Raw genomic sequence first — 44376 nt, 5'->3', positions numbered from 1 at the left:
CGAGGCATCGACAGCCTCCCCAGCATCAGAACCACGACCAACGAAAACCCTGACTAGACTGCCCAAAACCGTTCACTTTTCGAACGCCGAAAACGTTCAAAGTTCGAGCGCCGTCGACAAACCGCATCACGCCCGCCCCCGTATGACCCCGTGCCCTCGACGCCGACGCCGACGCCGACGCCGACGCCGACGCGGACGAGTCGGCCAAAGCTCACTAGCCAGGCGTGCCGGCTTCGTAGCCGGCGCGTGTTGCTGGGAACTCGCGGTCCGCCAGTTCGCGGCCGAGCTGATCGACTACAACCACGTGATGGGTATGCGTGTGAGTATCCACGCCGCCAAATACTTCGAGTACTGAGAGATCTCTCATCATCAGAATCTGCCCGCCCTTTCACAGGCACGCGACCGGTCGGTCGACGGACAGGACAGTGATGGGGCCTTTGCTCAAACTCCTATGAGGTCACGCAGCTCGGCCGGTCGCGTGCGTGGCACCTTCAGAACGGAGTCGACGAATCCCATGCAAAGGCAGTCGGTGACGCCCGTCGACAATCGGGTCAGACACCGCCTGAAGGTGCCAACTCCATCTTCACTGTCGACAATATGAGGAGCGGTCATCGTGATGACTCCATTCGAGTGAGAAGTAGAGAGCTTTCTCGAAGGATCACACGGTGACCGCGTCCACGTCTACGACGAGGTCAGCCACCGAGCGGTTACACCACCAAATGGGGCATTACTCGTGCAGACCGCTCATGACGTTTACGTGGGTCTGCCTTTTCCCTGCCGCGCCAACACCGAGTTAACGTACGAATGCCAGCAATTTCCGTGCGTCTTGCTTGAGGCTGAGCAACTTTTCTTCATCCTCTTCGGTCCAGCGTGCCGCCGCTGCAGCGTTGAGGAATCTGGCGGCGTCATCAACCGTCGCAGTACGAAGATCGAGAGCCCGTTCCGGATGCCCGATCTGCTCGTAGAAGCGGCGGGTTTTCTCACGCACGTATAGCGAGTACGTCGGGATCCGTTGTGAATAGGATGTGATCGCGAGGTGCAGGTGCGAGGTCAACAGTGCTCGCAAGCCTGCTAGCTGCGGAAGGAACGTCTGAAGGTCTGTATAGCTCAGGCACGCTGCGGAAGGCGCCGCATGCGAGATCTCTGAACGTGCCTTGCCGTTGCGGATGAGAACAACGCCTGAGGAGTGATCGCTTGCGTATTGTCCGACTGTCGCGACAATCTCTTTCAGGTGCGGGTTCTCTTTCACGTCGTCGAACGCGTTGACGTCGAACTGCAAACCGAGTTTGCGGCTGCGTGCAGGTCGGTAACTCAGGATCTCAGGCGTCAGCAAGGCGAGGTCTGCACCGAGGACGATCTTATCGTCGGGAACTCCGAGTCCGCGAAGGTGCTCGAAGGATTCGAGCTCGCGTACTCCAACGTGGCTCGCCAAGTTCGATGCGGAGAGCGCCAGTTCGCGCGACCGTTCGCGCAACCAGGGGCCGGCGCCGACGCTGGTGATATATATATTTTTGTTCTTGAGGTCTCCGGCGCGAGCTGCTTTGTCGACGATTTCCAGATAGGACGCCCCTGGCTTGGCGCCCGATGTGTCGCTCATTATGCCGCCACCGCCCACGACGATAACGTCCGCCTGCTCGAACGCGCCGGAGTAGTCCGCGGCATACGTCGTGCCGAGCCACTTGCAGTTCTCCTCACCGAGGCGAGGAATGCTGACTTCATAGCCGAGCCCTTGAAGATGTCTGGTGAGGATCGCTCCGACGAGGTCATCGCCGAAATTCTTGGCACGGTAGGGGCCAACGATGAGGGCATTCCGCCCTTCGCCTGGCTTCGAGGCAAATCCCGTCGCTTGAGCACGTTGGCCCGGGACGAGCTTCTGCACCCAGCTGGGCGTCCGCAAACGTGATGCTGCGCGAGAAGGAGCCGTATCGTTCATGATCATTCCCCTGTGCGAAGTTCTTGGAATATAGCTTGTGCATCGTCGGAAACATCGAGTCTTCTGATCTCTTCCGCGGCAGCGTCGGGGAGCAGAACGAACTGCTTACGTGCGCCGTCGTAGACCCCGTCGACGATCTCATCCAGTTCGCCAGCTGTGTCGTTCTCGAGCTTGTACCTGGTGAGCTCGCGCGACATCTCCACGTACGACAGGAAGTAGCCACGAGCGGAACGCTCCGCCTTGAGCGTGGTAATGGTGGAGCCGGGGCGCATGCGGCGCGCATACACGTCGACTCGCGTGTGCGCCACGCGCTGCGCGTGGAGCAGCAAACGGAAAGTGTACGGGTTGTCCTGATGCACGATGCCGGGAATGAATCTCACGCCAGTCGCGCGCACATGATCGGTGCGAGCCAAGTACATCCCGACATGCGGTCGATAGTCTCGCCCACGCCGCATCGCTGCCATGAGGTCCACGCCACGGGTTACGCCGCGGTACGCGTGTGCCCGCTGGTAGTAGGTGGAATACCTCTTCCAAGTCTTCGCGTCGATCTCTCCGTCGCGAAACGCCAGACAATCGAACAGGAGGACATCAAGCGAGTCCCGGTCGGCGTCTTGGACCAGGGCTGCGAGCGAGTCGTGCGGCCAGTAGTCATCGCTATCGAGGTAGATCACATAACGTCCAGATGCTGCGTCAAGACCGACGTTTCGCCCGACGGACTGACCGCTGTTGGGCTGATCGATCACCGTCACCCGCGGATCGTTGTCCTCGAATCGCTGGAGGATCGCGCGTGAGCCATCCGTGGAACCGTCGTTGACGCAGATCAGCTCGATATCTGTGCCGGTCTGGGCGAGCACGCTTGACAGACAATCATCCAACCAGAGCTCCGAGTTATACACGGGCACGACCACAGTCACATCCGGATTGGTAACGCGGGTCGGTGGGGCGTCCTGAGTGGAACGGCGCAGTGGTGGCGGTGGTGAGGCGACAAGCGTGAGGCTGTTTGCGCTGCCCGTTGCGGGCGAGGTGGTGTGATGGCTGATCGTGCCCTTGCCGAGAAGCCGTCGGGCCCGGCGCGGGATCGCGGTGATCATCCGTCCGATGCGGAAGGACGGGCCTTCGGAGATGTCTCGAAGCTTCCGCTTCGCACGGTCCCGCTCGCGGCGCAGAGCTGTTATCTCGGCCTCGAGCTGTGCCCGCCCGCCCGGCCCGCTGCCGATGTTGCGTTCTGCGACCTCGACAAGTCGCGGCATCAGGATGGTCGCGTCCTCAGTCGTCGGCGGTGGCGAATACTCCCCACGAAGTGCATTGTGGAGCAGCTGATCGAGTAGCGCGCCGAGGTCGGTGGTCATGACGCCCTGTGCGTAGGTCCGCGACTCACGCGACAGTTTGCTGTACTCATCGGGGCTCGCGGCGATCCCGGCGATGGCATCGGCCAAAGCCGAGGGATCGCCTGGCTCTACGGAGATGAGTCCTTTGTTGCCCTCGACGGTCGCGAGCCAGGGCAGATCGTACATGACGACGGGTATCCCGAGAGCTTGCGCCTCGATGATTGTGAGCTGGTATCCCTCGATCGCGCTCGCAGAGACCATCATGTCGACGTCGCGCAACGTCGCGAGAAGCTCGGCCGCGGTCTGCTCACCGAGGAGGTCGATCTGATCGGCGACGTTCTGTGCAGCTGCTGCCTGCCGAACGTCCTTCGCGCTCAACGTCCTCGAGTCAGGGCCGATGAGGGTTAGTCGGAAGTCGATGCCGCGGGATTTTAGGATCGCGGCCGCATCGACGAGATGCGGTACTTGCTTGGTCAACCGATCGAGTCGGCCCCACCATGCCAGCTCAATCCGGTTGCCGTTCAGTCGACGTTCCTTGCCTTCGGCGGCAGCCTGCCGAGCGAGTCTCGTCGGCGGGTTGGGCAGGTAGACCACCCGCTCGAGACCTTGCAGCTTCCAGAAAGCGACATCCGTGGGAGATAGCGTCACGATGCGGAGCAGAACGCTCATGTGATGAGTGAGGAACGATGTGCGCTGGTTTCCGTCGAACAGCGGGCGCAGCGCGAAGTTGTGGATCCAACCGATGGTCGGAACTCCCGCGGCGAGCGCTGCGAGTGCGAACCACGGCCAGTTGTCGTTGTAGAGGATGTGGTGGTCGATGACGACGTCGACCTCATACTCTCGGCAGATGGCCATCCAGTGATCGAGCTTCTCGACCCTGCTTTCTCCGGTCACCAGCACCAGGTCGACGCCGTCGGGTAGCTCCACCGCGCGCGCGGTGTCTTGCATCACGGCGACCGTGACACGGTGGCCGTGAGCCGCGAGCAGACCGACGTGCTCGAGCAACACTTCTTGCAGGCCACCGGTCTCAAGGTGAGATGTCGTCAGCAACACGTTGCGCACGTGCTCAGGCTGCGAGGGTTCCGGTGTGTGCTTGGTGAGGGCGCCAAGCGCTTCAGTGCAGAATGCTGCGGCCGCTCGCACCGTGTCCGTGGCGCCCACTTTGTCGAGGAGCAGCGCGATGCACTCTCGTTGGAGATCGCCTGAGGTGTCTCGTATGCAATACCGGAGTACGTTGCCAATGATGTGCAGTCGTGCTGACTCATAGGGCTTGAGTAGTACCGCCGGGTCTGTAAGAGCCGCGGCCAGCGCGTTGACCTGCGGATCGATTGACATGATCGGTTCGACACCGCTGAGCAGGAATTTGAAATGCTCGATGTCGCCGATCGCGTGCCCGCTCGTACCACGGCGGAAGTAGTAGACGTAGAGTCGATCGGGAATGGAGACGTATTTCTCGGCGAGGGCAAGTGCGAGGAAAGTGATTGGCAGGTCGTTGGCCCGGTAAAAGGCGCGGTTCCCGGGAACACCTTCATAGGCACCCCGCAGGAGAGCCGTGGAGAAGCAGTAGCGCCAGATGTGGCCGTTGGCCACTTCGCCGACGGGGAAAAGCGCTGGGGTGATGCCGGGGGCTGTCAGCTCGCTGTGCTGGGGCTGAAGCGCTGCCTCTAATCGGGAGGGGACTCCATCGGAGGCGAGAATCGTCACTCCGAACCCGACGACGTCGGCACGAGTTGTTTCTGCTTTTGTCAATGCGGTCTGCGCTGTTCGAGGCACGAGTTCGTCGTCGCCGTCCAGGAACAGCACGAAGGGGGCGGAAGCAGCCATCACGCCGATGCGTCGAGCTTGGAACGCAGAGCCGTTGGTGTCCAGGCGGATCAGTGTGATGCGCGGGTCCCGCGCCGCGTACTGTTCCACGATCGAGGCGGTGCTGTCAGTGGAGGCATCGTCGACGCAGATGACCTCGAAGTCGGTGACCGTTTGCGACAGGCAGCTATCGAGCGCCGCCGCCACATGCTCTTCATCGTTGAACAGCGGGATGACGATGGATACGCGTGGGGCGGTGTTCACAGATCGGACCTCATCAGGGAGCAGCGGTGGCGTCGTGGACCGGACACGCTCTGGCACAGGGATACGGGCGTTTCGACCCTACCTCAGGGGCAAGGCCCTGTCCCTGAAAGCTGGCGGCCATCCGCACGGGAGTGCCCCGCTAAGATTGATGGAGCTCAAATGATCCAACGACTGGGCGTCAAATACTTGGCGCAGTGCTGGAAGGGGAAGGATACGCACTGATGGTTGATGCACACCCGTCGGTTTCGGCCTTCTCCGATCTTTACCCAGTGGGGGAGCGGCCACCGCTCCGCAAGTACCTGGCCGAGGCTTGGAGGCGACGCGCCTTCGCGATGCGGCTCTCGAGCAGCCGGTTGATTGCGAGCCTGCTGCCCAATCGCCTCGGTGTGCTCTGGATCGTTCTGAAGCCCCTGGCGATGGCGATCATCTACGGCGCAATCTTCCAGTTCATACTCTCCGGTGCCGCGAGGCCCGACAATTTTGTGCAGTTCCTCATCGTCGGCGTTTTCGTTCTCGAGTTCTTCTCGGGTTCTCTCGGATCTGGGTCGAAATCAATCATCGCGAACACCAAGCTGGTGCAGAGTCTTGGCTTCCCACGCATCCTCCTTCCGATTTCAGCAGTCGCGGAACAAGCGATGCGAATCGTTCCGGTGATGGTGCTACTGGGCATTCTGCTCATCATCTTCGGGGAGCCAGTGACGTGGTCCTGGCTTCTGATGATTCCGATCCTCATGATCATGGGCGTGTTCAACCTCGGTGTAGCGTTCGTCTTCGCCCGTCTTTCAGTGCGCACGCGCGATGTGCAGCAGATGATTCCGATCATCAACCGCATCCTCTTCTACGCGAGTGGAATCTTTTTCAACATCGACGGCGCGCTGGCGGACTTCCCGACACTTCTCACCATCGCGCACCTCATACCTACCTATGAGTTCATCTCGCTCGCTCGTGACGTGCTGCTTTCGGGACACACCGCCCCGCTGATCGCGTGGGTCGCCGCGCCCATATGGGCTTTGGTGATGATTGTCGGCGGAACCATCTTCTTCTGGCAGGCAGAAGCGAGGTACGGACTCAGTGAATAACGTTGTTCTTCCCGACGAGGCGCGGAACATCGATGGCGAGTCTCGGCGGCCCATGATCGTCGCCGATGACGTACACGTCGACTACCGCGTCTTCGCTTCGGGGAAGCGTATGACCCCGCGGGATACGCTCACGAGCTTGCGCTCGTTCCGAGGTGGTCGTGACGTCAAAACGATCCCAGCGCTCCGTGGGGTGACCTTCACCGCGTCCGAGGGCGAGACGATCGGCGTTGTCGGGCACAATGGCTCGGGCAAGTCGACACTCTTCCGGGCGATGAGCGGTCTCATCCCCGCATCGAGCGGAACGATCCTCGCTCGCGAGCGGCCCGTGCTGCTTGGGGTCAACGCCGCACTCGTTCCGGAGCTGTCGGGCGAGAACAATATCAAGCTCGGGCTACTGGCGATGGGGTTCAGCCCTGAAGAGGCGGCCGCGCAGGTTGCGGAGATCGCGGAGTTCGCGGAACTCAACGAATTCATCTATCACCCGATGCGCACATATTCTTCGGGCATGGGCGCGCGGCTGAGATTCGCCATCGCGTCCGCGAAAGCGCACTCGATCCTGCTCGTCGACGAGGCCCTCGCTGTCGGAGACCGCCGATTCCGTACGAAGAGCGAGAAGCGTATTCGTGAGCTACGCGATAATGCCGGTCTCGTGATGATCGTGAGCCACTCCGTCGGTTCCCTGCGGGACACGTGCGAGCGCGTGTTGTGGGTACATAAGGGGGAGCTGGTCGCTGACGGCCCTGCTGGCGACGTCATCAAGGACTATGTCGCATGGACGAAGAAGCCCGGAGCGGGGGCCGTGGGGGCTGCATCGGCAACGAAACCACGGGTCAAAAATGCCCCAGTCGTTGGTACGCGCACGACGGCCGTTGACACCGCCGAAACGGGCGAGCAGCGAGCGGCTGAAACTCCGACTGCAATCGTGACCGATACTGGAGAAGGGCCGCGTACGGCTGCTCGTCGGGAACGCTATCGGCGTGAGACCCTCAAACGAAAGCGTCGCAGCTTGGCGCTGATGGTGCTCACTGGATCTGCGATTCTGCTGGCGGTAGCTGCGGGGGCGATTGTCGGCGCGCTGGCCTCGTTTGCGGGTCCGTCTGAAACGGCTGACACCGCGCAACCCACTCCGGAGCCCTCCACAGCAGTGAAGGCTCCGGCGATCGCGAACTTCTCCGCGAGTGCCGCCTCGGTGGAATGTGCGTCAGAAGAAGAGGAAGTCGAGATTCAGCTGAGCTGGGAGATCGACAACGCGATCAACGTGGCACTCGCCGCTGCCGAGAGCGAGGTAGACGCGCTCGACAACCCCTCGCGTGCCGCGCTCCCCGCACAGGCATCCGGATACGCCGTCGGTTTCACCTGCGCAACAGAAACCACTATTTACACTCTCACCGCCGAGAACGAAGACGGCGTCCGCGTGAACGCGCCTCTCACAGTGTCACGCGTGCTGGCTCCTGAACCTGAGCCTGAACCTCCCACGCAGCCGGTCGCTCCGACTCAACCCGTTGCGCCAGTTCCGCCGAGTGATCCTGCACCCGCGCCGGAACCGGCCCCCGAACCAGCCCCCGAGCCTGAGCCGACGGATCCGCAGCCGGAACCAGTGCCGGAACCAGTTCCGGACCCAGTCCCGGAACCGCCCACCGAGCCGGCCCCTTTTAGCTAGTCGACCCGGAGCCGCTGTTTTACTCGGTGCACCATCGGGCGGAGTCTCGGAAAAAGACCCAGAACTGCCCGCCCCGCTGGCGCAAGAGTGCTCCAAGCGCGGGCACCGCGTGATGTGGGAACGCTCAATGGGCTCTTGCCTCTGCTGCGTGCTCGCTCAGAGTAAAAGACGCTGAGTCCCAGCAGCTCCTTCGCATCCTCAAGCGACGGTTGCGGGGAGAATTCTGCGGGCAGAGTATCGGTCACAACGCCACGGTAGAGAGCTGCGAAATCGTAGTCGCGGGCTCGCTTCGCTGCTTCCACAGCAGCGTGAGAAAGCTGCTGGTAGCGCACTGGGTTCCCGGCCACTTCAGCGATCTTCGCGGCGAGGGCGCGTGGGTCACTCTGACGCACCGCGACGACGCCTTCATTCTGTTGCGTGAGAAGCAACCAGGGCAACTCATACATGAACACGGGCAGCCCGCGAGCCTGCGCCTCGGCGATCGTGAGCTGATACCCCTCGATGATGCTGGTGGACACGAACGCGTCGGCTGCATCGATCGCTTCGGTAAGCCGTGCGCCGCGTAGCGGCCCGACGGCCTTGACGCAGTCAGAAACGCCACGTCGCCGGGCGTGTGCGTTGAACCGCTTCGCGGTCATGTCTTCCCAGTCCGGCCCGATCACGGTGAGGTGGAAGCTGACGCCGAAGGCCTTCAATTGCACTGCTACCTCGATGAGATCGAGGACCTTCTTGGTGCGATCTTCCAATCGGCCCCACCACACCAATTCGATGTGTCCGGCCGGTGATTTCTTTGCTGTTGATTGCGAGAGAGACTCGTTCAGCAGAGGCGACGGCGGATTGGGCAGGTATGAAGAATGCGAGACTCCGCGGAGAGCGAAGTACGCCGAGTCGAGAGGGGAGAGTGTGACCAGCCGTGCAAGAGCATTGCTGCATTTCTCGATGAGGGACAACCGGTCGTTTCCGTCGTACAGCGGGCGCGCAAAGGAATTATGTATCCACCCGATCGTCCTGGCATGCTCGGCCCGCGCCATGAGCGCGAACTCTGGCCAACGATCCGTGTAGAGCAGCTGGTGATCGATGACCATATCGACCTGATGGCGGCGACAGATCGCCGCCCAGTCCTGTAAGCGCTCGACGAAGGTTCGCCCGCTCAGCTCGATGAACGTCGTGCCGGCCGGAACCAGAGTCCGATCGCTGCCGCCGCTTCGTGCGACGAGAATGACCTCGAACCCTGCCTGGCGTAGATAGTGGGCTTGCGCGAGCATCACCATCGTCACGCCACCCGAACGCAGGGACGAAGTAACGAGAGCCACGCTCCGTACCTGGGCAACGGCTGAGTCATCCGTCCCCACCGCCGGGAGATGGAACTTGAGGGTGGACAGCTTGGCTGGATAAAACCGCGCGGTTCCGCGCACGATGTCATCAGCCGATGCCACCGTATGGAGGTGCGACAATGCGTCGTCAAGCACGGTGCTGTCGCTCCGGTCGATCAATTGTGAGCATACGTAGCCCACGATCGAGAGCCGTGTCGATTCGTATGATTCCCGCAGCAACGCAGGATCGGAGTACGTCTCGGCGAGAACGTCGACGGCCGGTCGGATGAGATCGATTGACGCGATCGCCGAAGCGTAGAACTCCGCGCGCTCGATGGTGTCGACCTGTTGGCCGCTGCCGCCGCGGCCAAAGTGATAGCGATAGAGCCGTGTCTCCGTTGAGACGTACCGAGTCGCGAGCGCCGCGATCAAGAACATCAGAGGCAGATCATTGACCCGCGCCAGAGTCGTTCCGTCCGCAATATGCGTGTAGGCACTTCTGAAGAGATCGGTCCGGAACAGATAGCGCCAGAGCTGCCCCTGCGCGGGCTTGCCGATCGGGAACAACCCCTGCAGCACAGCAGCCCCGTCGAGGACGCGATGAGCGGGTTGCAGGCGGCCTTCGTATGATCCGCCCGTGCGCCCGTCCTTTTCAATGACGGTTACACCGAAGCCGACGAGATCCGCTTCCGCTTCGTGCGCCAGCTCGAGTGCGACGCGGGCAGCGTTCGGCTCGAGCTCGTCGTCGCCGTCCAAAACCAGCAAATAGTCGGCAGACGCGGACAGCGCGCCCGTTCGGCGGCTCTGTAATGCCGAGAGATTGCGATCGTGACGAATGACGCGGACCCGCGGATCGCGCTCTTGATACGACTCGAGAATCCTCAGGCTCGCATCGGTCGACGCGTCATCAACGCAGATGATTTCAATCTCAGACAAGGACTGTGCCAGGGCGCTGTCTAAAGTCGCAGCGATCGTCGCTTCGTCGTTATATACCGGGACGATTATCGAGACCAGAGGTGCCGTTGACATTGGCACCAAGTCTAGACGGCGGCTCCCTAACCTCCACTCCCGGCTTACCGCGATAACCTAGGAGGATGAAGATCGCCATCGCAGGCACCGGCTATGTCGGCTTGTCCAACGCAGTTGTCCTCGCCCAGCATCATGAGGTGATCGCCGTCGACATCGACCCCGCGAAGGTGGAGCTGCTCAACCGTCGGATCTCGCCGATCGCCGACGTCGAGCTCGAGGACTATCTTGCGACCCACGCGCTCAACCTCACGCCAACCCTCGACGCAGAGGCCGCGTATCGCGATGCGGAGTTCGTCGTCGTCGCGACACCGACGAACTATGACGAGACCACCAACTACTTCGACACGTCCTCAGTCGAAGGCGTCATCGATGTCGTACTCGGGATCAACCCGAACGCCGCAATCGTGATCAAATCCACCGTGCCGGTCGGGTTCACCGCGCGGATGAACGAGGAGCACCCGGGGGCGACGATCGTCTTCTCTCCCGAGTTCCTGCGTGAGGGCCGCGCGCTGCACGACAACCTGCATCCGTCGCGCATCGTCGTGGGCGACCGTGGACCTGTCGGGCAGCGCTTTGCCGACCTGCTGATCGAGGGTGCGATCGCTACCGACATTCCCGTACTGCTCACCGACGCCACCGAGGCCGAGGCGATCAAGCTTTTCGCCAACACCTACCTGGCATTGCGAGTGGCGTACTTCAACGAACTCGACACCTATGCTGCCGTGAACGGGCTCGACACTCGACAGATCATCGAGGGAGTAGGGCTCGATCCGCGCATCGGATCGCACTACAACAACCCGTCCTTCGGCTACGGCGGGTACTGCCTGCCGAAGGACACCAAACAGCTTCTCGCGAACTACTCCGAGGTGCCGCAGAACCTGATCGCGGCCATCGTCGACGCCAACAGCACCCGCAAGGACTTCGTCGCCGACGATATTCTCGCTCGCGCACCGCGCACGGTCGGCGTATACCGGCTTGTGATGAAGTCGGGATCGGACAATTTCCGCGATTCGTCTATTCAGGGGATCATGAAGCGGATCAAGGCGAAGGGCATCGAGGTCGTCGTCTACGAGCCCGCTCTTGAACAGGACGAGTTCTTCCACTCCGAGGTCGTGAGAGACATCGATGAGTTCAAGTCGCGGGCTGACGTCATCATCGCCAACCGTTCGACCGAAGCGCTGGACGACGTCGCGCACAAGATCTACACGCGCGATATCTACGGCCGAGACTGACGTTGTTTGCGCGACGCGGGGCCACCCGTTCCCTTGTCTCGCTCACCGGCCCCGCGGGGAATATCGGTGATGCGCTCATTCGGCGAGAGACACTCGAATGGGCCCGTGAGACATCGACGGAACTGATCGCATACACAGGCTCCGCCCCTGACGTCTGGCTGCGCCAGTTGGGGATGCCGGAAGGCGCGGTGGTCCTGCGTTCGAAGCGGTCGGTGGCGCGCTGGCTCTGGTTGCTGGCGACAGCTCCGCGTCATCCGATTCTCATCTTCGAGGCGGGCGAGATCCCACTCGACCGCGGCAATGAAATACGTGAACTGGTCTTTCTCGTAGAGACTCTCATCACCCGGCTCAAGGGCGGAATCGTCGTCCGACCGCCGCGCGGCATTCGGGCGCCTTCATGGCTGCCGCTGACGATTCACCGACTCGCTGCGCGCGCGTCGCAGATCACGTTGTGGCGAGACGCTGCCACGTTGTCGATTGCGCGCTGCGGGCGGCTGGCCCCCGACATCGGGTTCGGCTCCGGCATCCGCGGTGGGCAGCCATGGCAGGAGCGATCCGAACTGTTGGTGAGCCTCCGCGGAACACGACCGATGCCCGACGAGGCCTGGGTTCGGGCTGTGCGCGAGTATGCGGACAGAGCCGGCCTGACGATTCGCACGATCGTGCAGGTTCGGGAAGACGAGGAACGCGCACGCGAACTGGCAGACGCGCTGGGTGGGACCTTCGAGCCGTGGGGAACGACCGATCCGCTCGCACAGGAGGAGCTCTTGCGTGAACGCTACGACGGCGCGCGCATGGTGATCAGCGACCGGATGCACGTTCTAGTGCTTGCCGCCCTCAGCGGTGCTGTGCCTGTGGAACTGGTGCCCCGTCCCACGGCGAAGATTACCGAGGCATTCGCGGCGATCGGCTACCACGGGCTCTCGCTGGATGCCGCGTCCGGTGACACGCATGAGATGACCACGTTCCTTGACTCTCAGCAGGATCGTGCACCAGAGACAGCAGCATGCGTGCACGAGGCCGAAAAGAGCCTGACACGCATCCACGACGAGATCAGAACAATCATCAGCAGGGTGCGTGCATGACTGTGGGGGATCGGCGAGTGCTGTTCCTCTCTCACAGCCATCCGTTCGGGCCGTTTCGTGTGGGCAGCCACCACTACGCGCGACTTCTTGCGTCACGAGGGGGAGAAGTCGTGCACGTGGGGACTCCCATTTCTCTCGCTCATCGCATCACCGGTCGGGCGCGGCCGTCAGACGTCGCGAACGTCCCCCGCGGTCCGCACCGCACGGTCGACGGCGTGGTGCACCTCGTTCCCCGCACAATGATGCCCGCCCCTCTCGGATCGTTCCGCGTGGCGCGGTACCTGGAGAAGAACGGCATCAGGGGCCGGTTCGACGCGATACTGATCGATCAACCGCTGCTCTGGGATACCTCGATCCGCGGGCTCACCGACACACTGATCTATCGCCCGACTGATCTCTATCCCTCGGGACTCAAACACCGAATCCAACAGCAGATCATCGATGCTTCCGACGGCATCATCGCAACGTCGGAAGAAGTACTGCGCGGCCTCGGGCCGCTCGGCCAGCCGACCCTCGTCCTGAACAACGGCGCCGACACGGCGCACTTCGCCTCGACGAACGAGGACGAGGGGCCTCGCCCGATCCGATGCGTTTATGTCGGAGCGCTCGACGGACGATTCGACTGGGCTCAACTGTCTGCGTGGGCGGGTTCTCACCCTGACGTTCGATTCCTCGTCGCTGGACCAGATGCCGATCCGCCGTCATCTTTGCCCAGCAACGTCGACCTTCTCGGCCCGATTGCGTATGACGCCGTGCCTGCGCTGCTGCACGATGCCCGGGTCGGGCTGCTGCCGCTGTCTGACGACCCACTCAACGCCGGACGCAGTCCCATGAAGCTCTACGAGTATCTGGCGGCAGGACTCACCGTTGTCGCTCGAGAGACACCGGGCATCAAACGCCATGAGGGGGTCGGCATCTACACGTACTCAGGTGGTGACGACGCCGACGCTGCGCTGGATCGTGCCCTCGCTCACGCCTCACCTAACGACGGTGGAGTTCGTGCGGCATCCGATTCCTCCTGGGAGCGGAAAACCGATGAACTGGTTGCGTTCCTCCAGCGACTCAGCTGATCAGCTGCTCGAGCGTCTCGGAAACGATGCTCGCCGTGCGGTCCCAGTCGTATCCGGTGGGTGGCTCAACACGCCGCCGGGCGGCCACGGCAGACGTCAGTGCCGTGGCCCATTCCTGCGGGTCGTGCGCGGATCCGAGCCCCCAGCCGCGATCGCCGACGATCTCAGCGACCGCCTCGCAACCACGCCAATACAGAACCGGGACTCCGCAGCACACGGATTCCAGCGCGGGCAGGCCGAACCCCTCAAGAGTGGATGGCATCGCCGTCGCAGCAGCGCCCCGATACAGCGCAGCCAGCTGCTCGTCGTGCAGTCCGTGCATCCACTGGACCCGCGAGCCGATGCCCAAGCCTTCTGCGCGCGCGGCCAACTCAGCGACCTCGGCGGCCGGAACCACCGCCCGAAGATGAACATCGGGAGCTGAAATCAGCGCCTGCAAGAGCACATCGAGATTCTTGTGGGCGCGGGCGTTTCCGACGTACAGCACATACGGGTCGTCTGCCGCCTCGACGTGACCGTGGGGGTGGAACGCTGCTGAGCAGCCGTTTCCCGCGTTGACGATCTGCACCGCATCGTCATTGAGCCAGCGACGGATCTCACGGGCAGAAGTCTCAGAGACAGTCAGCACCACCCCGGTCTTTCGAACCGTGCGACGGACCGGGCCTGCGTAATACGCTTCGAACTTCCACCGGGAAAGCCCTGACGCGCGAAGTTGGATGAGATCGTGCAATGTCAACAGCTGTCGTGGCGCACGCAGCAGAGCGCCGTACCCCGGCGAGTACACCAGGGCATTCCCACTCGCGTTGCGTACCGGCCGGAAAGAGTCGAGCGGCGACGACGGGCTGCCGTCGAGGCCGAGCGGTGTCCACGGCAGGCGGAGTCGGCTGAGCACTTCTCCGGCATACCGGCCGATGCCGTGTGCGCCACGATAGCGGTCGTCGACGAACAGCTGATTCATGACGCCGTCCTCGTCGAGTCCTGCACCCAGGCTCGAATACGATCGGCGAACACCTGCTCGGAGAACAGTGCGGCCTGCGCGCGACATGCGTCGGCGGAGGCGTCGATCGCGTCCCCGACAGTGCGCCGGAGCTCACCGCGCGACCAGTCTTCGAGTAGGGCGCCAGTGCGCTTGTGAATCACTGTCTCGGCGGTGCCGCCGATCGCGCTGGCGATAACAGGCGTTCCGGCTGCCATCGCTTCGACAGGAACGATGCCGAAATCCTCGACCGCGGGGAAGACGAGAGCGAGCGCGCGACGCAGAAGAGCGCGGTACAGCTCACCGCTGGGTGCCGAAACGAACGAGACCATCCCCGGTGCCTGTTCCTCAGCGAGCGCCCGCAGGCGAGCCTCATCCGGGCCGGCGCCGGCGAGGACGACGGGGAGGTTCGCGGCGACCCCCGCCTCGATCACCAAATCGAGCCTCTTATACGGAACGAATCGGGAGAAACCCAGGAGGAACTCATCGGGTAGCGCCTGCAGCACCTTTTGATCGCGGTCGCTCGGGGCTGGCTCACGGGTGAAGCTGACGACGTCGACGGGCGGATGGATGACGGTGCTCTCGCGCTGCCACGCCTGAGCGATGCGCTCGGCGACGAAGCTGCTGTTCGCGGCGATCGCGACGGGTTCTTGAGCACGACGACGATCCAGTGGCTTCAATGTCGCGGCGACGACCTTTGCCGGCAGAGAGCTGCCGCGACCATCCAGCTCGGGATTCCAGATGTACCGTGCGGGTGTGTGCGCATAGACGAGCTTGGGTACATCGCGCGCTGGACCTGCAAAGCGTGCGTGATGGGCGAAGAGGTGACTGCTGGCGAGCACCCAGTCGGCATCGATGGCAGGAAGCTGCCGCCACGCGAGGGGCATGAGCCCGAGCGCAGCTGCCTTATGGCCACGCAACGGTGTCCTGGCGAGCCAGGTCTCGCCATCCACCGAGAAGCGGTCGCCGCTATCGTTCCACAGGCAGTAGCGCGCGGCATCCGGAAACACTCGGGTCAGCGCCTCGAAGACGTTCTCCGACCCGCCGGTGCGGGCCAACCATTCGTGCACGAGTGCGCCGCTCACCGGCCGACCCCTTCTTGCCATTGCGGGAGGAGCCTTCGTTGTCGCGGCGATGAATCCTCGGATGGCATGGAGATGAGTCTAAGGAAGTTCGCTCTCAGGAGGGTGATGTTAGCCTCTGTGCTCCTCGTGTCGGCGCGCGCCCAGCGGGTAGGTATTGTGGGGATCGATTGATCGAGCTCAGGGGGGCTTTCGACTTATGGCATTGCGATTCACGAAGAAGACGATCATCATTCTGGTCAGCGCGGCGGTCGTGCTGGTCGGGGGAGGCGTCGCGGCTACTGCCGTCGTGATGAACCAGAGCGAACCAGAAGCCGAGACGAAAGCGATCCCGCGCGTCGGGACGAAGGTCGAATTCCCGGAACGACCGGTCGTAGTTCCTGCCACGAACGTCGCACGCGCCGGTATCGACGGCTGGACGTTGGCAGAGCGGACCGTGGTCGGTGCTGTTCTGCCGGAGGTCGGCAACGCAGCTGACGGAGCCGTGTCTCTGCGAGTGGACGCACCGGCGGACGACGCTGACATCGTGGCCGCGAGCGCGCCAGTAGCACTCGTCCCCTCGACCGAGTACACCCTCACCGCGTCGGTCCGAGTGCTCGCCGAGTACGAACAGGACTCCGGAATTCGCCTCACCGCCGGCGGCGACCAGTTCGAACTTCCTGAGCTGAACGCCGAATGGCAGACCGTCGAATTTCCCTTCGCCACCTCGAGTGAAGTCGGCGACGGCACCATCGGCATCGTCCTGTCTGGTGCCGTTCGTGGGTTCGGCATCGACAACATCTCGATCTCCGCAGACGGCGGCGGGAACCTCATTGGCAACGGCTCCTTCGAACAGGTCTCGGCGCCGCGAGGCATCCTCAACGACTCGCTGATCGTCACGAACACGTCGGCTGTCCTGGCCGTGTCAGCGGCAGAAGGAGAAGTCGCGTGGACGGCGACGTCGAGCTCCGGTGGCGAACCGATCACCGGCAGCTCTGTCGTGAGCGGACCCGTGGCCGCACTTCCTCTTGAAGGCGTGCCCCAGGGACACTATGCGGTCTCTGTGCGGGATTCATCCGGCTTCGAAGCGAGCACGAACGTCGCCGTCATCGACAGCGACACCTTCTACGTCGAACAGGACTCGCGCTTCGGCGTCGGAGCGCACGTGGAGAAGGAACCGTTCGTCGGCACCGGCACCATGGCCGCCGCTCTCGGTTTCGCTGAAGTGCGAAATGACATCACCTGGGAGCGAAACGAGAAGAGTCGCGGGGTCTACGCCTGGGAAGACAACTATGTGCGCGAGTTCGCTCGGATGCACGTCAACGGGGTGAAGCTGCTCGGCATCGTGGCGTATGGCAACGAGCTCTACGGCAGTAAGCGGTCGCCGTCCAACGAGGAGGCGATCCAAGCGTATGGCGCGTATGCGAAGGCCATCGCCGACACCTTTGACGTCGTCGGACTCGAGATCCTCAACGAGTACAACCACCGCGACAACGGCACATCATGCGGCCATTCCCCGGCGTGCTACGTGGAGATCGCGCAGGCCGCGCGTGACCACGTCAGCGCCGCGTACCCTGATCTCCCGCTTGTCACCGGATCCACGGCGCTGTATGACAGCGAGTGGTTCGTGGGCTTTTGGCAGGCCGGAGGAATGGCTGTCACCGATGTCGTCAGCTACCACCCCTACGAGGGATGGATCGATCGAAACGCCGACCTGATCGCGGGCACAGTTCAGCAGTCCTACGCCGACATGCAGGAACACACGGGTGAGACGCGACCGGTCTGGGTCAGCGAGATGGGGTTCCCCACTCACTACGACGGTGTCGGAATTCTGGAGCAGGGCGAGATGCTCGTGCGCAACGAGACCTTGGCTTTTGCGAACGGCGTCGAGAAGTACTTCTGGTACGACCTCGTGAACGACAAGCCTGACCCGGCCGCAGGCGAGGCCAACTTCGGACTTTACGAGAACTCACCCCGCGCCAACGTCGTCGCGCGAGCGCCGAAGCCCGGTGCATTCGCGCAAGCGCTGATGATCGCGCAACTCGGGGGCAAGGATCACGCAGCCACCGAGTCCGACGAGACCACGCAGGTTGAGGTGTTCGGCAGCGATTCGGATGCGACACGGGTCGCGTGGGCACCCGGTGGCGAGACGCAGCGCGCGTTCCCGTCGGACAGCGCTCTGACCGTCACTCACCTGTCGGGCCACACGGAGGTCCTCGAAACGGTAGACGGCAACGTCACGATCACGCTGAGCGGATCGCCCGTCTTCATCTCATCGCCGGTCGAAGCTTCTGCCGACTAGACGCATCCATCATCAGGGAACCTCAGGAAACGGCTCGGTACACTTCATCGGTGCACGCTATTACCACGGACGTTGAAACCCAATCAGAAAAGCGCGGACGCTTGGTGCGACGCGTCTGGTTGATCGTTGTTCTCGTCATCATCGTGTTGCTGCTCGCCGTCTGCTGGGTCGGACTGCGGGCGATCACCGTGAAGGATGGTCTGACCGCGAGTCAGCAGTACGTCGATGAGATTCAGAACGGCGGGGATGTAGACGCAGCGCTGGAAGGGATCTCCGAGAACGCTGCCAGCGCCGGGGCCGCGGCAAGCGACCCCGTGTGGGCGGTGATGGAGTGGGTCCCTGTCGTCGGAGACAACCTGAGAGGTGTGCGCCTCGCGGCCCAGTCGCTCGACGCTCTTGTCAACGACGTCGCTCTGCCGGTGATGGAGTCATCAGACGACGCGATCACGACGAGACTGCTCTCGGTGGCTCAGGAGCATGGCGAACGCATCGGTCGACTGGCGGAGGAGATCCGCTCGGTCAGCGGATCGAGCTTTCTGATCGGGCAGGTTCGGGACGGCGTCGACCAGGTCGACCAGGTGATGGAGGTCGCAGCGCCAGCACTGGGACTTGCGCCTTCACTGCTCGGCGGAGACGAGCCACAAAACTACCTGCTGGTGTTCCAGAACAACGCCGAGACACTCGCTCTGGGCGGCAGCGCGGCGGCGCAGACCATGGTGCACGTCGACAACGGCGTCATCTCGATGGGGGCCCAGGGCGACAGTGGCAAATATCAGAATGGCGTGGCGGTCGATGTCGACGTTCCGCAGAGCGCTATCGATCTCTACACCGGCTACCTCGTCGAGCACGTCAATACGAGCATGAGCCGGCCCGACTTCCCCACGGCAGCGCAAATCATGCGCGCGTGGTGGCAGCGCGACATCTCGAATGACGAGATCGCCGGAGTCATCTCCGTTGACCCCCTCGCAATCGAACGCATCCTCGTCGCGACGGGACCGATCGATCTGGCCTCGGGAGACGTGCTCGAATCAGACACGGCGGTCTCGCTGCTGCTGAGCCAGATCTACGGTCGCTGGGATTCTTATGTCGAGCCGGAGAAGGTCGACGGCTTCTTCGCCGACGCGGCCGCTGCGATCTTCAGCAAGATCGCAGCGGGGGAGTTCGACATCAAAGACATGATGTGGGCGCTCACCGAAAGCGCTGAGGCGGGCGACATCTTCGTCTGGAGCGAAGACGAGCAGGTGACCGAGATGGTCGCGGGGTCTCGCGCCAGCGGCATCCTGCCCACGGACAACACCGAATCGACGACTGTCGGCGTGTATTTCAACAACAGCAACGGTTCGAAGATTGACTACTTCACGCAGACCGCGACTGCCGCCACGGCCGTGTGCGAAGCAGATGTCGCAACGTTCACCGTTGACGCTTCGCTCTCCCTTCCTCTGACGCAACAGCAGGCCGAAGCATTGCCGCGCTATGTGCAGAGCATGACCTTCGGGGCGCGATTCCGCGATTGGATCTATATCTACGGCCCGCCCGGAACCACGCTGACGGATGCCACTTTCGCCGGTGAAGAAGTGTCTGTCATGCACCGCGACATCGATGACCTCGGACGACCGGTCGTCGCATTCGAAGCATGGTTCGACCCGGGAGATGAGGTCAGCGTTACGGCGACTTTCGCCGGTGAGGGCAACGACTTCGGTCCGCTTGAGATTCAGACGAACCCGATGATCAACGGAGCGAAACCGAGCATCACTGACGGCTGCAACAGCTGACCGATCCTCACAGACCGGGCGAAAGAGATCGAATCGGTTAGAATGACTTCCGGTTCTGTGCGAGCTTCATCGCGCACAAGGAACTGTTTCTGACCGGATGGGGTGGCCGTCATAGTCGTCGAGATCGAGCGTGAGCAAGCCGACGTCGGTGCCGCGACCCTCGGTTCCGGCGGAGTGCCGGTGCAGCGGGCCCGTCGTGGAGCGTGGCCGCGTCGCTATGCGAGCAGGCTGTTCTATAGCGACGTGATCGTCATTGTGCTCACACTCGTGATCTCTTCTTTCATTGCGATACCCGGGCTGTTCGCGAGCGTCAGCTGGCCGGGAGGCCCGCGGCTGTCGTATCTCGCCGCACTTGTCATCGTCGGCATCCTCTGGCTGATCGCGCTTGACGCGACCGACTCCCGTGACCGCCATATCGTCGGACACGGGGCTGACGAGTACCGCCGCATCATCAACGCATCGGTCGTGGTGTTCGCGGCGACCGTCGCCATCGTGTTCTTCCTTGGCATGTCCCTCTCCCGCATGCTGGTTGCCGTCGTCTTTCCGATCGGGCTGCTGCTGCTGCTCTTTTCGCGATGGATGTGGCGTCAGTGGTTGCGCCGCCGCCAGAGGAAGGGGGAGTACCTCCACCGTGCCGTCCTCATCGGTGAGCCATCGAAGGTCCAGCACGTGGCCAAACAGATCAGACGAACCCACGGCAGCGGCTATCAGATCGTCGGAGTCATCACGAACAAGGGGCCGTCTGCGGGTGTGCCAGACATCGACGTGCTCGGCGACATCGCCCACGCCGAAGCGGCGCTCGAAGACGCGAACATCGATGCGCTCATCATCGTCGGCTCGGACGACCTCGACCCCGACACGATGCGGCGGCTCGGTTACGCCGTTTCTGACCGCGACATTCAGCTGATCATGGCGCCAGCGCTCACGGACATAGCCGGACCCCGGCTGCACAACACCCCGGTCGCGGGCCTCCCGCTCGTGCAGGTCGACTTCCCGCGCATGGAAGGGGCTCAACGCTTCACCAAGCGAATGTTCGACCTCATCGGCTCGTCGCTCTTCCTGGTGCTTCTCCTGCCGGTGTTCCTGATCGTCGCGATCGCCATTCGCATCGAAGGTCCCGGAAAAATCTTCTACCGCCAGGAGCGCATCGGCCGTGGCGGAAAGACTTTTGGAATGCGTAAGTTCCGCTCCATGATCGCGGATGCCGACGACCAGTTGGACACTCTTCTCGATCTGCAGGGCAGCAGCGACAAACCGCTTTTCAAGATCAACGACGACCCGCGTATCACGAGGGTTGGCCGGTTCCTGCGCCGGCACTCCATCGATGAGCTGCCTCAGCTGATCAACGTGTTCCGGGGGGAGATGAGCCTGGTTGGCCCCCGCCCGCAGCGTGACTCCGAGGTCGCCCTCTACGACGACATCGCCCACCGCCGGCTGCTCGTGAAGCCCGGGATGAGTGGGCTCTGGCAAGTCAGCGGTCGCTCCGCCCTGTCGTGGGAAGAGACGATCCGTCTCGATCTGTACTACGTCGAGAACTGGTCGCTCACACAAGACATCATCATCCTGTTCCGCACGGTGCGCGCCGTCGTAGCGCCGGGCACATCAGCCCGCTGATCAATCCCCGTTCGAGGTCTTCCGCTCTGACGCGCAGGCAGACAGAATGAAGATGCCTGCAGAAACTGCTGGCATTGCAACCACTTGGAGAGGACCCGACATGGGAATCGACGACCTGGTCAACAAGGGCAAAGACCTTTACGAGCAGAACAAGGACAAGATCGCTGAAGTCGTCAAGAGCGAGCAGGCGGAAGACGTCAGCGACAAGGTTCTCGACGGAGTCGCAGACTTCGCCAAGAAGGTTGCTCCCGGAGCATCCGACAAGATCGACGAGATCCGCGACAGCGCCGACAAGTCGATCGGCAACGAGTAGTCATCTGACTTCAGAGGGTGGCGCATCTTCGGACGCGCCGCCCTCTTCGTTTCGCGCCACGCGTTTTGATACCGCAACGCGTATATGCCATTGTGGGAATAGTTGGGGGCGACGCCGATCTGGCAAGCGTCGTGTTTATTGAGGTCACACTGGGGTGTCTCGTTGAGCCGGGACATCTGAGGAACATCTGAATATGCGCGCGCGCACGCAAAAAATCCGTTCGATCTGGGCCGGACTTCTGACGGTGGTGCTGGCAGTGGCTGGCCTCGTCTTCGTCCCGCAAGTGGCAGTAGCTGCAGAAGGCGATCCGCAATACCTCACGGTGACGAAGAACGTCCAGCCGGCGCAGGTGTCTCCCGGACAGCCCTTCACCTACACGATCACGGTGAACTGCGCCGAGGCATCCTGCCTCAACGCCACGCTCGACGACGCCCTCCCGGCAGAGCTCGCCGGATACGCGGTGCAGAATGTCACCTACGCGCCGAGTGCCGCGGCCGTGCCCCGCCAGATCGAGTGGACCACCGACGGAACCCCGAGTGCAACGCACCCGAACACCCTCACCGCAGACACCGCGCTGCACGTCGACTTCACCGGCGCGGTCACCTCTCCGGCCGGCGCCGGCCTCGAAGAGGGCGTGACCTTCAGCGTCACCATCACGCTGCAGACCCCCGATGACCTGAAGCCGGGCGAGCAGAGCATCACCAACACGGCCCACACTGCCGCAGACAACTCGTCGCCCGACAGCGACAACGCCACCATCGTCGTCATCACGCCCGAGATCATCGACGTGGCGACAAGCAAAGCCTGGTCGCCGACGCCGCAGAGCTTCAGCCCCGGCGCCACCTCGACGATTGACCTCAGCGTCACGAACACATCCAACGGTCCGGTCGAGAAGCTCACCATTCAGGAACCGCAGACTGCGGCCGACGGCGCCGCCGCTCTCGACGCCAGCAACCCCTTCACCATCACCGACCTCACCGGCTTCGGCGACACCACCCTGCCGGCCGGCGCCGAGGCAGTTCAGCTGGACCTCTACCTGAAGCAGGCCGACGGTACATGGCAGTGGGTTCCTGGCCCTCCATCTGATGCGATTGCTCTTCCGGATGGCATCAACCCCGCCGACGTCGGCGGCATCCGCGTGACTTACACCGGCGAAGCAATCGAAGAGGGTGCCGCCGGCGCCCTTGCCCTCAACCTGGCTCAGCGCGAAACCCAGCGCGACACCGACGCAGACCTGTCGGTCGCAGTGCAGACCGTCGACAACGTCGTAGCGGCAACCGCTTCGGTCGAGGGCCGCGACCCCGCCACGGCAACGGCCAATGCGTTATATGAAGTCATCCCCGCAGAGATCGCCGCGGCAACGGTGAAGAGCATCAGTCCGTCGCGCATCGCAGCCGGCGACTCAGCTGCCGCCCGCATCGTCGGCACGAACACCTCTGACGTCGGCGTGAACGAACTGCGCGTGGCGGACCTCGACTACTTCGACGAGAACATCACCTTCGCTGGCTTTACCGCCGCCCCCACCCGGCCGGTCGCCGCGACCGCCGGAATGCTGATCTACCACCCGCTCGACGGCGGCGACCCCATCGAGATCGCTCTCGTCGACGGCGAGATCCCCGCGCTGCCCGGCGTGCTCATCTCCGGCTTCGAGATCGTGTTCACGGCCGAAGACGGCGGCATCACCCCCGGCACGAACACCGCCATCGACTTCACGATCGACACCGCAGAAGCTGCGATCGCTGAGGGTGCCGAGTCGCGGACAACCACGAACACCGCGACCACCACCGTCGTCGCGCAGAACGGCGTTGAAGCGACCAACGATGACCCCGCGACGCTGGATCTACTCAAGCCCGCGATCGACGTCACCCTCACGAAGACTGTCCGCCCGGGCTCAGCAGTGCAGCCCGGCGAAACCGTCGTCACACAGCTGACCTCGAACCTGAAGACCACGTCTGACTACATCACCGCGACGCAGATCGTCGTCGAAGACGCGTGGACCGAAGCCGGTGGCTTCTGGGACGCCTTCAACCTCGACGCCATCGCCCCCACCCAGGTGCCCGGCGGAGCCGGCCTCACCATCCAGGTGCGCGACGCTGACGGCGCCTGGATCGACCTCACGGTCTTCCCCGCGGAGGAAGGCCCGCAGCTGGTCGCCCTGAACAACGCTGAGATCCAGGCGCTGCTGCCGGCTGGCGACACGACCGATGACCTCACCGGCATCCGCTTCGTCTTCGACAACCCGACCGGCTTCGCCTCAGACACGACGGTAACGCCGTACGTGGTCTCCGAAGCACGTGACGAACTGCGCTCCGACCCCGCCGAGCACACCACCCCGGGAACCGATCAGCCGGTGAAGTACGAGAACTCGGCGACGACCACCGGAACGGGCGAAACCGAAAGTGGCACGCCGCTCGAAGATGAAACCGTCGACACCGGTGAAGCCACCATCATCACCCACGCTGGTACCGGTGTTCTCGGCATCGACAAGCACTGGGATCAGCCGACCGTCGCAGCTCAGTCGGGCCAGACGCGCAGCACGACCCTGAGCTGGCGTGTGGGAACCGGGTATGAGGAAGTCGTGATCACCGACTCCGCCCCGGCGACCGAACTCGGCGCTCCGCAGAACCCGGCCGAAACCGTCTTTGACGCGTTCAACCTCACGCGCGTCAACGTCATTAACGCGAGCAACCAGCCCTACACGAACGGCTGGTACCTGCGTTACGACGTCATCACTGCTGTCGAGCTGTACATCGACGGTGCCTGGGTCGCTATGCCGGTCCCTGCCGCCGGTTGGATCCAGAACGGCGCCTTCGTCGGCTACACGCTGACGGCAGACCAACAGGCCGGGGCCACCGGTGTGCGCATCCTGCTGGAAGAGAACACTCCGGCACGAGAAGCAGCCGCTGAAAACGGCCCGAACCTCGACCCCTACGCACCCGCGCCCGGCAGCGGCGTCGCCACGAGCAGTGCGCCGCGTCAGTTCAACTTGAGCTGGCAGATTCGTGACAAGAAGCGCTCCGACGACACCTGGGTGACCGAGGGCGCGCTCTACAACACCGCAGATGACGGTGTCGTAGACAACACCGTCCGCATCGATGGCACGCCCAACGACGGCGGTGCGGTCGTGAGTGACACCGACAACGACACCATCCTCATCACGAACCCGGGCCCGGGCGTCCGCGTCAACAAGACCGTCAGCGATGCCGGCCCGCTGTACGTGCCGATGGAAGGCACGGATGCCGCGAGCTACCCGACCACGACATTCACGCTGAAGGCGCACAACAACTCCGTCTCGAAGGCCTCGTACGTTCGGGTGACCGATCCCGCGACCTGCGTTGACGGCGACCCGGTCACCGACTGCCAGACTGCAGCAACTGTGGCCGGCGCTGTGGGAGACCCATTCACCGCTGACGTCGAGTGGCTGACCGCCTCCGGTCAGGGCAACCCGTTCGAGCGGTTCGACCTCAAGAACGTCACGATCTCTGCCGGCATTCCGGCACAGGTCGATCTGGCGGCTTCCACCGTGTGGCTGCTTCGCTACGAGAACGGCGAATACACCTCGACGCCGACCACCGCTTCGGTTGTCAACGCCGCGTCGGCAGAGGATCTGGCATCCGTCGTCGGCATCAGCGTCACGTTCCAGGGAACGGACCCGGAAAACACGGGCGGCACGATCACCTCAGCCAACGGGCTGAATGTCGTGCTCGGCACCCAGCTGCGCACCACGCTGCGCAGCACCGGCGTACCGCAGGTCGTCCCCGCGAACGAGAAGGTCGACGTGAGCAACCGCGTCTTCGCGCAGTCGTATGACCCGATTCTTGCTGACGGGACCGGCACCGGAGCCAACGACGACGTCTCCGTCGTCCTCACCGGTGGCGACATCAACGTCGGCCCCACGAAGACCATCGCTCCCGAGGCGATCACCGAGCCCACGCGCCATGACCCCGTCACCGTGACGATCGGTGCGAACCAGGGCATCAACCCGGTGAGCACCCTTCCGGCTAAGGAAGTGCGGCTGACCGACGACCTCGAGAGCTCACCCGAGTTCTGGAACAGCTTCGACTTCACCGGGCTCGGCGCGATCGCAGCACCCGGCGGCTCCGACCAGGTGGTCGTCGCCGTCTACGGGCCGTTCGGAGCAGACGGCGAGATGGCGTGGGCAGAGTCCGCGCCCACCCCGATCGCGGAAGCCGCGGTTCCCGTCGATGTCGCGCAGTACGGCGACATCCAGGGCATCCACCTGGAGTTCTCCCGTGCCGATGGCGCGTTCTTCTCCACCGCGTTCCCCGCACCGGCGTGGAGCACGACCACTGCATTCACCGTGCAGCTGCGCGACACGTTCCGCGACAGCGGCGATGAGATCGACCTCACCGACCAGCACACCGTGAACAACGAAGTCATCGTCGTCGCCGATCGACTCAACGGTGAAGCATCCCAGGCGAAGGCGAGCGCAGCGCTCGTCGAGATGGGCCCAGGATCCTTCCAGATCGACGTGCACAAGCAGGTCAACGACGGCACCTCGCGTGTCGCGACCCCCGGCGCGCCGCTGTCGTGGGATCTGATCTTCACGAACACCGGAACCGGCTACCTCTCCATCACCGAGCTGCGCGACAAGCTGCCGACGCACCTCGTGTACCTCGGCGAGGACCCGGTCTACACGCCCGACCCCGACGGACTGCTCCCGGCACCGGAGAGCATGGACATCGAGACTGTCGCCGACGGTGGCACCGAATACGAGAACCTCGTATTCACGTGGGCCGAAGGCGCGCAGATGCTGCCCGGTGAGAGCTTCACCGTGCGCATCATGCTCGAACTGCAGCCAGGACTACTCACCGGCGAGCGTGCCACGAACGAGATGACCGTCTCGACCGTCGAAACCCTCACGCAGTGCACCAACGTCAGAAACCCCAGCGCTCTCACCGACGCCTGGGCAAACGACGAAACCACCTGCGGCACGACCGAGTACGTGCAGCCGGCGAACGCCCCGAACCTGTACGTCGTCAAGGGCGTGCGCGGCGAGCGCGACGGGGCTATCAACCCGAACAACCCCGACGCCATCTGCCAGCAGAACCTCGTCGCAACCGGCGGTGCGTACTACCGCACGCCGTGCGCGGCCAACAGCCAGATCGGCGGAACCGACGACTGGGTGCTGCGCGCGCAGAACGGCGGCACGATTCCGCTGCAGGAACTGGTGCTGTTCGATCAGCTTCCGGTCGCCGGCGACGGCTACCTGCTCTCGGGTGCCTCGCGCGGCTCGGTCTACCGCCCGCAGATGCTCGACACGCTGAACCTCGTGGCACCGGAAGGCACCACCACCGACGTACAGGTGACGTTCTCACCGGGCGTCTGCGTGGGCACCTACGGCGACCTCGAGAACCAGGAGCCCTGTGCGCAGAACGGTGAGGGCTGGGTCTCGGCCGGCGCCATCGCCGACGCCGATTGGGCCAACGTCTCAGGTGTGCGCATCTACCTGGACTTCGGCACGACGGCCTCCGGCTACCTGAACCCGGGCGAGTTTGTCGACGTCACCTACAGCTCCACGAACGTCGTCGCCTCCGACGCGAACCCGAGCGGCGCTTCGGCCGCAGTGCCGGGAACCGACTCCTTCGCCTGGAACCAGTTCGGCGCAAAGTTCCTCTTCCGGGACAGCTCGAGCTATGTGAAGAGCGCTCCGGCTCGCGTCGGCGTGCACCTCATCTTCGGATCGATTGAGGTCTCGAAGGAGATCACCGGAGACGCGGCCGGCTACGCCCCGGAGGAGTTCCTCTTCGACGTGGTCTGCACGATCCAGGGTGTGACGCTCGATCTGGGCGAGCACGCCGTGGTTGAGCTGAACTCCGCGAACGCGTACACGCAGCGCATCGACGGCATCCCATTCGGAGCAGCCTGCGATGTCACCGAGCAGGGCGCCGTCGGCGAGTTCGGCGAGACCGCCCGTTATGGTTCCCCGGTGACCCTCGTGGTCGCTCTGGAGAACTCTGAGGGTGCCATTCCTGAAGACCAGATCGCGGTCATCGAGAACGAGTACTCGTACTCGGGCCTGTCGGTCACGAAGACCGTCGACACCGACGCGAGCGAGGGCCAGTTCGGTCCGTTCGACTTCACCCTCACCTGCACGAGCGCAACCGGTATTCCGGTGACGTTCGAGGGCGGTGCGACCGTTATCGAGTTCACGCTCGAAGACGGCGAGACCTTCACCGCTGCGGAGAACTTCATCCCGGCGCGTGCGACGTGCGTGATCACCGAGGTCGATAGTGCGGATGCTGATGGCATCGTCGTCGTTGGCGACAACGTCACCGACAACGGCGATGGCAGCGCTTCGGTGCTCGTTGGCGTCACACCGGTTGAGGTCGAATTCACCAATGGCTTCGACTCCGGCACGCTCACTGTGAACAAGGTCGTCGATGGCGAAGGTGCAGCGCTCTATGGCGCCGGACCCTTCGACTTCACCGCCGTGTGCACCTACCGCGGACAGACGCTGCTCGACGTCGCATTCAGCCTCGACGCGAACGCGAACCGCACCTTCGGCGTCTACCCGACCGGCACGAACTGTGTCGTCGCAGAGACGGCCACCGGCGGCGCGACCAGCACGGCGATCGACCCGGCAGACGGCATCGTCGTGATCAGCGACGAACCGGATGCCGCGGCCGCCGTCACTGCGACCAACACCTTCGACCTCACCTCCATCGAGGTCACGAAGGCGATCACGGGAGCCGCAGCTTCTTACGCGGCCGACGAGTTCCTCGTCGACGTGGTCTGCTCGGTGCGCGGCATCACCGTCGCCCTCGGCGAGAACGCGGTCGTCGAACTCAATTCGGCGAACGGGTTCACCCAGCGCATCGACGGCATCCCGCACGGCGCATCCTGCGACGTGACCGAACAGGGCGCGATCGGCGAGTACGGCGAGACCGGACGCACCGGATCGCCGTCGATCATCGACGCGGCCACCGTGGTGGCAATCGATGAAGGCGTTCCCGCCGAGCAGACAGCGACGCTGACGAACGACTACACCTTCGCCAGTCTGTCGGTCATCAAGCGCGTCGCGACGGATGCTGATGTGACGTTCGGTCCGTTCGACTTCACCCTCACCTGCACGAGCCGCACCGGCATCCCGGTGACGTTCGACGGTGACGTGACCGAGCTGGCCTTCACGCTGGAAGCCGACGCAGAGTTCACCGCTCCCGAGGGCACCATCCCCGCCTACGCGACCTGCCTCATCTCTGAGGTCGACAGCGCCGCGGCAGATGACATCGTCATCGTCGGCGACAACGTCACCGACCTCGGTGACGGCACCGCTCGCGTCGAGGTCGGAACGACCGAAGCATCCATCGAGTACACGAACAGCTTCGATGCCGGTGTGCTCACCGTCGCGAAGGTGGTCGACGGTGCCGGTGCCGAGCTCTGGGGCGCAGGCCCCTTCGAGTTCAGCGCGGTCTGCACCTACCGTGGCCAGACGCTGTTGGATGAGATCTTCGTTCTCGACGCCAACGCGCAGCGCACCTTCGGCACCTATCCCGCCGGCACCGAGTGCGCCGTCGAGGAGACCGAGGCCGCAGGCGCCACCACGACCGTGCTTGAACCGACCGATGGAATCGTCGAACTCGTTGCCGGAGCATCCGCTTCGTCGACGGTGACCGCGACGAACACCTTCGCACTGACCTCGATCGAGGTCGGCAAGACCATCACTGGGGAAGCGACCGACTATGCGGCAGGGGAGTTCCTCGTCGACGTGGTCTGCACGGTCGGCGGAGTGGGTGTACCGCTCGGCGCGAACAGCGTCGCCGTGCTCAACACCGCGAACGACTACACGCAGCGCATCGGCGGCATCCCCACCGGTGCCGTGTGTGATGTCACCGAGCAGGGTGCCGTCGGAGACTTCGGCGAAACCAGTCGCCCCGCCTCGACGACCGTCCTCGCAGCCAGTGCCGTGGTTGACGCGGACGAGGAGATGCCCGCGGGGCAGACCGCCGAGGTCGTCAACGACTACGCGTTCTCCGGTCTGTCGATCACCAAGCGCGTCTCGACGGATGCTGAGGGCGAGTTCGGACCGTTCGACTTCACCCTCAGCTGCACGAGCGCAACTGGCATCCCGGTGACGTTCGGCGCAGACGGGACCTCGATCGAGTTCACCCTCGCGTCCGACGGAACCTTCACCGTTCCCGAGAACACGATCCCGGCCCGCGCCGACTGCCTCGTCACCGAGGTGGGCAGCAACGCCTCGAGCATCGTTGTGACCGGCGACAACGTCACCGACAACGGTGACGGCAGCGCCGTAGTTGCTGTGGGTGTCGAAGCATCCGCGATCGAATTCACCAACGGTTACGACGCCGGTGTGCTCACCGTCTCGAAGATCATCGACGGGGAAGGCGCCAACCTGTACGGGCAGGGCTCCTTCGACTTCACCGCCGTATGCACCTACGAGGGGGACACGCTGCTGGATGCATCGTTCTCGCTCGCCGGTGGGGACAGCCGTTCGTTCGGCCCGTACCCGACGAACACCTCGTGCATCGTCGAGGAGACCGAAGCCGGGGGAGCCACCAGCACCGTGCTCGATCCGAGCGACGGCACCGTCGTGATCGGTGCCGACTCCGGCGCCGCCGTCACCGCCACCAACACCTTCGACGTCGCCGCCATCACGGTGACCAAGACCGTGACCGGTGACCTGGATGCCGAGGGGGCACACGGTGTGTTCCTCGTCGAGCTGCAGTGCACCGTGGACGGTTCACAGATCGAGATCCCCGGTGGCACGGTGCGCGAGCTGCGCGTCGAAGGCGGCTACACCGCCGTGTTCGGCGACCTGCCCGAGGGTGCGGACTGCCGCATCGTCGAGACGGATGCCGGAGGAGCAGTCAAGACGACCATCGCTGTCGCCGGAGTCGTCACCGCCGGAACAGCGGCTGATGTCACGGCCGCAGGCGCTGTCGACGTCGAGATCACGAACGAGTTCGTGAAGCAGCTGCCGGCTACCGGTCTGGGTATGGCCGGATCGCTGTGGCTCGTCGTGGCGCTGCTGTTCGGCGCAGGCATCGTGTTCCTGCTGCTGCACTGGCGTCGCCGCCGCATCGAGGCGTAACGCAATAGTGAGACGGGGTGGATGCGAAATGCTCGCATCCACCCCGTCTTGCGTCTAGGCTGAACTCAGCCGCCTGGGGATCTTGCGGCCGGGTTCGTCGGAGGGGTCTGACGAACTGCACTGCACGACTGGGGTCGTGCTGAATACTGGGGAAATCGATTTGGGGATCATCGTGCACTGTGCGCCTATCCGGCGCCCGTGCTTCGTCCCGCCCGCGCGGCGGTTCATCCGTCGCGCCTTCGACGAGGCCCCGGGCGTCCCTTCACGCCCGGGTCCTCGTGTTCGGCGCGCCCCCTCGCGCTGAGCACGCTCCCCAAAGTAGGGCGAGGCATGGGGATGCCTCGCCCTACCGATTTTCTGGGAGGCGCCTGGGGCGGTGTTCTGCGTCGAGGCCCGGGGGCGTCGCCGAGGCCCTGGGATAGATGCGCAAATAGCGCGGGGCGTGGGCGGAAAGTGAGGGCGTGGGTGGCTCGGAATGACGCGGCGGGGGAGCGCGACACGCCCGGGTTTGCGTAAGTGAAATCCGGCATGGCAGAATAGACAGGTTCCACATTCCGGTGGTGCACTATGCGTGTTCACCGGATCACCATCATGGCAGTGCATAGGCGGCGTCATCTCCCCGGAGACGGATGCAGGGTCCTAGGCCGCAGATGGCAGAACAGCAGCCACCTCCTTACGGAGGCTCTGCCGTGGGTCGAAAGGCCTGCGGAATGACAGAAGAACAGTGGTGCCCGGCGCGAACAGCGCCATGGTGCGTCCAATGCCCCTGATTCACCCGAGTCAGGTCGGTAAGACGCTTATAGAGAGATGAGCAGACAATGGCGGGACAGAAGATCCGCATTCGCCTGAAGTCGTATGACCATGAGGTCATCGACACGTCGGCGCGCAAAATCGTCGACACCGTGACCCGCGCGGGCGCGACTGTCGTCGGCCCCGTGCCGCTGCCGACCGAGAAGAACGTCGTGTGCGTTATCCGGTCGCCGCACAAGTACAAGGACAGCCGTGAGCACTTCGAGATGCGCACGCACAAGCGTCTGATCGACATCGTCGACCCGACGCCGAAGGCAGTCGACTCGCTGATGCGTCTCGACCTTCCGGCTGACGTCAACATCGAGATCAAGCTCTGAGGCTCGGCATGGTTGACATCAACGCAAAGATTTCCAAGGGACTGCTGGGCACCAAGCTCGGCATGACCCAGGTGTGGGACGCGGACGGCAAGTTCGTCCCCGTCACCGTCATCGAGCTGGCACCCAACGTGGTCACTCAGATCCGTACCCCCGAGAAGGACGGCTACAACGCCGTTCAGATCGCGGCCGGTCAGATCGACCCCCGCAAGGTGAACAAGCCCCTCTCGGCTCACTTCGAGGCTGCCGGCGTTACGCCGCGTCGCCACGTCACCGAGATCCGCACGGCGGATGCTTCTGACTACTCGCTTGGTCAGGAACTCACGGTTGACGGTCTGTTCGAAGCAGGCCAGCTGGTCGACGTTGTCGGCACCAGCAAGGGCAAGGGCTTCGCCGGTGTCATGAAGCGTCACAACTTCAAGGGCGCCCCGGCATCGCACGGTGCACACCGTAACCACCGCAAGCCCGGCTCCATCGGCGCATCGTCGACTCCGAGCCGCGTTTTCAAGGGCATGCGCATGGCCGGCCGTATGGGTGGCGAGCGCGTAACCGTCCTGAACCTCAAGGTGCACGCCATCGACATCGAGAAGGGACTCATGCTCGTCAAGGGCGCAGTCCCCGGTGCTCGCGGCCGCATCGTTTACGTCCGCAACGCAGTGAAGGGTGCCTGATCATGGCTGACTCGACTCTCGCGCTCGACGTTCTGAAGGCCGACGGCAAGAAGGCTGGCTCCATCGAGCTGCCCGCCGCGCTCTTCGACGTCAAGACGAACATTCCGCTGATCCACCAGGTCGTCGTCGCACAGCTCGCCGCGGCACGCCAGGGCACGCACTCCACGAAGACTCGTGGCGCTGTGTCCGGTTCGGGTTCCAAGCCCTTCAAGCAGAAGGGCACTGGTAACGCACGCCAGGGCTCGATCCGCATGCCGCAGCACCGCGGCGGTGGCACGGTCCACGGCCCGCAGCCGCGTGACTACTCGCAGCGCACCCCCAAGAAGATGATCGCCGCCGCCCTCCTGGGCGCGCTCAGCGACCGCTTCCGTGGTGAGCGCCTGCACGCCATCGAGTCGTTCGGCATCGACGGAGCACCTTCCACGAAGACCGCCGCGAAGTTCCTCGCGACCGTTGCTTCGTCGAAGAACGTTCTCGTCGTCACCGAGCGCAACGACGAGGTGACCACCAAGAGCATCCGGAACCTTCCGAACCTCCACGTGATCAGCTTCGACCAGCTCAACGCGTACGACGTCATCGTCTCTGACGACATCGTCTTCACCCAGGCCGCACTCGAGGGCTTCATCGCCTCGAAGACCGGCGCAACCGAGGAGGTCTCGGCATGACCGAGCAGTCAGGCGCCCTCCAGTCGGCGTTCAACAAGGACCCCCGCGACATCATCCTGAAGCCGGTCGTCTCTGAGAAGAGCTACTCGCTGATCGACGAAGGCAAGTACACCTTCCTCGTCGACCCGCGTGCTACGAAGACCGAGATCAAGCTCGCCATCGAGAAGATCTTCAGCGTCAAGGTTGCAGGCGTCAACACGATCAACCGCGTCGGCAAGGCCCGTCGCACCCGCTTCGGCACGGGAAAGCGCAAGGACACCAAGCGCGCCATCGTGACCCTGAAGTCGGGCACCATCGACATCTTCACGGCAATCGGCTGATCCGGGGGATAAGGACAATAATGGCTATTCGCAAGTACAAGCCCACGACCCCGGGTCGCCGCGGCTCGTCGGTGGCTGACTTCGCCGAGATCACACGATCGACGCCGGAGAAGTCACTGCTGCGCCCGCTGAGCAAGACCGGTGGACGTAACAACCAGGGCCGCATCACGACCCGTCACATCGGTGGTGGCCACAAGCGCCAGTACCGTGTCATCGACTTCCGTCGTAATGACAAGGACGGCATCAACGCCAAGGTCGCTCACATTGAGTACGACCCCAACCGCACCGCACGCATCGCGCTGCTTCACTACTTCGACGGCGAGAAGCGTTACATCATCGCCCCGAACAAGCTGAACCAGGGCGACGTCGTCGAGTCGGGTGCTGGCGCTGACATCAAGCCCGGCAACAACCTGCCCCTCAAGAACATCCCGACCGGTACGGTGATCCACGCGATCGAGCTCCGTCCCGGTGGCGGTGCCAAGATGGCTCGTTCTGCCGGTGCATCCGTTCGTCTCGTCGCCAAGGACGGCCCCTACGCGCAGCTCCGTCTGCCGTCGGGCGAAATCCGCAACGTCGACGCACGCTGCCGCGCCACGATCGGCGAGGTCGGCAACGCCGAGCAGTCGAACATCAACTGGGGCAAGGCCGGCCGTAACCGCTGGAAGGGCATCCGCCCGACCGTCCGCGGTGTCGCCATGAACCCTGTCGATCACCCGCACGGTGGTGGTGAGGGTAAGACCTCCGGTGGTCGTCACCCTGTTTCCCCCTGGGGTCAGGCAGAGGGCCGTACCCGTCACGCCAACAAGGAAAGCGACAAGTACATCGTTCGTCGTCGCACCGCGTCTAAGAAGCGTAAGTAGGAGTAGAAGAAGATGCCACGGAGTCTCAAGAAGGGCCCCTTCGTCGACGAGCACCTGCTTCGCAAGGTCGTCGTGCAGAACGAAGCTGGTTCCAAGAACGTCATCAAGACCTGGTCACGCCGGTCCATGATCATCCCGGCCATGCTGGGACACACGATCGCGGTCCACGACGGACGCAAGCACATTCCTGTGTTTGTTTCCGAGACCATGGTCGGCCACAAGCTGGGCGAGTTCGCGCCCACCCGCACCTTCCGCGGCCACGAGAAGGACGACAAGAAGGGCCGTCGCCGCTAAGGCGGTGGCGAAAGAGGAGAGAGAAATGGTGGAGTCCATCGCACGCGTGCGACACATCCGCGTGACCCCTCAGAAGGCTCGTCGTGTCGTCGCGCTCATCAAGGGCAAGCAGGCCCAGGAGGCCCTTGCGATCTTGAAGTTCGCAGCACAGGGTGCCAGTGAGCCGATCTACAAGCTTGTCGCGTCGGCCATGGCCAACGCACAGGTGAAGGCGGATCGTGACGGCGAGTACCTCGACGAGCAGGACCTGTACGTAGCTAACGCATACGTTGACGAGGGTGCAACGCTCAAGCGTTTCCGCCCCCGTGCTCAGGGTCGCGCTTTCCAGATCAAGAAGCGCACGAGCCACATCACGGTCGTGCTCTCGACGCCTGAGGTCGCTGTTGCGGCCGAAGACGACAGCAAGAAGAAGGCGAGCAAGTAATGGGACAGAAGGTAAACCCGTACGGCTTCCGCCTCGGAATCACCACGGACCACGTGTCGCGTTGGTTCTCGGACTCGACGAAGCCGGGCCAGCGTTACGCCGACTACGTGGCCGAGGACATCAAGATCCGTAACCTGCTGAAGACTCAGCTGGACCGCGCCGGTGTCTCGAACATCGAGATCGAGCGCACCCGTGACCGCGTCCGCGTCGACATTCACACCGCCCGTCCGGGCATCGTGATCGGTCGTCGTGGCGCCGAGGCCGAGCGCATCCGCGGCGACCTCGAGAAGCTCACCGGCAAGCAGATCCAGCTGAACATCCTCGAGGTCAAGAACCCCGAGGCTGACGCTCAGCTCGTCGCACAGGGCATCGCCGAGCAGCTTTCTGCTCGTGTGGCGTTCCGCCGTGCGATGCGCAAGGGCCTCCAGGGCGCGCAGCGCGCTGGAGCCAAGGGCATCCGCATCCAGGTCTCCGGCCGCCTCGGCGGCGCCGAGATGAGCCGTTCGGAGTTCTACCGCGAAGGTCGTGTGCCGCTGCACACCCTGCGCGCGAACATCGACTACGGCTTCTACGAGGCAAAGACCACCTTCGGCCGTATCGGCGTGAAGGTCTGGATCTACAAGGGTGACCTCACCGCTAAGGAGCTTGCTCGCGAGCAGGCCAACGCGCCGAAGTCGCGCGGTCGTGACGACCGTGGCGGCGACCGTCGCCGTGCCCCGCGCAACGAGGCACCTGTCGCAGAAGGAGCGTCGGCATAATGCTCATCCCCCGTAAGGTCAAGTTCCGCAAGCAGCACCACCCGGGTCGCTCGGGTCACGCTACTGGTGGCACGAAGGTCTCCTTCGGTGATTTCGGCATCCAGGCACTGACCCCCGCGTACGTGACCAACCGTCAGATCGAGGCAGCTCGTATCGCGATGACGCGTCACATCAAGCGTGGTGGAAAGGTGTGGATCAACATCTACCCCGACCGTCCGCTCACGAAGAAGCCGGCCGAAACCCGCATGGGTTCCGGTAAGGGTTCGCCCGAGTGGTGGGTCTCAAACGTCAAGCCGGGCCGCGTCCTCTTCGAGGTCGGCGGCGTCAGTGAGGAACTCGCTCGCGAGGCACTCACCCGAGCAATTCACAAGCTGCCGCTTAAGGCACGCATCATCAAGCGCGAGGAGGGCGACGCGTAATGGCGATCGGCACCAAGGAGCTCGCCCCGGCAGAGCTCGATACGTTCGAAGACCAGCGCCTCGTTGAGGAGCTGCGTAAGGCCAAGGAGGAGCTGTTCAACCTCCGTTTCCAGTCGGCCACCGGCCAGCTGGAAAGCCACGGCCGCATTCGCGCCGTGAAGCGCGACATCGCGCGCCTGTACACCGTGATCCGCGAGCGCGAGCTGGGCATTCGTGCCACGCCCGCACCCGTCGAGGCCCCGGCCAAGAAGGCGTCCAAGTCGAAGGCGAAGAAGACCGAGGATGCTTCGGCTGACGCTGAAGGGAAGGCCGAGTAATGGCTACCAAGAAGGAAGCGGAAGCTCCCGTCTCGCACGATGTGCGTGACGAGAACGCTCGCGGATACCGCAAGACGCAGCGTGGCTACGTCGTCAGCGACAAGATGGACAAGACCATCGTCGTCGAGGTCGAAGACCGCGTGAAGCACGCCCTGTACGGCAAGGTCATCCGCCGCACGGAGAAGCGCAAGGTGCACGACGAGACAAACTCGGCGGGCATCGGCGACCTCGTTGTCATCAGCGAGACCCGCCCGCTCAGCGCCACGAAGCGCTGGCGTCTGGTCGAAATCGTCGAAAAGGCCAAGTAAGCCTCCGGCTTACTTCAAGGAGTAATAGTGATTCAGCAGGAATCCCGCCTCAAGGTCGCCGACAACACCGGCGCGAAGGAGCTGCTCACGATCCGCGTTCTCGGTGGCACAGGCCGTCGTTACGCAGGTCTGGGTGACACCATCGTCGCCACGGTCAAGGACGCGATCCCGGGCGGCAACGTCAAGAAGGGCGATGTCGTGAAAGCGGTCATCGTCCGCACCAAGAAGGAAGTTCGTCGTCCAGACGGCTCCTACATCAAGTTCGACGAGAATGCCGCCGTTCTCCTGAAGACGGACGGCGAGCCTCGCGGCACCCGTATCTTCGGACCGGTCGGTCGCGAGCTTCGTGACAAGAAGTTCATGAAGATCGTCTCGCTGGCGCCGGAGGTTATTTAATCATGGCGAAAATCAAGAAGGGTGACCTCGTTCAGGTCATCACGGGCCGTACGCAGGCCAAGGGCGGCGACCGTGGCAAGCAGGGCAAGGTCCTCGAGATCCTTGCTGAGCGCAACCGCGTCATCGTCGAAGGTGTGAACTACATCACCAAGCACACCCGCGTCGGCCAGACGCAGCGTGGCACCAAGACGGGCGGCATCGAGACTCTCGAAGCGCCCATCCACATCTCGAATGTCGCACTCGTCGACCCCGAGACCAAGAAGCCGACTCGCGTCGGTCACCGGGTCGAGGAGCAGACCAAGGACGGCGTCAAGCGCACCGTCCGTGTGCGGTACGCGAAGACGTCAGGTAAGGACCTCTGATGAGCACCGAGACTGCCGCGCCGGTTGGCAAAATCCAGCCGCGCCTGAAGCAGAAGTACAAGGCTGAAATCCTGCAGAAGATGCAGGAAGAATTCGGCTACAAGAACGTGATGCAGATTCCTGGTCTGGTCAAGGTTGTCGTCAACACCGGTGTCGGTGAGGCAGCTCGCGACAGCAAGGTGATCGATGGTGCGGTCGCAGACCTCACCAAGATCACCGGCCAGAAGCCGATCGTCACGAAGGCCCGCAAGTCCATCGCGCAGTTCAAGCTGCGTGAAGGCCAGGCCATCGGCGCACACGTCACCCTCCGTGGCGACCGTGCGTGGGAGTTCATCGACCGTCTGGTTTCGCTGGCTCTGCCCCGTATCCGCGACTTCCGTGGGCTTTCGCCCAAGCAGTTCGACGGCAACGGCAACTACACGTTCGGTCTCCAGGAGCAGAGCGTGTTCCACGAGATCGATCAGGACAAGATCGACCGCGTTCGCGGTTTCGACATCACTGTTGTCACCACGGCGAAGACGGACGACGAGGGCCGCGCACTTCTGCGTCACCTCGGCTTCCCGTTCCAGTCGGAGGACGCAAAGGCGTAACACTTCGGACCCCCGTCTGTCAGGCGGGGGTCCTGTGTGCGCTTACAATTGAAGATTGCATCTCATAGCAGGTCGTCTGTCGCGTAACGGCAGCCGAAACCTCGTGAACAAAGGAAAAAACTCATGACAATGACAGACCCGGTCGCAGATATGCTGACCCGTCTGCGCAACGCGAACTCGGCACACCACGACTCCGTGTCACTGCCGTCGAGCAAGCTGAAGACGCACATCGCTCAGATCCTCCAGCAGGAGGGCTACATCTCGGGCTTCGAGATCACTGACGCACGCGTCGGCCAGAACCTCACCCTCACGCTGAAGTACGGCCCCAAGCGGGAGCGTTCGATCGCGGGCATCAAGCGCGTATCGAAGCCTGGACTGCGCGTTTACGCGAAGTCCACGGAGCTCCCCAAGGTCCTCGGTGGCCTCGGCGTTGCCATCCTGTCCACTTCCTCCGGTCTTCTTACCGACCGTCAGGCTGAGCAGAAGGGCGTGGGCGGAGAAGTTCTCGCCTACGTGTGGTAATTCGAAATGTCGCGTATTGGACGACTTCCCATCGAAATCCCCGCAGGCGTCACCGTTTCGGTTGACGGCAGCGTGGTTGCGGTGAAGGGCCCCAAGGGTGAACTCACCCTCCAGGTGGCCAGCCCCATCGAGGTCGCGGTTGAGGACAACCAGGTGGTTGTTGCTCGCCCCGACGACGAGCGCGAGTCGCGGTCGCTTCACGGCCTGACCCGCACGCTCATCAACAACAACATCCTCGGCGTCACCCAGGGTTACACCAAGGGCCTTGAGGTTGTCGGCACCGGTTACCGCGTGCAGCAGAAGGGCAGCTCGATTGAGTTTGCTCTCGGCTTCTCGCACCCGGTTCTGATCGACCCGCCCGCGGGCATCACCCTGACTGTGGAGGGCACCAACAAGCTCACCGTCAGTGGCATCGACAAGCAGGCTGTCGGCGAGGCAGCTGCGAACATCCGCAAGATCCGCAAGCCTGAGCCGTACAAGGGTAAGGGTGTCCGCTACGCGGGCGAGGTCGTGCGTCGCAAGGCCGGAAAGGCTGGTAAGTAAACATGGCTGTCAAGACAAAGTCTGACGCCCGCGCGCGTCGCCACTCCCGTCTTCGCAAGAAGATCGTCGGCACCGAAGCGCGTCCGCGCCTGGTCGTCAACCGTTCGGCTCGCCACGTCTTCGTCCAGTTGGTCGATGACAGCAAGGGCCACACCGTTGCATCGGCATCCACACTCGAGACCGAGCTGCGCTCGTTCGAGGGTGACAAGACCGCTAAGGCACGCAAGGTCGGCGAACTGCTCGCCGAGCGCGCGAAGGCCGCCGGCTACTCCGAGGTCGTCTTCGACCGTGGTGGCAACCGTTACGCAGGTCGCGTTGCGGCCATCGCGGACGGCGCCCGCGAAGGAGGGCTGGCACTGTGAGTGACAACAAGGAGAAAGAAGTGACCGAAACGGCTGCTGCCGCTCCCGAGACGGCCGCTGCCGGTACCGAGGCTGCTGCCTCGACCACCGCAGCTGAGCCCGCCCGCGAGCAGCGCGAAGGCCGCCGCGGCGGCCGTGACCGAGGCCAGGGTGGCCGCGACCGCAACTCGCGCGACCGTGGCGACAACCAGTTCCTGGAGCGCGTTGTCACCATCAACCGCGTCTCGAAGGTCGTGAAGGGTGGACGTCGCTTCAGCTTCACCGCCCTCGTGGTCGTCGGTGACGGCAACGGACTGGTCGGCGTCGGCTACGGCAAGGCCCGCGAAGTTCCTCTGGCCATCTCCAAGGGCGTCGAAGAGGCAAAGCGGAACTTCTTCCGCGTGCCCCGCGTCGGCAACACCATCCCGCACCCGGTTCAGGGTGAGGCCGCAGCCGGCGTTGTGCTGCTGCGTCCGGCTGCTGCCGGTACCGGTGTTATCGCCGGTGGTCCGGTCCGCGCTGTACTCGAGTGCGCCGGCATCCACGATGTCCTCTCGAAGTCGCTCGGCTCGTCGAACACGATCAACATCGTGCACGCGACCGTTGCGGCTCTGAAGAGCCTCGAAGAGCCTCGCGCTGTCGCGGCTCGTCGTGGCCTCGACTACGACGCCGTCGTTCCGGACATCATCCTCCGTAACGAGGCCAAGGCCGCTGCTGCGGCTGCTGCAAAGGTAGGTGCCTGATGGCCGCCCGTCTGAAGGTGACCCAGATCAAGTCCAAGGTGAGCGAGAAGCAGAACCAGCGTGACACGCTGCGCAGCCTCGGTCTGAAGCGAATCGGTGACACCACCGTTCGCCCCGACGACGCGCAGGTGCGCGGTTACGTCAAGACCGTCGCACACCTCGTCCAGGTTGAGGAGATCGACTAATGGCTGAGAAGAACGACGCCGTCGAGGCCGAGAAGGCCCCGAAGAAGGCTGCCGCTCCCAAGGCTGCTGCCGCGAAGAAGGCACCGGCCAAGAAGCCGGCCGCCGCCAAGACGGCTCCGAAGGCGGATACTCCGGCATCCCGTCCCGCAGTCCTCAAGGTTCACCACCTGCGTCCCGTCCCCGGCGCCAACACCGCAAAGACCCGTGTCGGTCGCGGTGAGGCGTCCAAGGGTAAGACCGCCGGTCGCGGAACCAAGGGCACCAAGGCCCGCAACACCGTCCGCATCGGTTTCGAGGGTGGGCAGATGCCTCTGCACATGCGCACCCCGAAGCTGCGCGGGTTCAAGAACCCGTTCCGCGTCGAGTACCAGGTTGTGAACCTGGAAAAGCTCGCGGAGCTGTACCCGAAGGGTGGCGAGGTCACCACCAGCGACCTGGTCGCCAAGGGTGCCGTTCGCAAGAACGAGAAGGTCAAGGTTCTCGGCAACGGCGACATCGCCGTGAAGCTCACCGTCTCGGTCGACAAGGTCTCGGGTTCTGCCGAGCAGAAGATCGTGGCTGCGGGCGGAACCGTCAAGTAACCATGTCAGAGAGGGGTCGGAGTTTCTCCGGCCCCTCTCTGCGTTACGCTGGTCTTTCAGCCGTCCGTTGCGGGGCGGCATCCCTTTTCAGGAGGAACGCCCTTGTTTAGCGCTATCGCGCGGATCTTCCGCACGCCTGACCTGCGTCAGAAGATCGGTTTTACCCTGGCGATCATCGCCGTATACCGACTTGGCTCCCATGTCCCGGCTCCGTTCGTGCACTTTCCGAACGTTGAGGAGTGCCTGCGTCTGAACGCCGGCACGGAGGGGCTGCTGAGTCTGGTCAACCTCTTCTCGGGCGGTGCATTGCTGCAGCTCTCGATCTTCGCGCTGGGCGTCATGCCCTACATCACCGCGACGATCATCACGCAGCTGCTGCGTGTGGTCATCCCGCACTTCGAGGCGCTGCACAAGGAGGGCCAGGCCGGTCAGGCCAAGCTCACCCAGTACACGCGGTACCTCACCATCGCTCTGTCGCTGCTGCAGTCGACGACGCTGGTCACCGTGGCACGCAGTGGGCAGCTGTTCGGCCAGACCGACATCGCGGCCTGTCAGCAGCTTCTGACCAACGATGTGTGGTGGGCACAGCTGCTCATCATCATGGCGATGACTGCCGGTACCGGACTCATCATGTGGTTCGCCGAGCTCGTCACCGAGCGCGGCATCGGCAACGGCATGTCGCTGTTGATCTTCACCTCGATCGCTGCGACCTTCCCGTCGGCGATGTGGGCGATCTTCGAGTCGAACGGCTTCGAGGTCTTCCTCCTGGTGCTGGCGGTCGGAATCGTGGTCACGGGGCTCGTGGTCTTCGTCGAGCAATCGCAGCGACGAATCCCGGTCCAGTACGCCAAACGCATGGTCGGACGCCGCACCTACGGCGGCACGAACACGTACATCCCGATCAAGGTGAACATGGCCGGTGTTATCCCGATCATCTTCGCTTCGTCGCTGCTGTACATCCCGATGCTCATCGCGCAGTTCAACACTCCGCAGGACGGCACTGAGCCGGCCGCCTGGGTCGTCTGGGTCTCCCAGAACCTCACCACGGGCGACCAGCCGCTGTACATGGCGATCTACTTCCTGTTGATCATCGGCTTCACCTACTTCTACGTCGCGATCACCTTCAACCCTGTTGAGGTCGCCGACAACATGAAGAAGTACGGCGGGTTCATCCCCGGCATCCGTGCCGGACGCCCGACGGCCGAGTACCTCGACTTCGTGCTCACCCGCATCACGTTCCCCGGCTCGTTGTACCTGGGCCTGGTCGCACTTATCCCGTTGATTGCTCTGTCCACCGTCGGTGCCAACCAGAACTTCCCGTTCGGTGGCGCCTCGATCCTCATCATCGTGGGTGTCGGTCTTGAGACGGTCAAGCAGATCGACGCGCAGCTTCAGCAGCGTCACTACGAAGGGCTCCTCCGTTGACAGCATCCGCACGACTCCTCATCGTCGGCCCGCAGGGCTCCGGCAAAGGCACGCAGGGCGTGCGTGTCGCAGCAGCGTTCGACGTTCCGGTGGTCTCCACCGGTGACATCTTCCGCGCGAACATCAAGGGCGGAACCGAACTCGGCGCGAAGGTCACCGAGATCCTCGACCGCGGCGACCTGGTGCCGGACGAGCTGACCAGTGAGATCGTTCGCGATCGCCTGGCTCAGGACGACGCGGCTTCGGGTTTCCTGCTCGACGGGTACCCGCGCAACGCCGTCCAGGTGGGTCACCTGGACGAGTTCCTGGCCGGTCGCGGCGAGGCTTTGGATGCTGTCATCCTGCTCGACGTTCCGCGCGAGGAGAGCATGTCGCGTCTGAAGCTGCGGGCATCGGAGCAGGGCCGTTCGGATGACACCGAGGAAGCCATCGCGCACCGCCTCGACATCTACGAGAACGAGACTGCCCCGATCCTCGAGGTCTACGGCGAGCGTGGCATTGTCGATCGCATCGATGGCGTCGGCTCGCTCGACGAGATCTTCGGTCGCATCGTCGCAGCACTCGGTGCGCGCGGGCTCAACGCCTCGGTCTGACGTGTTCCGCAAATCGATCTACAAGACTCCAGCCCAACTGCGGGCGATGGTCGAACCCGGACTCATCACGGCGGCTTCGCTGGATGCTGCCGAGGCTGCCATCGTTGCAGGAGCGACGACCGCCGCGGTTGATGCTGCGGCGTCGGAAGCGATTGTGGCCCGCGGCGCGGAGTCGAACTTCAAGCTCGTGCGCGGCTACCACCACACCACCTGCATCTCGGTGAACGAGCAGGTCGTGCATGGGATTCCCGGATCGCGCGTGCTGGAGCCCGGCGACATCGTCTCGGTTGATTCCGGTGCGCAGTTCCAGGGGTGGAACGGCGACAGCGCGCGGACGTTCATCGTTCCCGGTGGCGCTGAGCCGCTGCTGTCTGTGCGCGCTGAGCTGTCGCGGGTGACCGAGGGGTCGATGTGGGCGGGGATTGCCGCGATGGCATCCGCTTCTCATATCGGCGACATCGGAGCCGCGATCCAGGACTACATCGAGGCGCAGGGCCCGTCGCCGCTATCGGGTCAGCCCTACGGCATCCTCCGCGAGTATGTCGGCCACGGCATCGGTCGCAAGATGCACGAGGCGCCGAGCGTCTTCAACTACCGCACGCCGGATGCGGGCGCGGCCGTCAAGCCGGGGCTCGTCCTGGCGATTGAGCCGATGGTGACCGCGGGGTCGGAAGAGACCCTGGTCGAGGACGATGAGTGGACCGTTTCGACCATTGACGATTCGGACGGCTCACACTGGGAACACAGTGTCGCCCGCCACGAAGGTGGCATCTGGGTGCTGACCGCCGCGGACGGTGGGGCCGCAGGCCTCGCGCCGTTCGGCGTTGTGCCGGTGCCTCTGGCGTAGCCGCCAGCCGCCGCGAGAAACGTCTTGCCGCATGAAAAACGTGGTGCCAGCACCTGTTTCATGTGTGAAGTCTCAGGACATTGGTGACGGTTGTGTCTCAGGACATCGGTAACGCTTCTTGCTGATTTGGTGGTGACACTTCGGTATGGCGTGATCGGGTGATGCCGCCGAATGAGCCGAT

General features: G+C 63.6%; 38 protein-coding genes. 33 read left to right on the top strand and 5 right to left on the bottom strand.

Annotated elements, in window-relative coordinates; genetic code table 11:
• Positions 1–793 precede the first annotated feature (793 nt).
• The gene (locus tag ACSS7Z_RS15805; protein ID WP_438255832.1) at positions 794–1933 is read right to left on the bottom strand and encodes a polysaccharide pyruvyl transferase family protein; all 1140 of its coding nucleotides are present in this window, start codon (positions 1931–1933) and stop codon (positions 794–796) included.
• Between the two features lie 2 nt (positions 1934–1935).
• Entirely contained in the window at positions 1936–5328 is a 3393-nt protein-coding gene (locus tag ACSS7Z_RS15800) for a glycosyltransferase (RefSeq protein WP_438255831.1), read from the bottom strand.
• 221 nt (positions 5329–5549) lie between these two features.
• Here ACSS7Z_RS15800 and ACSS7Z_RS15795 point away from each other — a divergent pair, with 221 nt between their 5' ends.
• Both ACSS7Z_RS15795 and ACSS7Z_RS15790 read left to right on the top strand, forming a co-directional pair.
• On the top strand, positions 5550–6407 hold the full coding sequence (locus ACSS7Z_RS15795) for an ABC transporter permease (protein ID WP_438255830.1): 858 nt from the start codon (positions 5550–5552) through the stop codon (positions 6405–6407).
• On the top strand, positions 6400–8067 hold the full coding sequence (locus ACSS7Z_RS15790; protein ID WP_438255829.1) for an ABC transporter ATP-binding protein: 1668 nt from the start codon (positions 6400–6402) through the stop codon (positions 8065–8067). Before ACSS7Z_RS15795 ends, ACSS7Z_RS15790 begins: the two co-directional genes overlap by 8 nt.
• Here the strand turns inward: ACSS7Z_RS15790 and ACSS7Z_RS15785 are convergent.
• The gene (locus tag ACSS7Z_RS15785; protein ID WP_438255828.1) at positions 8064–10409 is read right to left on the bottom strand and encodes a glycosyltransferase; all 2346 of its coding nucleotides are present in this window, start codon (positions 10407–10409) and stop codon (positions 8064–8066) included. The genes ACSS7Z_RS15790 and ACSS7Z_RS15785 overlap by 4 nt on opposite strands.
• A 65-nt stretch (positions 10410–10474) precedes the next feature.
• On the opposite strand from ACSS7Z_RS15785, the gene ACSS7Z_RS15780 reads away from it, so the two are divergent.
• Genes ACSS7Z_RS15780 through ACSS7Z_RS15770 form a run of 3 tightly spaced genes read left to right on the top strand, consistent with a single transcriptional unit; the run spans position 10475 to position 13796 of the window.
• Positions 10475–11641 (top strand): nucleotide sugar dehydrogenase, encoded by a 1167-nt coding sequence (locus ACSS7Z_RS15780; protein WP_438255827.1) that lies wholly within the window; start codon positions 10475–10477, stop codon positions 11639–11641.
• Between the two features lie 2 nt (positions 11642–11643).
• Positions 11644–12726 (top strand): hypothetical protein, encoded by a 1083-nt coding sequence (locus tag ACSS7Z_RS15775; protein ID WP_438255826.1) that lies wholly within the window; start codon positions 11644–11646, stop codon positions 12724–12726.
• Positions 12723–13796 carry a glycosyltransferase family protein gene (locus ACSS7Z_RS15770; protein WP_438255825.1) on the top strand — a complete coding sequence of 358 codons (1074 nt, stop codon included), beginning with the start codon at positions 12723–12725 and terminating at the stop codon, positions 13794–13796. The genes ACSS7Z_RS15775 and ACSS7Z_RS15770 overlap by 4 nt, the downstream gene beginning before the upstream one ends.
• Here the strand turns inward: ACSS7Z_RS15770 and ACSS7Z_RS15765 are convergent.
• A complete protein-coding gene (locus ACSS7Z_RS15765; protein WP_438255824.1) occupies positions 13789–14754 on the bottom strand; it encodes a glycosyltransferase family 4 protein in 966 nt (321 codons plus the stop codon). The genes ACSS7Z_RS15770 and ACSS7Z_RS15765 overlap by 8 nt on opposite strands.
• A complete protein-coding gene (locus ACSS7Z_RS15760; RefSeq protein WP_438255823.1) occupies positions 14751–15857 on the bottom strand; it encodes a glycosyltransferase in 1107 nt (368 codons plus the stop codon). Before ACSS7Z_RS15760 ends, ACSS7Z_RS15765 begins: the two co-directional genes overlap by 4 nt.
• Before the next feature lie 196 nt (positions 15858–16053).
• Between ACSS7Z_RS15760 and ACSS7Z_RS15755 the strand changes: the two genes are divergently transcribed.
• The 28 genes from ACSS7Z_RS15755 (at position 16054) to map (ending at position 44195) form a co-directional block, all read left to right on the top strand.
• Positions 16054–18135, top strand: coding sequence for a glycoside hydrolase 5 family protein (locus tag ACSS7Z_RS15755; protein WP_438255822.1), 2082 nt, complete (start codon positions 16054–16056; stop codon positions 18133–18135).
• Between the two features lie 50 nt (positions 18136–18185).
• A complete protein-coding gene (locus tag ACSS7Z_RS15750) occupies positions 18186–19907 on the top strand; it encodes a DUF4012 domain-containing protein (protein ID WP_438255821.1) in 1722 nt (573 codons plus the stop codon).
• Positions 19908–20009: 102 nt separating this feature from the next.
• Positions 20010–21521 (top strand): sugar transferase, encoded by a 1512-nt coding sequence (locus ACSS7Z_RS15745; protein ID WP_438255820.1) that lies wholly within the window; start codon positions 20010–20012, stop codon positions 21519–21521.
• A gap of 100 nt (positions 21522–21621) precedes the next feature.
• A complete protein-coding gene (locus ACSS7Z_RS15740; protein ID WP_438255819.1) occupies positions 21622–21834 on the top strand; it encodes a hypothetical protein in 213 nt (70 codons plus the stop codon).
• A gap of 193 nt (positions 21835–22027) precedes the next feature.
• Entirely contained in the window at positions 22028–30907 is an 8880-nt protein-coding gene (locus ACSS7Z_RS15735; RefSeq protein ID WP_438255818.1) for a DUF5979 domain-containing protein, read from the top strand.
• A gap of 818 nt (positions 30908–31725) precedes the next feature.
• A complete protein-coding gene (rpsJ, locus tag ACSS7Z_RS15730; protein WP_017201594.1) occupies positions 31726–32034 on the top strand; it encodes a 30S ribosomal protein S10 in 309 nt (102 codons plus the stop codon).
• 8 nt (positions 32035–32042) lie between these two features.
• On the top strand, positions 32043–32702 hold the full coding sequence (gene rplC, locus ACSS7Z_RS15725) for a 50S ribosomal protein L3 (RefSeq protein WP_438255817.1): 660 nt from the start codon (positions 32043–32045) through the stop codon (positions 32700–32702).
• Between the two features lie 2 nt (positions 32703–32704).
• Positions 32705–33367 carry a 50S ribosomal protein L4 gene (gene rplD / locus ACSS7Z_RS15720; RefSeq protein WP_438255816.1) on the top strand — a complete coding sequence of 221 codons (663 nt, stop codon included), beginning with the start codon at positions 32705–32707 and terminating at the stop codon, positions 33365–33367.
• Positions 33364–33687, top strand: a complete 324-nt coding sequence (gene rplW / locus ACSS7Z_RS15715) for a 50S ribosomal protein L23 (RefSeq protein WP_438255815.1) — start codon at positions 33364–33366, stop codon at positions 33685–33687. The genes rplD and rplW overlap by 4 nt, the downstream gene beginning before the upstream one ends.
• A 20-nt stretch (positions 33688–33707) precedes the next feature.
• Complete coding sequence (rplB, locus tag ACSS7Z_RS15710; protein WP_438255814.1) at positions 33708–34547, top strand: 50S ribosomal protein L2; 840 nt, start codon at positions 33708–33710, stop codon at positions 34545–34547.
• 12 nt (positions 34548–34559) lie between these two features.
• The gene (rpsS, locus tag ACSS7Z_RS15705) at positions 34560–34841 is read left to right on the top strand and encodes a 30S ribosomal protein S19 (protein ID WP_248148510.1); all 282 of its coding nucleotides are present in this window, start codon (positions 34560–34562) and stop codon (positions 34839–34841) included.
• A 25-nt stretch (positions 34842–34866) separates the two neighbouring features.
• Positions 34867–35265, top strand: coding sequence for a 50S ribosomal protein L22 (gene rplV / locus ACSS7Z_RS15700; RefSeq protein WP_438255813.1), 399 nt, complete (start codon positions 34867–34869; stop codon positions 35263–35265).
• On the top strand, positions 35265–36023 hold the full coding sequence (gene rpsC / locus ACSS7Z_RS15695) for a 30S ribosomal protein S3 (protein WP_438255812.1): 759 nt from the start codon (positions 35265–35267) through the stop codon (positions 36021–36023). Before rplV ends, rpsC begins: the two co-directional genes overlap by 1 nt.
• Positions 36023–36442, top strand: coding sequence for a 50S ribosomal protein L16 (gene rplP, locus ACSS7Z_RS15690; RefSeq protein WP_438255811.1), 420 nt, complete (start codon positions 36023–36025; stop codon positions 36440–36442). The genes rpsC and rplP overlap by 1 nt, the downstream gene beginning before the upstream one ends.
• On the top strand, positions 36442–36759 hold the full coding sequence (gene rpmC, locus ACSS7Z_RS15685; protein WP_147037971.1) for a 50S ribosomal protein L29: 318 nt from the start codon (positions 36442–36444) through the stop codon (positions 36757–36759). Before rplP ends, rpmC begins: the two co-directional genes overlap by 1 nt.
• Positions 36759–37067 carry a 30S ribosomal protein S17 gene (rpsQ, locus tag ACSS7Z_RS15680; RefSeq protein ID WP_438255810.1) on the top strand — a complete coding sequence of 103 codons (309 nt, stop codon included), beginning with the start codon at positions 36759–36761 and terminating at the stop codon, positions 37065–37067. Before rpmC ends, rpsQ begins: the two co-directional genes overlap by 1 nt.
• Before the next feature lie 27 nt (positions 37068–37094).
• Positions 37095–37463, top strand: a complete 369-nt coding sequence (gene rplN, locus ACSS7Z_RS15675) for a 50S ribosomal protein L14 (protein WP_438255809.1) — start codon at positions 37095–37097, stop codon at positions 37461–37463.
• Between the two features lie 2 nt (positions 37464–37465).
• Positions 37466–37825, top strand: a complete 360-nt coding sequence (gene rplX, locus ACSS7Z_RS15670; protein WP_438255808.1) for a 50S ribosomal protein L24 — start codon at positions 37466–37468, stop codon at positions 37823–37825.
• Entirely contained in the window at positions 37825–38415 is a 591-nt protein-coding gene (gene rplE / locus ACSS7Z_RS15665) for a 50S ribosomal protein L5 (RefSeq protein ID WP_438255807.1), read from the top strand. The genes rplX and rplE overlap by 1 nt, the downstream gene beginning before the upstream one ends.
• Before the next feature lie 123 nt (positions 38416–38538).
• Positions 38539–38937, top strand: a complete 399-nt coding sequence (gene rpsH, locus ACSS7Z_RS15660; protein WP_438255806.1) for a 30S ribosomal protein S8 — start codon at positions 38539–38541, stop codon at positions 38935–38937.
• A gap of 6 nt (positions 38938–38943) precedes the next feature.
• Positions 38944–39480 (top strand): 50S ribosomal protein L6, encoded by a 537-nt coding sequence (rplF, locus tag ACSS7Z_RS15655; protein ID WP_438255805.1) that lies wholly within the window; start codon positions 38944–38946, stop codon positions 39478–39480.
• A 2-nt stretch (positions 39481–39482) separates the two neighbouring features.
• Positions 39483–39842 (top strand): 50S ribosomal protein L18, encoded by a 360-nt coding sequence (gene rplR, locus ACSS7Z_RS15650; RefSeq protein WP_438255804.1) that lies wholly within the window; start codon positions 39483–39485, stop codon positions 39840–39842.
• Complete coding sequence (gene rpsE, locus ACSS7Z_RS15645) at positions 39839–40564, top strand: 30S ribosomal protein S5 (protein WP_438255803.1); 726 nt, start codon at positions 39839–39841, stop codon at positions 40562–40564. Before rplR ends, rpsE begins: the two co-directional genes overlap by 4 nt.
• Positions 40564–40749, top strand: a complete 186-nt coding sequence (rpmD, locus tag ACSS7Z_RS15640) for a 50S ribosomal protein L30 (protein WP_438255802.1) — start codon at positions 40564–40566, stop codon at positions 40747–40749. Before rpsE ends, rpmD begins: the two co-directional genes overlap by 1 nt.
• On the top strand, positions 40749–41330 hold the full coding sequence (gene rplO / locus ACSS7Z_RS15635) for a 50S ribosomal protein L15 (RefSeq protein ID WP_438255801.1): 582 nt from the start codon (positions 40749–40751) through the stop codon (positions 41328–41330). The genes rpmD and rplO overlap by 1 nt, the downstream gene beginning before the upstream one ends.
• 102 nt (positions 41331–41432) lie before the next feature.
• A complete protein-coding gene (gene secY / locus ACSS7Z_RS15630; protein WP_438255800.1) occupies positions 41433–42755 on the top strand; it encodes a preprotein translocase subunit SecY in 1323 nt (440 codons plus the stop codon).
• Positions 42752–43348, top strand: a complete 597-nt coding sequence (locus ACSS7Z_RS15625; RefSeq protein WP_438255799.1) for an adenylate kinase — start codon at positions 42752–42754, stop codon at positions 43346–43348. The genes secY and ACSS7Z_RS15625 overlap by 4 nt, the downstream gene beginning before the upstream one ends.
• Position 43349: 1 nt before the next feature.
• Positions 43350–44195, top strand: coding sequence for a type I methionyl aminopeptidase (map, locus tag ACSS7Z_RS15620; protein WP_438255798.1), 846 nt, complete (start codon positions 43350–43352; stop codon positions 44193–44195).
• Positions 44196–44376: the final 181 nt, after the last annotated feature.

The organism is Microbacterium wangyouchuni (assembly GCF_051546305.1).
Classification (GTDB): Bacteria; Actinomycetota; Actinomycetes; order Actinomycetales; family Microbacteriaceae; genus Microbacterium.
The sequence above is the reverse complement of the archived record's forward strand: the minus strand, read 5'-3'. Positions and strand labels throughout refer to the sequence as shown.

Bases quoted from the DNA above. Each gene is read 5' to 3' on its own strand.
- rplC (WP_438255817.1), top strand. From the start codon at position 32,043: ATGGTTGACATCAACGCAAAGATTTCCAAGGGACTGCTGGGCACCAAG.
- rplE (WP_438255807.1), top strand. From the start codon at position 37,825: ATGAGCACCGAGACTGCCGCGCCGGTTGGCAAAATCCAGCCGCGCCTG.
- ACSS7Z_RS15735 (WP_438255818.1), top strand. From the start codon at position 22,028: ATGCGCGCGCGCACGCAAAAAATCCGTTCGATCTGGGCCGGACTTCTG.
- rplR (WP_438255804.1), top strand. From the start codon at position 39,483: ATGGCTGTCAAGACAAAGTCTGACGCCCGCGCGCGTCGCCACTCCCGT.
- ACSS7Z_RS15805 (WP_438255832.1), bottom strand. From the start codon at position 1,933: ATGAACGATACGGCTCCTTCTCGCGCAGCATCACGTTTGCGGACGCCC.
- rpsC (WP_438255812.1), top strand. From the start codon at position 35,265: ATGGGACAGAAGGTAAACCCGTACGGCTTCCGCCTCGGAATCACCACG.
- rpmD (WP_438255802.1), top strand. From the start codon at position 40,564: ATGGCCGCCCGTCTGAAGGTGACCCAGATCAAGTCCAAGGTGAGCGAG.
- rplW (WP_438255815.1), top strand. From the start codon at position 33,364: ATGACCGAGCAGTCAGGCGCCCTCCAGTCGGCGTTCAACAAGGACCCC.
- rplF (WP_438255805.1), top strand. From the start codon at position 38,944: ATGTCGCGTATTGGACGACTTCCCATCGAAATCCCCGCAGGCGTCACC.
- rplD (WP_438255816.1), top strand. From the start codon at position 32,705: ATGGCTGACTCGACTCTCGCGCTCGACGTTCTGAAGGCCGACGGCAAG.
- ACSS7Z_RS15755 (WP_438255822.1), top strand. From the start codon at position 16,054: ATGGCATTGCGATTCACGAAGAAGACGATCATCATTCTGGTCAGCGCG.
- rpsH (WP_438255806.1), top strand. From the start codon at position 38,539: ATGACAATGACAGACCCGGTCGCAGATATGCTGACCCGTCTGCGCAAC.
- rpsJ (WP_017201594.1), top strand. From the start codon at position 31,726: ATGGCGGGACAGAAGATCCGCATTCGCCTGAAGTCGTATGACCATGAG.
- rplV (WP_438255813.1), top strand. From the start codon at position 34,867: ATGGTGGAGTCCATCGCACGCGTGCGACACATCCGCGTGACCCCTCAG.
- ACSS7Z_RS15780 (WP_438255827.1), top strand. From the start codon at position 10,475: ATGAAGATCGCCATCGCAGGCACCGGCTATGTCGGCTTGTCCAACGCA.
- rplO (WP_438255801.1), top strand. From the start codon at position 40,749: ATGGCTGAGAAGAACGACGCCGTCGAGGCCGAGAAGGCCCCGAAGAAG.
- rpsS (WP_248148510.1), top strand. From the start codon at position 34,560: ATGCCACGGAGTCTCAAGAAGGGCCCCTTCGTCGACGAGCACCTGCTT.
- rplX (WP_438255808.1), top strand. From the start codon at position 37,466: ATGGCGAAAATCAAGAAGGGTGACCTCGTTCAGGTCATCACGGGCCGT.
- ACSS7Z_RS15770 (WP_438255825.1), top strand. From the start codon at position 12,723: ATGACTGTGGGGGATCGGCGAGTGCTGTTCCTCTCTCACAGCCATCCG.
- ACSS7Z_RS15795 (WP_438255830.1), top strand. From the start codon at position 5,550: ATGGTTGATGCACACCCGTCGGTTTCGGCCTTCTCCGATCTTTACCCA.
- rpmC (WP_147037971.1), top strand. From the start codon at position 36,442: ATGGCGATCGGCACCAAGGAGCTCGCCCCGGCAGAGCTCGATACGTTC.
- rplB (WP_438255814.1), top strand. From the start codon at position 33,708: ATGGCTATTCGCAAGTACAAGCCCACGACCCCGGGTCGCCGCGGCTCG.
- ACSS7Z_RS15765 (WP_438255824.1), bottom strand. From the start codon at position 14,754: ATGAATCAGCTGTTCGTCGACGACCGCTATCGTGGCGCACACGGCATC.
- ACSS7Z_RS15785 (WP_438255828.1), bottom strand. From the start codon at position 10,409: ATGTCAACGGCACCTCTGGTCTCGATAATCGTCCCGGTATATAACGAC.
- rpsQ (WP_438255810.1), top strand. From the start codon at position 36,759: ATGGCTACCAAGAAGGAAGCGGAAGCTCCCGTCTCGCACGATGTGCGT.
- ACSS7Z_RS15740 (WP_438255819.1), top strand. From the start codon at position 21,622: ATGGGAATCGACGACCTGGTCAACAAGGGCAAAGACCTTTACGAGCAG.
- rplP (WP_438255811.1), top strand. From the start codon at position 36,023: ATGCTCATCCCCCGTAAGGTCAAGTTCCGCAAGCAGCACCACCCGGGT.